Source organism: Synechococcus sp. WC10meta (assembly GCF_047461475.1).
In genome coordinates this window covers 1-55107 of the sequence record NZ_JANSHF010000004.1, presented here as the reverse complement: position 1 = coordinate 55107, position 55107 = coordinate 1, and the positions used below count along the sequence as shown (strand labels likewise).

Here is a 55107-nt window from a genome sequence, read left to right as displayed (position 1 = left end):
CGGGATCCCGCCTGACGCAGGCCCAGGACAGCCACGGGCTGATCGACGAGCACTGCATCCAACTGGCCGGCCTGGAGCTGGGCAAACAGGCGCTCGGGGTTGCTGGTGGCAAAGAGCCGGATGGGGTTGCCCCGCCTCTCGTTGTAGGCTTCCAACAGCGCTGCTCCCGTACTATTGACTACAATGCCCACCTTGCGGCCAAAGAGCTGGGCCAGAGACTGGATAGGGGGCTCCCCTTGCCCAGGATCCCGCACCACCAAGCGCTGGGGGCTGAGGTAGTAGGGTCGGGTGGCGAGAAACTGCTGCGAATCCAGGCCCAGGCCTTCCCGCGCTCCCCAAATGAGATCCACCTCATCCGCCTGCAAGGCCGTCAACTGCTGGCTCCAGGGGATGTAGACAGGTTCAAGCCGCACCTCTAGCGTCTGGGCAATGGCCTCGAGGATCTCCCACTCAAAGCCGGCGTAGGTTTTTCGCCCCAGGTCGGTGTAGAGGTAGGCAGGGCCCAAGCTGGGATCCAGGCCAACCCGCAGACGGCCCCGCGCCCGAATTTGGGCCCAACGGGAGTCGGAACCCACGAGGGCGGCTGAGGCTGGCTTTTGGGCAGGCTGAGGGTAGGCGGGGATCCCCAAGAGAAGCACCAGGCCAAACCCTGCCGCCCAACAACAACGCCGGAGTCTTTTCCCGACTAAGTTGCCTCCCTTGCTTTGCAAAAGCGCCATGACTTGCTGGCCTTTACGTAGACTTTGACTTTAGCTGCTGCGCTCTCCGAGCTGGCGATTCCGCCGCAGCGGGAAGGAAACCGGCAGGGGGCTGACCTGGGCCAGTTCTTCTTGGAGAGCAGCATGGAGCCAGCCGTTGCTGGCCAGCAGGCGGCCACTGTACACATCTACCGGGCTGCCGTCGTAGGCGGTAACCTTGCCGCCGGCCTCTCGCACCAAGACAATCCCAGCGGCAATGTCCCAAGGGGAGAGACCCCGCTCCCAATAGCCGTCCAACTGGCCAGTGGCCACGTAGGCCAGGTCAAGGGCAGCCGATCCCCCTCGCCGCACTCCCTGGGTGAGGTGGGTGAAGTGGCAGAACTCAGCGTAGTTGTTGTCCGGAGTTTCCCGGCGGTCGTAGGCAAAGCCAGTAACCAGGAGACTGCGGGAGAGTTCGGTAGTAGAGGAGACGCGGATGGGTTTGCGGTTGCGGGTGGCTCCCATCCCTTGTACGGCGCGAAAGAGATCCCCCCGAAAGATGTCGCAGACCACCCCTAGCACCGGCTCCCGCCCCTCCAGCAGGCCAATAGAGACGGCAGCAAAGGGGTAGCCGTGGGCAAAGTTGGTGGTGCCATCTAAGGGATCGATCGCCCAGGTGTAGGTGCCTTCTGGGGATCCCTGCTGGCCCGATTCCTCCGTCAAGATCCCATCTTCGGGGAAGTGGCGCCTCAGGATCTTCAAGATGAGCTCCTCGGAAGCGCGGTCTGCTGCTGTCACCAAGTCCCCTGGACGTTTCTCCTCAATAGCCAGAGCTTTGTCCACGTACTCCCGCAACAGTGCTGCCGCCTCCAGAGCCGCTTCTGTAGCCACATCCAACCGACGCAACAGAGCTTCCGTCACATCCGCACCTTAGGCTTATAAAGAGGGTTATAAAGTAAGCTATAGACCTGCTACCCAGAATAGCCTGTCTGCTAGCAAGGCTTGCCGCTCCAAGCGGGCCCAGACAGCCAGAGAAAAGCTCTGCCTGATGCAAAATTTGGAGGAGGTGGGAACCTGCAAGTTGCGGGTTTTGTGAGTTGCCTGGAAAGCCTAGGTTGAATGGGGTGTGCTTGAAGGTGGGAGAGGGAAAGCCGTTGCCATCTAACCTCAACGACTTTTTTACTGCGACTACAGCAGTGGGCGGAGCACAGCTGTCCGCTAGCCAGGAGTTGGAACTGGCAGAAGAGCTGTTCGAGCCAGTTCCCGAGCAACCTCTGTCCTATCCGGAGTTCACCCTTTGCCTCTGTCATCCTGTGCGGCCCTGCAGCTACATCCTGCGGGGGGATATCTACACCATTGGCCGGGACCCTTCCAACACCATCCAGATTGTCAACCAGTTTGTCTCGCGCCGCCATGCTTACCTGGTGCGGGTGCCTACCCGGTCTAGCCGCACAGGGTTTACCTACTGTCTCATCGACGGCGACCGCCAAGGGCACTCCAGCACCAACGGCGTATTCGTCAACGGCAGCCGCGTGGCTACCCACTACCTGAGAAGTGGGGATGTCATTTACTTTGGGCCGGAGATCCGGGCCTACTTCTTCGAAGTGGTCCCCATCCCCCAGCTGCCCAGCCCTTCTGAGGTCGACTCTGGCCCTCTGGCAAATAGCTGCAGCTTCCCCGCGACCTAGGCGACCAAGGAACCGTTGACAGATTCAAGGCCACATCGCTATATTGAGCTAGCTAGGCAAGGTAAATTGGGGCATCGCCAAGTGGTAAGGCAGCGGGTTTTGGTCCCGCCATTCGGTGGTTCGAATCCATCTGCCCCAGCTCGAGTGAGTTTGCGTGGGAGAGGAAGCTGCTTCCCTCCCTTTTCTTCTGCCCCTTTGGAGGGAGGGTCTGCCCGTCGAAAAGCTCAGGGGATCCGCAATGGCCCAGCTGTGCCGCTCCTTGATGGTGGTGGGGACTGCTTCCCATGTGGGCAAGACCCTTGTGGTGGCTGCCCTCTGTCGCCTCCTGAAGAAGGCGGGGAAGAGGGTTTCCCCCTTCAAGGCCCAGAACATGTCGCTGAATGCCTATGTCACTGCCGAGGGCCACGAGATTGCCTACGCGCAGGCCCTGCAGGCCTGGGCCGCCGGGATCCCGCCCGCCGTGGAGATGAACCCGATTTTGCTCAAGCCCCAGGGCAACCTAACTTCCCAGGTGGTCCTCAACGGCGTGGCGGTGGACACCTGTTGTGCCAGTGAGTATTACGAGCGCTGGTTTGCGCCTGCCTGGGAGGCAGTGAAAACAGCTCTGGCTCGCCTGCAGCAGCAGTACGAGTGGATTGTCTGCGAGGGGGCGGGCAGTCCGGCAGAGGTCAACCTCAAGCAGCGGGATCTGGCCAACATGCGGGTGGCTTTGCATTTGGGATCCCCCACCTGGCTGGTGGCAGATATTGACCGAGGGGGGGCGCTAGCCCATGTGGTGGGCACCCTGCAGTTGCTGGAGCCAGAGGAACGGGCCCTGATCCGCGGCATTGTCATCAACAAGTTTCGCGGCGCGCGGGAGCTGCTGCAGCCTGGCCTCGATTGGCTGGAGAACTACACCGGGATCCCCGTGGTTGGAGTTCTGCCCTGGCTGGACTGGACGCTGCCGCAGGAAGATTCGCTGGGCCTGGAGGCCGGCCCCCACCTCTGGGAAGTTCGCCGTCCCCGGCGGGGAGACCGGCTGGAGATTGCCGTGGTTCGCCTGCCCCAGGTGGCCAATTTCTCCGACTTCGACCCCTTGCTAGCAGAGCCCAGCGTCCATCTGCGCTGGGTTGTCCCTGGCCAGAGCCTGGGATCCCCCGATGTGGTCATCCTGCCCGGCAGCAAAACCACCCTCAAGGATCTGCTGGTGCTGCGCCAGAGTGGCCTAGCCGACCAACTGCGCCACTATTCCGGCCACATTGTTGGCATCTGCGGCGGGCTGCAGATGTTGGGACAAACCATCGCCGATCCCGAAGGCCGAGAGGGAGTTGCCGGCACCTACCCCGGGTTGGGCCTCTTGCCGCTGACCACTGTCTTGCAGCCCACCAAGGTCACCCAGCAGGTGCAAACACAAAGCCGCTGGCCTGCCACCACCCCCGTCCAGGGGTATGAGATCCACCAAGGATCTACCCAGGCCAATTCCTCAGGCTGCCTGCCGATCTTTGAGCAAGAAGGCTTGGGTTGGCGGGATCCCACAGGCCGGGTCTGGGGCAGCTATCTACACGGCCTCTTCGACAACCACCGCTGGCGGCGGCAATGGCTAAACTGGCTGCGCCGACAAAAAGGCTGGGATCCCTTGCCAGAGCTGGAGGGCCACTACGCCCAGCAGCGGGAAGAACTGCTGGATCGCCTGGCAGAAGCTTGGCGGCCTCATCTCGAGTGGCAGCAGCTTTTGGAATAGGGCGGGGCAATAGCCGAGGTCTGCGAGAATGGCTGTATTCTAGACAGGGATTTCCTTCCCCCTGGCCTATGCGGCTTCTGGTTACAGGCGGCGCAGGCTATATCGGCAGCCACACCTGTAAAGCCCTGGCGGCCCATGGCCACCTGCCGATTGCCTACGACAACCTGGTTTACGGCCACCCCTGGGCTGTTCGCTGGGGGCCCTTGGAAATTGGCGACATTGCCGACCGCCATCGGCTAGATCAAGTCATCCGGCAGTACCGCCCCGAAGGGGTAATTCACTTTGCCGCCTATGCCTACGTGGGCGAGTCGGTCAAGGATCCGGGCAAATACTACCGCAACAACGTGGCCGGATCCCTGACCTTGTTGGAGGCGATGCGGGATCACGGGATCCCCTACCTGGTGTTCTCCAGCACCTGTGCCACCTACGGCGTGCCGGAGCAGATCCCCATCCCGGAAACCCACCCTCAGCGCCCCATCAACCCCTACGGCCAGAGCAAACTCATGGTGGAGCAGATGCTGCGGGACTTCCAGCTTGCCTACGGGATCCAATCCGTTAGCCTGCGCTACTTCAATGCCGCTGGCGCCGATCCTGACGGCGAAATCGGCGAGGCCCATGACCCAGAAACCCACCTCATCCCCCTAGCCCTAGAAGTTGCCGCTGGCCAGCGCTCTCACCTAACCATCTTTGGGGATGACTACGATACCCCTGACGGTACCTGTATCCGCGACTTCATCCATGTTGCCGACCTGGCGCAAGCCCATGTCTTGGCCCTAGAGGCGCTGGCGGCTGGCAAGCCTCTGCAACCTGCTTACAACTTGGGCAATGGCCAAGGTTTTTCTGTCCGGGAGGTGATTGCCACAGCCGAGGCCGTGACCGGCAAGCAGATCCCTGTGCAAGTGGGGGCGCGCCGACCCGGGGATCCGCCGCGGTTGGTGGGCGACGCCACGGCCATTAGCCGTGACCTCAACTGGCGGCCTCGCTATACCAACTTGGCTGAGATCCTTCAAACTGCCTGGTGCTGGCAGCAGAAGCGGCCCTATTTTCAAAGACCACGTTGCTAGCGCTCCGTGCTACTCACTTCTGGCGGGGGGCAAAGGCGCTGAGGGTGTCCAGGTCGGTTTTGCCTTCTAGGATCAAGTCTCGCAGGATGGCGGCGCTAATGGGAGCCAGCAAGACCCCATTGCGATAGTGGCCAGTGGCAACGAGCAGATTGGCATAGCCAGGAGCCGGCCCTAGGATAGGAGCGCGCTGCCCTAGCGGTCGCGGCCGCTGGCCGGCCCAGTGCTCCAATAGCCTTGCTTCCGCCAAAGCTGGGCAAAGCCGGATGGCGCGGGTCAGCAGATCCTGAAGAGCCAGCAGGGTTGGCCCGGCGTGGGGGGGCTGAAATTCCACCGTTGCCCCCACCCACAGGGATCCATCCCCTAAAGGAACCAAGTTGAGATCCCCGTCAGCCACCACTGGTCCCCACGGGATCCCAGCAGCTTGAATCCGCAGAGCCTGGCCCTTAACAGCTTGCAGCGGCATCTGCAAGCCCAGCTCTTTGGCCAGAGCAGAGCTGCCCAGCCCAGCCGCGAGAACAACGTACCCCGCCGCCAAGGTGAGGGATGGGGTGTGAACCACCTCTACGCGAAAGGGGGGATCTGGGCTGCGCTGAAAGCTGTAAACCGGTTGGTGGAAGAAAAAGCGGGCTCCTCGGCGCTGAGCTGCCTCCAAAAGGGCCTGCGTGAAGAGCTTGGGGTGGATCTGGCGATCGTGGGGAGAGTAGATAGCCCCCGCCAGGTCGCTACGCAGGCCAGGCTGCAGGGATCTCACCTCCGCCGGACTCAGCCACTGGAGGTCATAGCCCGCCTGTTGACGAGCTGCCAGGGTCTCTTGCCAGGCTGCTACCTCCTCCTCCTGGAGGAGCCGGAGGATGCCGCGCCGATTGACGGGCAAGGTGCGACCCAAGTCTGCTTCCAGCCGAGCAATCAGGGGATCAAACTGCTCCAGGCTTTTTAGGCGCAACTCCACCACCTCCCCGCTGGGTTGGCGGCTGCAGACTCCCATCAACACCCCCAGCGACGCGCCGGTAGCCCCTGAGGCCGGCTCCCCAGCATCTATCCCAATGACTGATAGCCCTGCTGCCGCTAGCTCATAGGCGATGGCACAACCCACCACCCCGCAGCCAATGACCAACACGTCACAGTTCACGACTCCTCCTCGATCCTGCCGGGCGCGGTGATCTTGAACTGCTGGCTCCCGACTTCGCCTATGAACCGCTCCCCAATTGTGCTGGAGGTTTTTCTCAGTCTAGATGCCAGCGCTCGCCGTTTGTTCCCTCCGCTACTCCTCTACACTCAAAGAGGGAGCTGTTGAACTCTAGAGAATCTCGCGCTCTGCGATGGGCTATCGCCACCGGGATTGGTTGGCCTACTGGCTGCTCAAGTGGCTAGTAGTCAACCCGCTGTTTCGGGGACTGTATTTTGGCCGCACCTATGGGCAGGAAAACGTGCCTCGCCAGGGATCCCTCATTATCGTCAGCAACCATGCTAGCCACCTGGATCCGCCCTTGCTGGCCAACGCAGTGCGCCGCCCTGTAGCCTTCATGGCCAAAGAAGAGCTGTTCCGAGTGCCCGTGCTCAAGCAGGTGATCCGGTTCTACGGCGCCTATCCAGTAAAAAGAGGTGGGGCAGATCGCAGCGCCCTGCAGGCCACAGAAGCAGCTCTGGCCAAGGGATGGGCAGTAGGGATCTTCCTCAACGGCACCCGTACCCCCGATGGCCGCATTCCCCAGCCTCACCTGGGGGCAGCCTTGGTGGCAGCGCGCACCCAGACACCCCTGCTTCCTGTCGCCCTCTGGGGCACCGAGAAGGTGCTGCCCAAGGGATCCCGCTGGCCGCGTTTGTTTTGCCCCATCACCGTGCGCATCGGCAAGCTGATCCCCCCGCCAGTTTCTAGCGAGAAAGCTGAGCTGCAGCGGGTAACGGCAGCCTGTGTGGAGGCCATTCACCTCCTCCTGGATCAGGGGCGCTGAGGGGCAATCAGAGTAGCCTGGGCAACGAGGTACTCAGCTACTGGCTTCCCGCCCAGGATGTGCTCTTGCAGTACCCGCTCTATCCCTGTCGGCGTGGCCGAGTGGTACCAAAACCCACCGGGGTACACCAGCAGCACGGGCCCGGGAACGCCATAGTTGCATGCCCGTAGGCAATTGGCCTTGGTGCGGTTGACGCGCAGAGAGCCAACGCCCGCCAGCTCTAGGTTCAACTGCTGAATCCGCAGCTTCAGGTATTCCCAGGCCTCCAGCCCCACCGCCCTTTCACAGCACTTGGGCTTGGTCTGGTCGGCGCAGAGAAATAGATGCCAATGGTAGGAGGGAATCGAAGCCGGCTGAGGCTCTGGAGAGACAGGGGAAAGCTGGGTCATGGGGGATTCTTACCACTGCGTCGCTAGATAATTAGGCGATGCCCTAGCCTGGAGGAAAGTACCTCTTGCCTACTTGGCAATGCTAGTCAACGCTCCCCAGCAGCGGTTGTTTCTAGCCCTTCTTCCTCCAGCAGACCTGCAGGAGCAGGTGACGGCAATCAAACAACAGTTTGCCGAGCAATTTGCCAGCCGAGCAGCCCTGCGCTCACCCCCTCACATCACCCTCGTGCCTCCTTTTGAGTGGCCCACCGCTGAGCTGGCAGCCCTGACGGGGTCCCTGGAAGAATTTGCCAAAGAGCAGGCCCCAGTTGCCGTTGAGCTGCATGGCTTTGGCGCTTTTGCGCCGCGGGTTATCTATATTCACGTTGAGCCCTCCTCAGAGCTGCAGCAGTTGCAGACTAGGGCCCAGCAGCACATGAGCCTTCTTCTCAGGCAGCAGGCCACAACACCTCCCCCTCGTCCTTTTGTGCCTCACATAACGGTAGCCTTTCGAGATCTCCGGCCAGACCAGTTCCGCGCTGCCTGGCCACTCTTCCAGAATCGTCCCTTCCAGGGATCCTTCCTCGCCTCTGCCCTCACTCTCCTCGTCCACGACGGCAAGCGCTGGCAAGTTTTTGCCGAATTTCCCCTTTCTGCCGCTAAGGGATGAGGACTGGCCAACTACTCTACCCAGCGAGCAGCCATGTATTCAGCCAGATCCAGCACTCGCTGCGAGTAGCCCCACTCGTTGTCGTACCAGGCCATGACCTTAACCAGATCCCCGTCCAGGACGCTGGTCAGCTCTGCATCCACAATGGCGGAGCAACTGTGGCCCTGGTAGTCGATAGAAACCAAGGGAACGTCTGAGTAGGCGATGATCCCTTTCATGGTCGTTTCCGAGGCTTCCTTCAGGGCGGCGTTGACCTCCTCGGCAATTACTTGGCGCTCTGTTTGCACCACCAAATCCACCAAAGAGACATTGGGCGTGGGAACCCGTACCGCCACCCCGTTGAGCTTGCCTTTCAATTCAGGAATCACCAGCGCCACCGCCTTGGCTGCCCCCGTCGTAGTTGGCACCATGCTCAGCGCTGCTGCCCGCGCCCGCCGCAAATCGCGGTGGCCTCCATCCAGAATGCGCTGGTCGCCCGTGTAGCTGTGGGTGGTGGTCATGGTAGCGCGCCGCACACCGAACTTGTCCAGCAGCACTTTGAGAATCGGGGCAAGGCAGTTGGTGGTGCAGCTAGCGTTGCTGACAATGTTGTGCCGCACCGGGTCGTAGGTGTGCTGGTTAACACCATAGACAAAGGTGGGGATGTCACTTCCCTTAGCTGGGGCAGTGATCACCACCTTTTTGGCTCCCGCCTCCAGGTGCTTGGAGGCCCCCTGGTAGTCCAAGAAAACGCCGGTGGCCTCGATTACAAGATCCACCTTCCACTCTTTCCAGGGGAGGTTGCTGGGGTTGCGCTCGGAAACGGCATGGATGTGCTTGCCGTTAATTAGCAAACCACCCTCGCTAGCCTCCACTTCCACTCCTTGTAGGGTTCCAAGGATGGAGTCGTACTTGAGCAAATGGGCAGCCGTGCGAGCGTCTGAAGTGTCGTTGATGGCAACAATATCGACATTGGACTGCGGACGACTTAGCCAACAGCGCAAAAAGTTGCGACCAATACGACCAAATCCGTTAATGGCTACCCTAACCACTGCCTTGACCTCGCTGCTTCCAATTGTTCGGGGGCTGCTTAGCCCATGATACCGCAAGCCCTGAACATTCTGAATCTGAAGATGAAGTTCAGGCTCTGGCGAGCTTGGCGCTCCTCAATTGCGTGGGTAGGGGGCAGACTGCCGGCTGCTACGGCAAGCAGACCCCTTACCTGTAGCTAGGCTCAAAGACTGCAACGGCTCCGAGGTACCTAGCTTTTGGTTGCATCAGCGGGATAGATTCCTTCTTGGGGCAAGCTGTCTTGGGGGCATGGCAAAGAGTTTTGAGGATCCCTTGCTTCCCCATTGGTAGCTGCTTCGGCTTCCGCCAGGGCTTGCAAAGCCAGCAAGATCTCCTCTTCTCGGCGGGTATAGGTCTCCTCGTCGATCTCCCCTAGATCAAGCTGGATCTGCAAAGCTGTAAGCTCTTTCTGGAGGTTTTCCCTGCTGTCAAGTTGCGCCTCGGCCCGCTCGCGAATCTGCTCTGCTAGCCATAGCAAGCCCTGCGCTGGCCACGTCAACAACTGCCAAACCATCCTTGCTTTCCTGGTAAGGACAGGTCGATTCTACTCAACGCAGATCCTGCCTGCACGCAAGGCCAGCTAGCCAGAGCCAAGCAAAGGCAGCTCCTCTGGATGCGGCTGGGCTAGCTGTTCCGAGAGCATCAGCTCTCGCTCAGAGGGCACGCACAGAGGGATCCCTGCCGGTGGACTCTACTGCGAGTTGCCTCTGTTCCAGCACCTCCAGCGGGGGGTGTTGTGTGCTGCCTGGCTGCTAGCATGAAAATATGGTCATATAAGCAAACACAGGTCAGCAAGATGAAGCAACACTGGGAGAACGTCTACAAGACCAAGCGAGCCGAGTCTCTCAGTTGGTTTCAGCCACGCGCTGAGCGGTCGCTGCGTCTTATTCGGGAGACGGGGTTGGGCTTCTCAGCCTCGATTATTGACGTTGGCGGAGGAGCGTCCAGGTTGGTAGATGAACTGCTGGAGGCGGGCTACCGCAAGCTAACAGTTCTCGATATCTCTGCGGCAGCTCTGGCAGTGGCAAAGGCCCGTTTGGGGAAACACAGTCAACTGGGTAGAGGGCGACATTACCCAGCTAACTCTGCCGGCCAACGCCTACGACATTTGGCATGACCGGGCAACGTTTCACTTTCTTACGAATCCTCAAGATCGGCGAGCATACGTGGCCAATGTCCTGAGAGCAGTAAAGCCAGGAGGGTTTGCTATCATAGCTGCCTTCGGTGAAGACAGGCCTACGCAATGCACTGGCCTGCCTGTTGTGCGCTACTCGCCCGATCTCTTGCAGGCAGAGTTCGGTAGCGCTTTCAACCTCCTAAAGTATGAGCAAGAAGAACACCGCACCCCCGCTGGCGCTGTGCAAAAGTTTGTGTACTGCTGTTTCCAGAAAAAGCCAACTGCTCTTGAAGCTGAGCTCTCTCCGGAGGGTGACCGCCAGCAACAAAAGTCTCTGGTTGTGGTTTTCTAGGGCTAGAGGCTAGCTGCAGTTAACCACCTAGCGCAGGCGACTGCAGCGAGCTTTCCAGTCCAGCTTCTGATCCAGAAGGAGCTCCAGGTGAGGTAGATAGGCTTTGTAGCTGTGCTCTACAGAGCCAATTAAGTGAGTGGCATTAAGGTTCTCGATTCTGGGGTGAAACTCTTTAATTGGCTTGATCCCGCAGGGGCTGCGGTTGAGGGATGGGACTTTGAAGACGTAGGCCAAAACCAGATCGTCTTCGTTGTAGATATTCACCAGTTTTCCCGTGATATTTTCTACATGCAGGCTCCACTGCTTATCGGCTTGCCTTCTGACAGCACCGCTGAGCAGAATGATATCTTTAAGGCGCGGATCTACAGTCTTAGGCCAACCTCGCATAATGTAGTAGGCTACCCTAGCTCCCAAGGAAAACCCCATCAGCGTAATCTGTCTTTCCGGCAAAGAGGAGAGCAGAGGATAGCCATAGTCAAGCCCCACTTTTTTGGCTTTAGCTTTGTGGGCTTCCCAATGGGCAAGTAGTCCTACGCCAAGCTTGAGGGTAGATAAGGCCAAGCTCATCGGATTGGAAGCATCCCACCAGAGGTAGTATAGGGATCCCTTCCACCCAGCCCGTCGGAGTGTTTCCCACAATAGTCTTTTTTTCCAAGGTTGGGTTTCGCCTTCGCTGAGAAAACCGTTGATAAAAACCAGGGCCTCGTCCCAGCCTAGGGAGGGCTCGATAGGGATCAGCTCAGGCTTGTGGTGGACAGCTTCTTCGACAAGATAGTTCCAGGTTCCGTCAGCAAGAGTTCCCGTAAGATGGAGAGCAGTTGTGCCAGCTCCAGCAAGAACTTCTTTTGCTCCTCGAGCGACCTCAGTACCTAGGTCGAAAGCAGCTTGGGCAACTCAACTGCTTGAGTCGCCTGACCGACGACCTTAGCAGTGCCAAGGACAGCACCTGCAGATTTTCCCACAACCTCGGCAGCAATCTCCGCAGCCGCCTTTGGGGCTCCCCAAAGGATTTTCCCAACGATCTCCATGATTGCTTTCTCCTTGAAAGCAGAGACCAGCAGAGATTGCCCACCTAGAATACTTTCTTCGAGGCGATAGTCTTTAGTATGGGAATCACATAAGGCTTGTAGTCTTTATCCTCATTAATGAGGGCTTCTGCAATTTTGGAAGTTTCTTTGCTGATCTCAGTAAGCGCTTCTGCGGTTTTCTTCGTAGCTTCGGTAGCTGGATCAACAACAGTTTTCGCAACTGTCTCGGCAAGCTGGCAAGCAACCGCAGCAGTGCCAGCGACTGCCTCTACAGCTTTTCCGCCAATCTGGGTAGGAGCGTCTAGGAGGCTCTGAAAAATCTCTTTTATGGTTACTTCTCCCGTGAGAGCGAAGACTTAGCAAAGAACTTAACTTGTTCCACTTTACTCTACCCGCGCCGCATGGCGGTAACTCCTGTGGGATCTAGCACCTTGCCGCGCTCTGCCTCGGCATAGACTAGGTAGCGATCGCCACACTCCATCCAACTTTTGACACGGCACTCTAGGTAAGCCAGGGCATCCAAAAGGATCGGGCAGCCATTCTCGGCAGTGGCAATGGCTAGACCAGCAAAGCGCTCTTCGCCAGGGCGTTGAGGCCGTTGAAAGTGCCGCTGCAGGCTGCTGCTTTTGCCCTCCCGCAAAATGTTGAGTACAAAGGGCACCTGGGGACGGGTAAGCAACTCTGCCTCGCTTTCCTTGCTCACAGAGAGGGTGAGGCCGGGAGGGTTGAAGCTGGCCTGGGCCACTGACCAGGTGAGAAAGCCGCGCGGGATCCCATCTTGCAGGGCGGTAACCACGCAGAGGGATCCCACTACCCGGCTGAAGGCCTGCACCAGCCGATCCGCCTGCGCTTCAACACCCCCTTGGCGGGAGGTGCGGGCTCGCTTGGCCTTGCGCAAGGCTTGGGCAAACTGGGATCCCGCCTCCTGACAGGCTTCCAGGATTGCATGGGTAGGCTTGAACCTAGCGCGGATGGTTGCAAACCCCAGGGTAAAGCCGGCATTGAGCAACTTGCTCTCAATGAGATCCACGGCTTCGCCGCTCCAGCCGTAGGAGCCAAAGACCCCGGCCAGCTTGGTGGTGGGAACGGAAGAGAGAATGATGCCCAGGGCCGTTTGGATTTGAACTGGAGGATGGCCGGCCAAGGTGGGGGATCCGATAATGAACCCCTGGCAGCGCTCTAGGGCTTGTGCAATCTCTTCAGGAGTGGCCCATTCACAGTTAATCCGCTCCACGGTAACTCCCGCCCGCTCCAAGCCTTGGGCAATAGCCACCGCCATCAGGCCGGTGTTCCCGTAGGCGGAGGTGTACAGGAGAGCTACCCGCTGCTCCAGGGGATTCTCCTCGCACCACAGGTGGTAATCCAAGCGCAGCCGTCGCAGGCTGTGGCGCACCAGGGGGCCGTGGGCAGGGGCGTAGATTTGGGCGGGGAATTCTTCCAACTTGGCCAGGGCTGCCTTCACCTGGGGCGCTTGGCTGCGGTGCAGGCAGTCAAAGTAGTAGCGGCGGTCTTCGCTGAGCTGCCGCCAATGCTCGTCGAACACCTGCTCGTCGCACACATGAGCGCCAAACAGCTTGTCGGTAAAGAGGATCCCCGTGGCCGGATCGTAGGTGCAGAGGGCGTCGGGGTGGCGGGGTGTGGGCACGGTGCGAAAATGCAACTCATGGCCTTCCCCCAGATCCAGGCGATCCCCATCTCGGATCACGCGCAGGCGAAAGGACTGGTTAGCTCCGTAGGCAATGCCAAAATCGGCAGCCTCCTCTTCGTCACGGCTAGGAGTTGGGGATTCCATGCCTTCAAAGGCCGCTCGCAGGGTGAGGGATCCGGGCTTAGAGCAGAGCACCACCGCATAGGGAGCCAGCGGCAGAAGCGCTTTGAGGGTAGCGATGCGGTTGAAGTTGACGTGGCTCAGTAGGATAAAGTCCAGCCGCTGCAGGTACTGGTGTTGGGCCAGCTCCTCCAAGAAGATGTCGGTAAAGGATTCTCCTGGGGGATCGATGAGCAAGGTCTGCCGCGCCTGGATGAGATAACTATTAGCCGTGGTGCCCCGCTGCCGGGCATATTCCAGCTCAAACTTTAGGCGATTCCAGGTGCGGGAGCGAAAAACCAGGGTAGAGGGGCCAATGGTGGCCACCTGGACATCGCGAGCAGGAGTCTTGCTCTCCATAGCAGCCTCCGATGCGGCATCTGTCCCCACCTTGCCACGAAATCAGCGAGACTGGGATCCTCTTTGGAAAACTTCGAAAGACCCGCTACTGGAGCGGGATCAGAGGGCTGACAACAGCTAACGTACAATTTGTCTATTGACCCTGAGTGTCCCCATGATCCAAGCTGCTGGATCTCCTCATTCGGATGCCCCTGCTTGGCATAGCCTGCCTCTTCCGGCTGTTATCCAGAAGTTGCAAAGCGACCCCGACTGTGGCCTGACTAGCCAGCAGGTTACCCAAAGGCAGCGGGAATACGGCCCCAACGAGCTGATCTCCTCTCCTGGCCGCAGCGCCTGGCAGCTCTTCCTTGACCAATTCCGCAACGTCATGCTGCTGATGCTGATCGCCGTGGCGGCGATCTCAGCCCTTTTGGATCTGCAAAAGGGAGAGTTTCCTAAGGACGCCCTGGCCATTCTGCTGGTGGTGGGTCTCAATGGCTTGCTGGGCTACTTGCAAGAAAGCCGCGCGGAAAAGGCGCTGGCCGCCCTGAAAAAACTGGCCTCCCCCAGCGTGCGGGTGCAGCGGGACGGCCTGTGGCAGGAGATCCCTGCTAACCAGTTGGTGCCAGGGGATCGGGTGCTGCTGGAGGCCGGGGTGCAGATCCCAGCCGACGGGCGCTTGGTGGAAGCAGTCAACCTCCAGGTGCGGGAGGCGGCTTTGACGGGGGAGGCGGTGCCGGTTACCAAGCAGGCCGATTGTGTCCTCCCCGAGGAAACTGAGCTCGGAGAGCGGCGCAACATGGCCTTCATGGGCACCGAGGTGCTCCAGGGGCGAGGGATCCTCTTGGTTACTGCCACCGGCATGAACACGGAGCTGGGCAAGGTGGCCAAGCTGCTCCAAGCAGTGGAAAACGAGCCCACTCCCCTGCAGCGGCGCATGAGCCAGTTGGGCAATGTGCTGGTGTCGGGATCCCTGGTCTTGGTGGCTCTGGTGGTGATTGTGGGGCTGCTGCAGGCCAGAAGCCTGGCGCCTTTCACCTCGCTGCTGGAAACTTCCCTCAGCATGGCCGTGGCGGTGGTGCCGGAAGGGCTGCCGGCTGTAACCACGGTTACCTTGGCTATTGGAACCCAGCGCATGGTGCGCCGCAACGCCCTCATCCGCCGCCTGCCAGCCGTGGAGACTCTGGGATCCGTCACCACCATCTGCTCCGACAAAACCGGCACTCTCACCGAAAACAAAATGGTGGTCACCGACATCCTCACTCCCGACCGCCACTACCACGTCAGCGGCACTGGCTACATTCCCAAGGGATCCTTCTACTGCGGCGGCCAGCCCATCGATCCCCAGAGCGCCCCCGACCTGCAGGCCCTTCTCAGAGCCGTGGTCTTCTGCAACGACGCCCTGTTGCAAGCTACCCTCCCAGCCCAGCGCGGCGCTGCCCCCACCTGGTCGATTCTGGGGGATCCCACGGAAGCCGCCCTGCTGGTGGCTGCTGCCAAGGCCAATCTGCAGAAAGCTTCTTTGCAGGAGCAGCACCCGCGGGTGCAGGAGATCCCTTTTAGCTCAGAGCGCAAGCGCATGAGCGTGGTGGTGCAAGAGGAGGGCAGCTACGGCATCTACGTCAAGGGATCCGCTGAGCTGGTGCTGGAGCAGTGTGCCTATATCCAGAAAAGTGGAACCTGGCAGGCGCTGTCAGAAGCCGATCGACAAGCCATTCTGGCTGCCAACAACCGTTTGGCGGCCCAGGGCATCCGGGTTTTGGGGGTGGCCACCCAGCGGCTGCAGGGGATCCCGGAGAATCTCGAGGAGATTGAGCGCAACTTGGTGTGGCTAGGCTTAGTGGGCATGTACGATCCCCCTCGGCCCGAAGCGCGGGAAGCCGTAGCCCGCTGCCGCCAGGCCGGGATCCGCACCCTCATGGTAACCGGCGATCACCAACTCACTGCCATAGCTATTGCCCGCGAGCTGGGCATTCTCGACTCCGAGAGCCAGGCCATTGATGGGCGCACCCTCTCCCGCCTTAGCTTTGAGGAGCTGCTGCAGACGGTGCAAAGGGTCAACGTCTATGCCCGCGTGGCCCCCGAGCACAAGCTGCGCATCGTGCAGGCCCTGCAGAAACAAAACCAGTTTGTGGCCATGACGGGGGATGGGGTCAACGACGCCCCTGCCCTGCGCCAAGCAGATATCGGCATTGCCATGGGCATTACCGGCACCGATGTAAGCAAAGAGGCCAGCGACATGGTGCTTTTGGACGACAACTTTGCCACCATCGTGGCGGCCATTGAAGAAGGACGGGTGGTCTACAACAACATCCGCCGTTTTGTGAAATACATCTTGGGCAGCAACATCGGCGAGGTGTTGACTGTGGCGGCTACACCTCTCCTGGGCCTAGAGGACGTGCCGCTGACGCCCCTGCAGATCCTGTGGATGAACTTGGTAACCGACGGCCTGCCAGCTTTGGCTTTGGCAATGGAGCCAGCAGAGCCGGGGGTGATGCAGCGCCCTCCCTTCAACCCCAAGGAAAGCATCTTCGCCCAGGGGCTGGGAGCCTACATGGTGCGCGTCGGCGTGGTCTTTGCCATCTCCACGATCCTGATGATGGCCATCGTGAAAGCCCATATCCCCCACTGGCGCACGATGGTCTTTACCACCCTGTGTATTGCTCAGATGGGCCATGCGCTGGCGGCTCGCTCCAATGACAAGCTGACCATCGAGCTCAACCCCTTTTCCAATCCCTACCTGCTGGGGGCCGTGTTGGCCACTTTGCTGCTGCAGTTGGCCCTGCTCTATGTGCCCTTCCTGCGCAGCTTTTTCGGGACGGAAGAGTTGACCCTTTCAGAACTGCTCATTTGCATGGGCTTTAGCACCGTGGTGATGGTCTGGGTAGATCTGGAAAAACTCTACCGACGCTGGCGCCAGGGATCCCGTCAAACCCCTTGAGCAGAAAAGCCAGGGAGCCTACACCCCTCTCAGAGGGGTAGGGGAACTTTTTTGCTTCAGAAGTGACAATCGTTGTTTTGGCCAGCCTACGGATCCTTCGGAAGCCCCTGGCAGGAGATCCGGCAAGCCAGCCAAGCCCCGCTGGGATCCCTACCGTGGATCCACTGGCCCATCGCCTCAGGAGCAGCAGCACCCTAGGGGCCAAGGCCCTTGGCCAACTCTGTAAACTGAGATACACTTGAGAAGTCTCTCCGACGGCTGGAAGCCAAGTATCAGCGGGTTATCCTCGAGCTGTCGGCTGCTGTGCCAAAACCTCTTTCTTCTCCAGGTGCTCATGCAGAAGCTTGAGGTTAGTCCCTTGGCTGGATCTAACTCCGCTTCCGCGGAGAAGGGACTTCTTCTCCTAATTGTGGACGATGATCCCAGCCAGCGGCTTTTGGCTCGTTACGCCCTGGAGCGAGAAGGCTACCACATCCTAGAAGCCGACAGCGGCTTAGCCTGCCTAGAAGCTGCAAGCCGCTACCAGCCAGATATAGTACTCCTGGATGCGGTGATGCCGGGCCTAGATGGGTTTGAGTGCTGCCGCCGCCTCCATGCCCAAAACCCTGACATGCCGATTTTAATCGTCACCGCTTTGGAAGACGAAGCTTTTGTCAACGAGGCTTTTGCTGCAGGAGCCAGTGACTACATCCCTAAGCCTATCCACTGGTCAGTTCTGAAGCGGCGGCTGCACCACTTGCTGCAAGTTAGCCAGGCCCAACGCCGTCTACAACAGCTTAACCAAGAACTGGAAGCCAAGGTGAAGGAGCGCACTGCTCAACTGGCCTGCCAGATAGCAGATTTGGAGCAGCTCAACCGCCTCAAAGACCACTTTTTGGCCGCGGTCTCCCACGAGCTGCGCACGCCCTTAACCAAAATCAGACTAGCCTTGGAACTCCTGGGCCGCACCCCCCTCAACGAGAAGCAGCGGCAGTACCAACGTATTGCTTTGGAAGAGTGCCAAGCCGAAATTGAGCTGATCAACCGACTGCTGGATCTGCAGGGCTTAGAAGCCAAGGAGTTGAGTTCTGAGGCTGCCGCTATCGATCTCCAGGGCCTCTGCAAAAACCTGCTTGATGAGGTGAGAGAACGGCTCCAAGCCCGCCAACTGAAGCTGGAGACTGCGGAACTGACCTCATTGCCCACAGCGTTCTACAGCTACCCGCAGCAGCTAACCCTGATCCTGAAGGAACTGCTAGAAAATGCCTGCAAGTTTACCCAGCCGGGCGGAACCCTCCGCTTAGAGGTGCAAGCCTTTCCCGGTGGAGTGGAGCTCAGAATCGGCAACACTGCCCAGATTGAGCCCGAACACTTGCCCCACATTTTCGAGCGCTTTTACCGCGTGCCCACTGTAGATCCCTGGACCCAGCCGGGCAGCGGTTTGGGGCTGGCTTTGGTGAAGCAGTGGGTGGAGTATCTGCGGGGCCACATCCAGGTCACTAGCCAAAAGGGGTGGACCTGGTTTGTACTACGCCTGCCCAGTCTAGTGCCATCCAATCCTTGAGGCCCCCTAATGGCCGACAGCAGCAGTTTCAGCAGTGGCAAAGGAAGTGCCGCAGCCGCAGGTAGCCACGGCATTGGGATTCTTGAATTTGAAGCCACCCCCCAACAGATCTTCGGAAAAGTCGACAGTGAGGCCCTGGAGCAGGGTCATGCTCAAGGGATCCACCGCCACCCGGAGATCCCCAAAGTCGAAGGTGTGATCGTCGGGGTTGGCCTGAGACTCAAAGTTCATCACATAGGAGAGGCCAGAGCAGCCGCTGGGCTTGACCCCCAGGCGCAAGATGGGCTGGGATCCCTCTTTCTCGTACTTGCTGCGCAGGCGCTTTAGCTCTTGGATGGCGCTATCGGTCAAGGTGATCATGGCGGGAAAGCTGACACGTACCCCTATCCTAACAATCCTTTCCAGGCAGAAACAGTTGATAAGCTAGGGATCCCGTTCCTTAACGTTGTCGACGTTTGACCCTTGTGACGGATCCTAACGCTATCCGGGTTACCTTTCTGGGTACCAGCTCCGGCATGCCCACCCGCCAGCGCAATGTGTCAGGAGTGGCGGTGCAGTTTCCGCAGCGGTCGGAATGGTGGCTGTTTGATTGTGGCGAGGGCACCCAACACCAGCTCCTGCGCTTAGACGAGCTGCGCCCCAGCCAGTTGCGCCGCATTTTCATCACTCACATGCACGGGGACCACATCTACGGCCTGCCGGGACTGTTGGCTTCCTGCGGCCTAGGCAGCACTCCCCAACACATCGACATCTACGGTCCCCCCGGCCTGGAAGAGTATCTGAAGGCGGTGCTGCGATATAGCGAGACGCGGATCCCCTATTCCTTTCGGGTTCACACCGTAGAGACAGGTCTCATTCTCCAGGATCCGGAGTACTGGGTCTTTTGCGCGCCCCTGGATCACCGGGTGCCTGCCTTTGGCTACCGCGTGGTGGAACAGGACAGACCAGGCACTTTTAACGTGGCCAAAGCCCAAGCAGATGGAATCCCACCTGGCCCCCTTTACGGCCAGCTCAAAGCTGGGCAATCCATCTTCTGGCAAGGCCGTTGGCTCCACGGACGAGACTACGTGGGGGATCCCATTCCAGGCCGCAAGTTCTCCTATTGCACCGACACGACTTTCTGCCGCAACGCCGTTGACCTCTCTCGCGCCGCCGATCTGGTCATTCACGAGGCCACCTATGCCGAAGCCGATCGCGACTTGGCCCAGCGCGCCAAGCACTCCACTGCTGCCATGGCTGCGCGGGTGGCCGCCGAAGCCAAAGCTCAAACCCTCATCCTCACTCACTTCAGCCCTCGCTACACCTCGGATGGCCCCATCACTTTGGAAGACCTGCTGGCCGAAGCCCGGGCCATTTTTCCCAACACCCTCCTGGCTCGGGATCGGATGACCTACGAGATCCCTCGCCGCAGCCCTGTTCCCCTAGCGCTGGAGGTGTAGGTTTGCCTCGCTAGAATGGTAAAAACTGTCCCAACCAGCGATGACGGATCCCAGACCCTATTTCGAACGGCCCAAAACCGAACAACTGGATCAAAGCGCCAGCGAGTGGCAAACCTTTAGCGCCTTGCCCCCAGCAACCTCCCTGCCTCCTGTACAGGCCGAGCAATCGGCTCCCCAGGCAGCTAGGGTTCCCCAGGATGAGGAAACCCTGCCCAAACTGGCTCCCTGGGGCAAACGGGTCGGCGCCTTTGCTCTAGATTTTGGGCTGGGACTGGGGGTTTCCTACCTGGCGCAGGGCTTGGCTTCTCTGGTAGGAGCCGATGCGGCTGCCGTGGACATGACCGGCTACATTGCCTTTTTTGCCGCTTGGCTGGTGAACCGCGGCTACTTCCAATCTCGACCCGCTGGCCAGAGCTTGGGCAAATGGCTGCTGAACCTCAAAACCCTGGATCCGGAAACCGAGGCCTCACCTCACCTAGTTCGCTCCTTGGCCCGCGAGGGAGTGCTCTCGCTGTTTATCCTCACGGCAGCCCTGCTGGTGCCGCTGGCTGCCGACGGACTGTTTGCCTTCTTCGACAAGGAAAAGCGCCAGAGCATCCACGACCGCGCCGGGCGCACCCTAGTGGTGGAATCCGAGCAGGGCTACCGCCTGGATGAAAAAGTCCTACGGCTGCTCCAAGAAATTCTCGAGGGAGAAGCTACTGAGGACGTTAAACTGGCTGCACGGGATCTTCTGCGCAAAGCCCAGCGCAACGAGGCAGTACGGGGTCTCTCCAGCCAGCTAGGGCGCCTCCGTCAGGATGTTGGCCGCAACACCCGCAGCCTTCGCCAGCAGACCAGCAAGCAAGTTAAAAGCTGGCTTGCTTCCCTCAAAGAAAAGTTGGATAATTGGTAGTTGCGCTTACACGCAAGCCCTTCTCCAACCATGGCTGTTGAGGTTGGAGAGGTGGCCTAGTACTCTCTCTGCAGAGGAATCCACCATGGCCAAGGGAAAAGGCGCTCGTATCATCGTTACGCTGGAGTGTACGGAGTGCCGCACCAACGTTAACAAGCGTTCTCCAGGTGTGAACCGCTACACCACTACCAAAAACCGCCGCAACACCCCCGGTCGCTTGGAACTGAGAAAATACTGTCCCAAGTGTAACCGCCATACTCTTCACAAGGAGATCAAGTAGTTCTGGAGCTATGGTTTACGTTCGCCGTCGCTTGTCTCCCATCAAGCCGGGAGAACCCATTAGATACACTGACGTTGAGCTGCTCAAGAAGTTCGTAACCGAGCGCGGCAAAATCCTGCCTCGCCGCATTACGGGGCTAACCGCCAAGCAGCAGCGGCAAGTCTCCAAAGCGATCAAACAGGCGCGCATCCTGGGCCTTCTTTACTTTGTCAACAAAGAAGGGTAGTTGCGTCGGCTTCTAATGAGCCTGCAGCTTTCACCGCAGTTGCAAGCCCGAATGGCCCAACCCCTAGAGATTGGGGGAGTGAAGATCTTCAGTCGGGTTTTTCAGGCACCGCTATCAGGGGTAACCGACATGGTCTTCCGGCGGCTAGTCCGCCGTTTTGCCCCTCAAAGCATGGTTTACACTGAGATGGTCAGCGCCATCGGCTTGCACTATGCCCGCGAGTTGCCCCGCGTTATGGAGGTGGGGGAGGGGGAGCAGCCCATTGGCATTCAGTTGTTTGACTGCCGGCCCCATTTCCTAGCTGAAGCCGCTCGCATGGCTGTGGACGAAGGGGCAACCCTGGTGGATATCAACATGGGCTGCCCGGTAAATAAGATTACTAGAAACGGTGGGGGCTCTTCCCTGCTGCGAGATCCAGACACCGCTGCAAAAATTGTTGAGACAGTGGCCAAGGCAGTGGAGGTGCCCGTTACCGTAAAAACGCGCTTGGGCTGGTCGGACGAGGAGATTAACATTTTGGATTTTGCCTACCGCCTTCAGGAGGCAGGAGCCCAACTTATTACTGTACACGCTCGGACACGTGCCCAGGGCTTCAGCGGCAGAGCCCGCTGGGAGTGGATCCGCCGCGTTAAGGAACGTCTGCGCATCCCAGTCATTGCCAATGGAGACATCTTCTCCACTGCTGCAGCCGTGAAGTGTCTCGAAGAAACCGGCGCTGACGGGGTGATGTGTTCCCGCGGCACGATGGGCTACCCCTTCCTAGTGGGAGAGATCGATCACTTCCTTAAGACCGGGCAAGAGAGACCGCCTGCTACTCCCTTAGAGCGAATTCAAGTAGCCTTGGAGCATCTGCGAGGGCTTTGGGAATACAAGGGGGAGCGCGGGATCCGGCAGGCCCGCAAGCACATGACCTGGTATGTCAAAGGCTTTGCCGGCGCCTCCCACTTTCGCGCCCTTCTCTGCCGCATCGAGACGCTGCAAGAGGGAGAAGCGCTGCTGCTGCAGGCCATGAAGCATTGCCAAGATGCCGCTCCGGAGCCTGAGGATGAGGAAATGGGTGAGGCTCTTGAGAGAGAACACGCTGCCACTAAGGAAGCTCTTCTGGCTTAGCCACCCTTCCCCTTCCTTAACACCCTGCACTGAGGTAGCTTAGCTGCCCGCAAGCCACCTCTCCTAGCTGCTTGAAGGGAGCAGGCTACCAAGCTAGCTCCTGCTTTCCCAAAAAGCCCCTAGCCAATCCCTGCCAGGTCGCCCCTAACCTGGATGGGATCCCTCCTGAGGCTACTGCTGCCCAGTCTAGAGGATCCTCAAGGAGCAGAGCATTAAGTTTTGTAAACTTTTCAAGCTCCCGCCTTGCCAGCCTGTGGAAAACTTGTGGAAAACTTTGGAAAACTGTGGAAAACCTGTGGAAAAAGACCCCAGGTTATCCACAAGGTATAAATACCCTGTGGAAAAGACCCCCAAGTTATCCACAGATTTTCCACAGGCAGGGAATAAGCTCAAAGGCTTGCGGCGTAAGGCTTTGCTAATCGTCGGGCAATCAATTTCCACAATTTCCACAGGCCCTACTACTACTAGTTAAAAATTTAAATTGGGTAGGGATCGTGGTTTGTAATCTTCCTCGCGCGAGAGTGCAAGCTAAGGGATCGCCTGAGGCGAGTGGGTGCTAGGATTGGCATACTCAGCTCGCAAGTCCCGCAATGGTGCAAGCTCAGCGTCCTGTGGAGGGAGAATCCAGGGCTGCTATGTTCGCGTCTGCCCCGCGCGACGGCAGGTCTGGAGATCTCCACGGCATTGACGACGCTATGGGCCAGCCCTTCCCCCAAGCGGGAGGGAGTCCTAGCGGCAGCCTTTGCTTTACCTGTGAGCAAGCCGAGCTCAGCCAGCACCTGGCAACAGTTGGGCGAGCGGTTGCCAGCCGCCCCGCTCTGCCGATTCTGGCCAACGTGCTGGTAGAAGCCAGTGCAGAAACGCAGCGTGTGGCGCTGACTGGCTTTGACCTCAGCTTAGGCATTCGCAGCGAGTTCGAAGCGGAGGTGAAGGCATCCGGTCGCCTGGCTTTGCCAGCCAAGCTGTTTGGCGACATTGTCAGCCGTCTGCCTAGAGGCCCAGTTACCCTGAGCCAAGCTCAGGAGCGTGTCCTCCTCACCTCAGCCGCTGGCCAGTACCAGTTGCGCAGTGTTGCAGCAGAGGAGTACCCCACCCTGCCGGAGGTGGCGATCCCTGCTGCCAGCGAGGTGGCTGCCGCTTGCCCCGGCGGGAGCGAGTCCCTTGAACACCCCGCGGCGCAGGCTCTAGAGGTGCCCATTGAGAGCCTACTGCAGGGCATTGACCAGACCCTCTTTGCTGCCTCTAGTGACGAGACCAAGCAGGTGCTCACAGGGGTGCATGTCAAGCTCGTGCCAGGGGATCCGCCACAGCTGGAGTTTGCAGCTACCGATGGACATCGGCTGGCCATAGCCCAAGTGGAAGTTGAGGGAATCCCGGTCGAGGTATCCAGGGGAGGACCTGACTTCACCATTCCTGCTCGAACTCTGCGGGAGGTGGAGCGCATCCTCAGCGCCCAAACGGTTGCCTCCAGGGTGGAGTTGCGGTTTGACCGGTCGCAGGTGCAATTTGTTCTGCCCCCTGGCGCCAGCAGCGCTCAGTGCCAGCAGCGGATTACCAGCCGCCTTTTGGAGGGCCAGTACCCCGACTACAACCGTCTGCTGCCCAAGCAGTTTGAGCGACACGTAACCTTAGAGCGTCGGCCCCTGGTGGAGTCCCTAGAGCGGGTGGGGGTGTTTGCTGCCCAGCGGAACGACATCATCAAGCTCAGTCTCTCTGCGGCAACCCAAACCCTACGCATTAGTACCGAGGCACCCGACGTAGGCAGTGGCGAGGAATTGCTGCCAGTACAGATGTCCGGCCCTGATCTCGAGGTGGCCTTCAATGTCCGCTACCTGCTGGAGGCTCTCAAGGTGTTCCACACGCAGCAGGTGAGCCTGGAGCTCAACGGAGCCACGCAGCCAGCCGTTTGGAAGCCAATTGGGGCGATGCGCCTCTGCTATTTGGTCATGCCAGTACAACTGCGGGCAACCTAGGGCGTTTCGCGGTTGGAAGAGTGCCATTCAGCAGGCTGAGAAGGCGCTTGGTTGGCCACCTGGCGGGCTTGGTCCATAGTTCAGGGGCCCATGAGCCATCACCTTCGTCCATTACTTTGAGGGGCCTGAGAGTGTAGCGCTGGGGAGCTGCGCTGGCTGCTCTAGAGGCTCCACTCGATGGCGATCTAATCCCGGCTCACTTACTGCCGAATCGGCATCTCCGTGGAGGGCAGCTTGGGCGTTGCGGCGCAGTCGGTGGGCCTTGAGCCGACGCAAGGCAGAGGCGGGAAACCGGCGGTCGAACTCCTCATCGTCGATCCGGGCCAGTTCTTGGAGATCGGGGGCAACATTCCAAGGGTAAGGCTGAAAGTCGGGAAGGGGACTGGGCCGAGCAAAGCGCTGGTTCCAAGGACAAACCTCCTGGCAGATGTCGCAGCCGGCCACCCAGTTGTGCAGGTTCTGGGCAATCTCAGCAGGGATCCGCTCGGCGTGGCTTTCCAGGGTGTGGTAGGCAATGCAGCGGCGCGAATCCACTACCCCTGGGCTGACGATGGCCTGGGTAGGGCAGGCCTCCAGACAACGGGTGCAGGTGCCACAGTGGGCAGTATGGGGACGGTCGGGAACCAGCTTGAGAGTGGTCAGGATCACTCCCAGAAACACCCAGGAGCCGTACTCGCGGGTAAGCAGGAGGCTGTTTTTGCCAATCCAACCCAAGCCCGCCTGCATGGCCCAGGGCTTTTCTGCCACCGGGCCAGTGTCTACGTAGAAGCGACCCTGGTAATTGGGAAACTGAGCTTGCATCCAAAGGTGGAGCTGTTTGAGTCGCCGTCCCAGCACGCGGTGATAATCTCGCCCCCAGGCGTAGCGGGAGATCTTGCCTTTGGCCGGATCCCGGCTGTGGGGGGTGGAAGTGTAGTAATTGAGGGCCACACAGATTAGGGATTGTACCCCCGGCAGCACCAGCTCCAGATTCTGGCGCCGCGGATCCGCCATCCAGGCCATGTCGGCAGCCATACCGGCAGCCAGCCAGGCCCGTAGACCTGCCCAATCAGGAGGGTTTGCCGCGCTGGCAATGCCGACTTTGTCAAAGCCCAGCGCCCGCGCCTGTTGCTTCACCTGCTCGGTGGCTTTGGCCCAGTCAATCTCTGACTCCCTAGGGATCCCCGCCATGACTACCCCGGCAAACCCATCACCTGACGGTAGCGGGCCTCCAGCTGGGCTGCCTGCTGAGAGCGGCGGAAGGGATCCCAGGAGCTGTGTCGAAATAGCTCCTGCCGCAGCTTGGCTACATCCACCGTCGTTACTTCGCCATCGGCCACCACTTGTTTTCCCCTAATCCAGACGCTGTGGACTGCTTGGGTGGGCCGGCCCAGCACCAGTAGCCCAATGGGATCCGTGCGAGGTAGCAGCGACAGTTGGGTGAGATCATAGAGCACCAGGTCAGCCTGCTTGCCCACTTCCAGAGATCCCAGCTTGTCCCCCAGCCCCAGGCCGATGGCCCCACCACGGGAGGCCATTTCAACGCTCTCGCGGGGGGAGATCCAGTGCCGGTAGTCGGGATCGGTGACGTTGTGCAGGATGGTGCCGATTTTGATCGCCTCTAGGAGATCCTGGGAGTCGTTACTGGCCGCCCCGTCGCAGCCAAAGGCCACGTTGACCCCCGCTTGACGGTATTTCAAGATAGGGGCAATGCCGCTGCCCAGGCGCAGGTTGCTTAAGGGGTTGTGAACAACCGTCGAGCCTGTGCGGGCCAAGATCTCGATATCGCCTGCAGTCAGCCAAACGCAGTGGGCTAGGGAAGTTTTTCGGTCTAGGTAGCCCAGGCGCTCCAGATGCTCCACAGCACTACAGCCGTACTTTTCCTGAGCCAGCAGCTGCTGGGCGCGGGTTTCTAAGAGGTGGGCGTGGCGAGGCAGGTTGTACTTCTGGCTTAGCTCAGCACAGCCTTCGAACAGCTGGTCGGAGCAGAGTTGAATGCCAGTGGGGGCCACCATTAGGCTGATGCCTTCCTCAGGCCGGTGGTACTTTTGAATTGCCTCTTCCAGCATGGCCAACACCTCGGCGGTAGAGAGGGGATAGGCTGCCGACCCCCCTTCTCCACCCGGCAGGCAAGCGGGGAGAGCCTGATCCTGAAGCAGCGGACCAATGAAGGCGCGGATCCCGACCTCCCGATAGGCCCGCACGGCTGCCTCAACAGTGGCCAGCTCCTGGCCGGGAATGAGGATCAGGTGATCCACTACGGTCGTGCCGCCGCTAAGCAGAGTTTCCACCGCCGTCGCCAGGGCGCTGAGATAAATCTTTTCTGGATCCGGCGGCGCGTACTCATGGAGTTGCGCTAGCCAAAGTTCTAGCGGGTAGGGCGGGATGATCCCTCGCTGCCACAGCTCGGAAGAATGGGTGTGGGCGTTAACAAAGCCCGGCAGCAGGAGCTTGTTGTCAGCGTTCAGTTCCACGCTGCCTGGCGCCCCTGCCAACAACCCCTTGCCGATAGCGGCGATTTGCTCCCCTTCAATGCGGACATCTGTCGTCTCGTAGCCGCTAGCAGTGGGGATCAGCGCATTGCGCAAAACGTAGCTCATGGCGGGAACAGGAAAAGGCCGTCGGAGCCAAGCGCGCCAAGGTTAGCGGCTAAAGTTGGGCTGAGGCTATTTCTTCTTGGTAGAGCCCTTCTTGGCAGGCTTGCCCTCGGCGGCTGCGGGCTCAGCAGCCCCTGCAGCAGGCTCGGGAGGAGCTGCCTCCGCTGGTGTCGGCTGAGGCTCGGCCGGGTTCAGACCTGCCTGGGCAGCCACTTCAGCGGCAAAATCCGTCTTTTCTTTCTCAATTCCTTCTCCCAAGACAAAGCGAGCAAACCGCCGCACCCGGATGTTTTCTCCCAGCTTGGCGATGTGTTGCTTGACCAATTCCTCTACGGTGATCGAGGGATCTTTGATGAAGGGCTGATCCATTAGAGATAGCTCTTTCAGGCGCTTTTCAAGGCGACCTTGGATAATTTTTTCCCGCACATGCTCGGGCTTGCTAGCCAGATCCTCTTTGCCCATCTCGATGGCCTTCTCCCGCTCCACCACTTCAGGAGGGATCTGGTCAATGCTGACGTACTCCACGTTTTGGCAGGCGGCAATTTGCTTAGCGATGTCCTGAACCAGCTTTCTAAACTCTTCGTTACGGGCTACAAAGTCGGTCTCGCAGTTGACCTCTACCAAAACGCCGATCCGGTTGCCGAAGTGGATGTAGCTATCAACAACTCCCTCAGCGGTGATGCGGCCAGCCTTCTTGGCTGCTCCTGCTAAGCCCCTCTGGCGCAGCAAGACGATAGCCTTCTCCCTGTCGCCGCCAGCTTCTTCCAGGGCTTTTTTGCAATCCATCATGCCTGCGCCTGTTTCTTCGCGCAGTTTTTTGACAAGTTGGGGATCGATTTTGACACTGGTCTTGGTGTCGCTCATGAGAGTTCCTCAGCTAAAGTGAAGGATATGGCGCGGTGTAAGCTGCACCTGGCTAAAGCTAGGGGCTTTGAGCAGCCTTACAGTTGGCAAGCCAACCACAGATCTCCAAGCTGGGTTACAAAAGCAGCTCCCCAGAGTACGCCGCGCCGCTAGCTATTTACTCTTGTAGCCTAGCACGGGAGGGGTTCCCTCTCCCCGTCGGAAGCTCCGCAGCCGCTCCCCTGGGAAATAATTCTAAACCTAGCTCCCCAAGGGTATGGGGCAGAAAGGAGGCAAGGGAATGCCAGGGGGTCTGGAATCCCTTTGGGGCTACTCGCCCTCGTCGGCTTCGCCTTCGTCTCCCAGATCTTCCAAAATGTCCTCTTCTAGATCCATAGCCCCCTCGTAGTCGTACTCTTCCTCTTCGACGGTGTCGAGCTGCCCATGCCTCCCCTCGTAGATGGCATCGGCCAGCTTGCCTACAATCAGCTTGATCGCTCGAATGGCATCGTCATTAGCGGGGATGAAGACGTCGCTGAGGTCAGGGTCACAGTTGGTATCTAGGAGGGAGATGATGGGGATCTTAAGCTTGATGCATTCTCGGACGGCGTTGGCTTCGCGCCGCTGATCGACGATAATCACAGCGTCGGGGAGCCGGCGCATGTTTTTGATGCCGCCTAGGTACTTCTCCAGCTTGGCCAACTCACGCCTTAGGCGGCCTGCTTCTTGTTTGGGCAGGCGGTCGAGCAGGCCACTGTTTTGCATCTCTTCGATTTCTTTGAGGCGATCAATACGGGTTCTCATCGTGGCCCAGTTGGTGAGCATGCCCCCCAGCCAGCGCTGATTGACGTAGTAGCTGCCACAGCGGGTGGCTTCGTGGGCAATGATCCCAGCAGCTTGCCGCTTGGTGCCGACAAATAGGAAGCGCCAGCCTTTCTCAGCACCCTCCCGCACGTATTCATAGGCTTCATTGAGGTAGCGGGCTGTCTGCACCAAGTCAATGATGTGGATGCCGTTGCGCTCAGCAAAAATGTAGGGCCGCATCTTGGGGTTCCAGCTGCTGGCCTTGTGACCGAAGTGAACTCCAGCCTCCAACAGTTGAGGCAAAGTAACAATGCTCATGGTTCAGTTATCTCCTACGGGTTAGCCTCCGCCTGAACAGATCCCAGTTAAGGGCACCCGGTGGTTCAGGCGTGTGGGATTTTGACAGCCTAACCAGGCTAGCATGTCCCTTGCAGGATTTGGCAGCCGGGGGGGAGCTCTTGCCAAGATCCAGTTTCTAGTGCTAGCTTAGTAGAGCACCTCCAGAGAGGATCTCTGGTACAGGTGCGTCGGGGCGTAGCGCAGCTTGGTAGCGCACCACTTTGGGGTAGTGGGGGTCGAAGGTTCAAATCCTTTCGCTCCGACTTAGCTTAGAGAGAGCCCCTGTCTAAAGGCAGGGGCCAAAGCTTTTTTCTGGCGGTAAGCTACCCCGGGGCTAAAGGTTGAGGGCTCCGTCTCGCCGGCGCGAACAGGGAAACTGCTGCCGGGAAGAAAGTAGCATTTGCGCTAGCGGTGCGAGGTTCTTAAGCCTGCTAGGTGGCTTCTATCTTGGCCACTTGCACCGGAGTAGGATTAGTAACTTCTGTTAGCGGGCGGCGCTTCCTCCCCGCGGCTAGATTGATGAGGGCTTTCCTCTAGTCCTCGACTTGAACTCCATCCGTTCGCGTAGCGGGCCGGAGGCCACTTTGGGGCACACCGGGCAACCTTGCCAACGCACCTTCTGCCTTCATGTGGATTAGCTAAGCCTAGTAGGAGCGGGAAGAAAGCCTCAACCTGGAGCAAAAGTCCGCTTTTGTCCGGAGTCAGAGCGGAGGAGGCAAGCTTTGCAAAACGCTGTGAACCACCGCTGCTGAGTTGAGAGCCGCTGTCTGAAAAAAAGTTAGAAAATCGGTATCGCTTCCTACATCGCTGACCGATCGCACCAGCAGACAAGGGATCCCAGCTTCTTGCGCCACCCGCACCACTGCCGCTCCTTCCATTTCCACCACCAGGGCCCCGGTGCGCTCGCGAATTTGGCGCCGTAGGTTGGCGTCGGCCACAAATACATCGCCGGTGGCTACTAGACCTTGGTGGATGGCCGGTTGCCGTCCCTGCAGAGGGTGGAGAGGGATCCGCTCCAGCTGAGGCACAATCAGGTCGTAGAGGGCCCTATCGGCCTCGGCTAGAGGATGGCGCAACTCGGGAATGAAGTCGATCCCCAAGACAAAGCCCTCTGGGCGGCCAGTGCCAAAATCGTGTTCGATGGCGGCATGGGCCAGCACCACATCTCCCATCTGGAGATGATCGGCCAAAGCCCCGGCCACGCCGGTAAAGATGATTCCCCCGATGGGGAAATGAGCCACCAGCAGAGCTGCCGTAGTTGCCGCCCGCACCTTGCCCACCCCCCCTTGGACCACCACCACCGGCTGCCCAGCCAGGGATCCCTGATGGAACTGCCGCCCCAAGTAGGTATGGACGGAATGGGTCTCCATGGCCTGGGTGAGCATGGCCACTTCTTCTGGCAAGGCCCCCACAATACCAATAGCTTTCTGGGATGGGCTAGATGCAGTTGCCATAGCGCTTGCAGTTAACCCAAAGCAGCTCCATTCTGGCGCAAGCTGGATCCGGCTAGGAGCTCAGACTCCTAGGGAGTATAGTTAAGGTGGTTGACAGGGAGTAGGGAAAAAGGCCATGGCCTACAGCGAGCCGCTCATCGAACGTTCCTCAGAGGTTTTTCCAGGACTAGTGGAAGAGCCCCCTCGCTACGTTGAAATAGTCTCGGCAGTGGTTTCCAGCCTCAAAGAAGATGCCGCCTACGAAAACCACGAGCAGGGGCACACCTGGAAATTCACCTACGGCACGGTGGAAGTGTTCGTCCACCTGAGCGGCGAATCCCCCGAAGATACCCTGTTGGTGTGGTCTCCCGTTCTCTCTCTGCCGGTGGCGGAGCCGGCTAAGCTTATGCAGAAGCTGCTGGAGAAGAACTGGAGCGACACTCTGGAGGCGCGCTTTTGCATCTGGAACAACCAGGTGGTGTTAAACCATTACCGCACCCTGGAAGGGATCACCGCAGGCGAGATTTCCCGCGCCATTACCATTGTGGCCAGCCTGGCCGACGAGTACGACGAGCCGCTCCGAGCAGAGTTTCCGCCTGCTTGAGATGGGATCCCAGGGCTCTTGGCTGCCCTATCGCGTGGCCGCTGGCAACTGGCAAATGGAACAGGACTTTTGGCTTTTGCAGCGGCTGCGCCACGCCCCTAGGCCCTACTTGCGCTTCTATGGCTGGGATCGGCTCACCCTTTCTCTAGGCAGGCATCAGGTTTGGGATCCCCCGCCAGGGATCCCAGTGGTGCGCCGGCCCACGGGGGGAAGGGCGGTGTTGCATCAGGCGGCTGAAGAGGGGGCAGAGCTCACCTACAGCTTGGTGCTGCCCCTCTCTTACCTCCAAGCTCGCCTACCCCGTTTGCAGCGAGCCTGCGTGTACGACTTCTGCTGCCGCTTTTGGGTTCAGGGGCTGGCCGCGCTGGGCGTTGAAGTGGATCCGCCTGTTTCTGCTCCCAGCCGGACGGATGGTCAGAACCGCCCAACCCCAAATCCAGGCTACCGCAATAAAATCAGTTGCTTTGCCTCCCGTACCCGCGCTGACTTGAGCTGGCGAGGCAAAAAGCTCATGGGCAACGCCCAACTGTGGCAGCCTTGGGGGATCTTGCAACAGGGATCCCTCCTGTTGCGGCCCAATTTAGAGCTGTGGGAACGGTATCTGCCCGGCTCGCAGGTGATTGGTATCTACAACATTTGCCCCACGGCGCCAGGGATCCCTGAGTTGATTGAGCATTTTCTCCGCATGGCCCAGGAGTGCTTTGAGGTGGAATGGCAAGAAGAAGCCTGGCCCGAACTGCTGGCTTAGTTTCTGGTTTCTAATCAACCATCGAGGGAGCAAGAAATCGCTTGACTCTTGCTGAAAAAGAGTTGTGCAGAAAAATCCGGAAGGCTTTGCAGCTAGACCGAAGAAGATTTTCCCTTGCTTAGAGCTCTAGCCTCTTTCCCCTGCGAAAAGAGGAAAGCCAAGACTCGTCCCAGCGCTATTTTTTGTGTCGACAAACACCAAAGGCAAAGCAGCAAGAGACTGCTACCCTCTCCATCCCCAATAGCTGTGCTAGAACCTAGGCAGCGCTCAGCCAGGTAAGCCATGCCGAAAGTTTGGGCGGCAGTTTTGCTAGTTGTATCCCTGCTGCCGCAGCCCGCTTGGGCCATTACCCTTGAACAAGTGCCCAACCCCCGCCGTCAGTATGGAGGGTGGGTTTCCGATACCGCCAACATCCTCAGCAGCAGCACCGAAAACGAGCTCAACCGTCTTATCACTCAGCTTGAGCAGCGCACCAGTGCCGAGATGGCAGTGGTTACCGTGCCGAATACTCAGGGATATGCAACACCAAAAGACTTCACCACGCAGCTATTTAACTACTGGGGGATCGGCAAGGCAGGCCAAAACAACGGGGTTTTGTTTCTCATCTCGGTAGGGGATCGGCGGGTGGAAATCGAAACGGGCAGGGGCCTGGTCGCTATCCTCCCCGACAGCCAGGTTCAGCAGATTATCGACCAGCAAATCCTGCCCAGGTTTCGCGCCGGAGACTTCGACGGCGGCACCCTAGGCGGGAGTACGGCAGTTGGCCTTAGCCCTGCAGGGGCAGCAGGCTTCCACCTCTCTTTCCCCTGCAACCGTTCCTCAAGCGGTTGGAGCGGGATCCCTGGCTGTTGCCCAAAGCTCCCTGGAAGGGATCCTGCTGCTATTGGGGATCATCATCCTAGGGGTGGGGTGGCAGCGCTCCCGCTTGCCGGTCTACCTAAAGGCCGAGCGAGGGACAAGACGAGCTATCCCCCTGACCCGTCGAACTCAAGAGGCGGCTGCTCTCTCTTCGCTCCAGAGCGATCCCATTCGACTGTTTCTCTATTCCGGCTCCCTTTGCCTTGGCCTCTTCCTGATGTCGGCCAGTGGCAACTGGCTGGTGCTGACGCTGCCCCTCCTGGCGGCTGTGGTGACCGACGGCACCCTGTGCCAGAAGCAGGGGATCCCCTTTCAGCCCGTGGTCTGCCAAAGCTGCGGTCGACCCATGCGCCCCATCCAGGCGCAAGTTCTCGATACGTGCCTCTCCCCGGGAGATCGCTTGGCCAAAAGCCGGGGCAGAGCCAGCTACTACGGCTGGTTTTGCCCTAGCTGTCAGGGGGCAGCTGTGGTTGTTCGCGAGAATGCATTTTATCGCCACCTCTATTGCCCCCGGTGTCAAGCTCTCACCCTTGACCTCACCACACAGGTTCTCAGGGAAGCCACCTATTCCTCTAGCGGCTTGAAGCTGGAAATCCTGAGCTGTCCTATCTGCGGGTACCGCAGCGAGCGAGAGGTGGTCATCCCCGAGCTCAGCGACACAGACACAGATTCAGACTTCGGTGGAGATTCAGACTTCGGTGGCGGTAGCAGCATAGATGACGGAGCGGACGACAGTTGGTGAGACCCAACTCTAGAGATTTCTCTATACGATCTGAAAAAGGAGTCGGGCTTCTCTTAAATCCGCCAGGACAGTACAGTGGTAAGGGAGCAGCAATAGAAACTGGCTAAGGACGGATCTCTCATGACCCTCGGAGAAGGCGTACAACTGGTTACGTTTGTGGTGCTATCGGCGATGGCCATTGGCTTCGCGCTAGGCGTGGTTTGGGCCCCCAGCATTGTCTATTCCGGTTTTCTGCTCGGGGGCGTTTTCCTGAGCATAGCCGGGCTGTACCTTCTTTTGAATGCTGATTTTGTGGCTGCCGCCCAAGTTTTGATCTACGTCGGCGCCGTCAACGTACTGATCCTGTTTGCCATTATGCTGGTGAACCGGCGCTACACCTTTGCCCCTCTGAAGCTGGGCTGGCTGCGCAACGGAGTGACGGCGGTAGTCTGTTTGGGTCTGTTTGCCCTTCTAGCCGCGATGGCTTTGAACACCCCTTGGCCGCTGCAGCCGATCCAACCTTTGAGCAGTGTGTTGGTGATCGGCGGCCACTTCTTCAGCGATTATCTTCTGCCTTTTGAGCTGGCTTCTGTTTTGCTGCTGATGGCGTTGATTGGGGCCATTGTCTTGGCGCGGCGGGAGTTTGTTCTTCCCCAAGCCGGAGAAGGGGATCTGAGCTTGCTGGAGCGGGCCCGACCCCAGCTGGAATCAGAGTCAGAACGACCGGTAGAGCTGGTGAGCACCCGCTAAAGCTGACTGCTCTCGACCATAAAACCTAGAGCTTTCCCGAGGCCCCTGTCATTGTGTATCTACATGGAGCTCATCGCGATGTTGCAACTGCAGTTTTTCTTGGTAGTAGCAGCGATCCTCTTTTGCATTGGCATCTATGGGTTGATCGTTAGCCGCAATGCCATTCGGGTGCTGATGTCCATTGAGCTGATGCTCAATGCAGTGAACCTCAACTTTATGGCCTTCTCCAACTTTGTCGATTCAGCTCTGATTCGCGGCCAGGTGTTCTCGGTGTTTGTCATCACTGTGGCGGCTGCCGAGGCCGCTGTAGGCTTGGCCATTGTGCTCGGGATCTACCGCAATCGCGCCACCATTGATATGGAGAGATTTAACCTGCTTAAGTGGTAGCCTATCAAGCTAGCGCCGGGAGAACACCCACCGTTAGCACTTGCCAACTAAAGTAGAGGCGGTGTAGTGGCCTGTAGCAGAACCCTCTAGCTTGCCACCACCGCCTCCTCTCTATGGCGGCAAGTTGTTTTACTGGGCTGAGGAAGAGATTTCTTCCCGCAGCGTTTTTGCTGCTGCCACCATGTTCTTCAAAGCAGGGATGACCTCCTCCCAGCGGCGGGTTTTCAGTCCACAGTCAGGATTTACCCAGATTTGCTGCAGTGGCAGAAGCTCCACAGCGGTCTTCAGTTGTTGAACAATCTGCTCTACAGTAGGTACTACTGGGCTGTGGACGTCGTAAACTCCATTCCCCACTTGATGTTGGTAGCCTGCCTCCGCAATTTGTCGCAGGGTTTCGTTGTTGCTGCGGCTATTTTCAATGGACAGTACATCTGCGTCCAAGCGCTGAATGTGGGGCATGATGTCGCCAAACTCTGAGTAACACATGTGAGTGTGAATTTGGGTTTCCGGCTTAGCAACGCCTGCAGTCAAGCGAAAAGCGTCTACCGCCCAAGATAAGTATTCATCCCAACGTTCTTGCTTTAGGGGTAGACCCTCCCGCAGGGCTGGCTCATCAATTTGCACCATCTTGGCGCCTGCAGCCTCCAGGTCAGCCACCTCATCCCGCAATGCCAAAGCAATTTGCATTGCCTGCTCCCGTCTTGGGAGATCGTCCCGTGCAAAAGACCAGTTCAATAGGGTTACGGGCCCTGTTAACATCCCTTTTACAATTTTGGAAGTCAGGGATTGGGCCACACGAAACTCCCGCACCGTCATGGGCTGGCGGCGCGCCACGTCACCATAGATAATGGGTGGACGTACGCAACGGCTACCGTAGCTCTGCACCCAGCCGTGTTCTGTAAAGGCAAAGCCTTCTAGCTGTTGCCCGAAAAACTCCACCATATCGGTGCGCTCGAATTCCCCGTGAACCAAAACGTCTAGCCCCACCTCCTCCTGCCACCGGATGCAACGGGCAATTTCCGCATCAATGGCTGCTTCGTACTCCGCCTGAGTGATCTCGCCACGTTTGCGCTTGACCCGCAGTTGTCGTACTTCCTCAGTTTGGGGAAACGAGCCAATGGTGGTGGTGGGCAAAAAGGGCAGTTGAGGCTGCAGAGGGCGGCGTTGGTCGTAGGGTAGAGCACGCTCCAGGCTTTGGGGGGTTATCTGGCGAACTCGCTCCCGTACAGTTGGATTTGGGGGGCTAAACTGGGCAAATTCCTGCCACTGGGCTTCAATGACAGCCAGTTGCTCTTGGGCTGCTGAACCTCCCTGGGCCAGGAGGACAACTTCCTCTAGCTTCTGTTCTGCAAAACTCAGCACTTGACGCAGAGGAGTGGGCAGGTGGGTTTCCCGTCGGGCATCATAGGGCACAAATTGCAAGGACGCAGAAGGCTGAATTCGCAAATTGGTGGTAACCTTTTGGATGCTCTCTAGGATAGAAAGCACCCGCTGGGGACGAATTTTCCAGACGTTGCGCGCATCAACCAGACCCACGCCCAATTGCTTGCTCCGGGGAAAGCCATATGTCTGCAGAAGTTCTAAATTGTTCCCCCGCGTAAAATCTAGACCAATGCCTGCCACTGGCAATTCCACAACCCAGGGATAGGTGTTCCCCAAGTCATCAAAATAGGTTACAAGGTGAATTGGAACCTCCGCAGTGGCCAATTGGGTATACGTAGTTGTAATTGCTTCTCTTAGGGCTTCTGCTCGGCTTGTAACTAAGATTGGCTCGTGGAACTGCACTTCAGTAACGCCACGCGCAGCGAGCTGCCTCAGCAACTCAGCATACAAGGGCAGTAAACGATGCAAATGCTCTTGCAAACTTCCCTTGAGGCGACTCAGGCAAAGTAGGGTTACGGGGCTAAGAATGATGGGAACAGCTCTTTGTCCCAGAAGGCTTTGTGCTTGGTTAACTACTTCCAGGAAACTAGAAAAATCCGCTTTAGGTTGAGTATCCTCATCGATCTCTGGCACTAGGTAATGGTAGTTGGTATCAAACCACTTGGTCATTTCCAGGGCCGGGATATTCTCTTTCCCTCGGGCCATGGCAAAGTACTGGTCGAGACCCGACAAGTGGCGAAACCGCTTGGGGATCAGTCCCAAAAATACAACCCAGTCCAGAACCAAGTCATAGAGAGAAGTGTCTCCAATACCGATATGGTCAATACCTGCATCTTTCTGGGTTTGCCAGTTGGCCAACATCACCTGTTGCAGGCTTTGGTGGAGACTAGTTGCGTCAGATTTTTGACTCCAAAAGGACTCCAGCGCCTTCTTCAGCTCACGATTTTTACCAATTCGGGGGTAACCCAAAGTTGCTGTGGGAAAGGTCATAGCTCCACCCTTACAACAAAAAGTACACTTCCGGCTGGGAAAGAGTTTTCTGCTAGGGGCTAGTTGTTGTAGAGAAGCTTCTAGGCATTAACCGACTATTCTAGGGCTTACCTAGCAGGCCTGCCTATGCAGCAGGAGGGGATGCAGAAGGCTGGGAAGGCTGGGTTGGCAACGGCGGGCATTGGATCCCAGGGATTAGCGACTCTAGGAGACCGCTGCAGGCATCCCAAAGTAGCTCGATGACATAGTGAAATCCAGCCTCGCCCCCATAGTACGGGTCTGGAACTTCTTCATCGGTGTGAGAACGACAGTAGCTGCAGATTAGGCGCACCTTCTCGGCGTATTTCCTCTGGGGATCTAGGCTCAGGATATCTCGGTAATTTTGCCGATCCATGGCCAGGATCAAGTCGAACTCCCGCAGATCCAGAGGATGGATTTGGCGGGCCCGGCCCTGCAGCTCTAGCCCGTAGCGCTGGGCAACCTGACGCATGCGCCGATCCGGTGGGCTGCCAATGTGATAGGCGGCTGTCCCTGCCGAGTCACAAAGGATGGCTTCTTCGTAGCCGCTGCTGCGCAGCAAGTAGTTGGTGATTCCCTCAGCAGCGGGAGAACGGCAGATGTTGCCCAGACACACGAACAAAAGCTTTTGGGTCATGAGTGACAGCAGTGAGCGTTTTCCCTTGTATTATCTCGCGGAAGTAGGCAGGGGCGGAGAAAACCTCCTCCCGAATCTTGCTGGGTTTGGGCGGCAGCAGAGTGGATTCTTGGCCAAAATGGAGCTAGTTCCGCTGGTTAAGTCCTCTATGCCAGATGCCACTCACTACCCCCATCCTCAGGATGTGGCCAATCTTATTCTCTACCTGCAAACGGAGCTAGCTCTGTTCGAACAATGGGCTGCCCAAGAAGGGATCCCACCTGCCGCCCTGCGCCCAATCGAGCGGTCGCAAGAAGCTTTGCGGCGGGCTGTGGATCAATTTGAGCTGCGGGAGTGGTACCGCGAACTCACCTATGGCTTCCGGGAGCAGCTTGGGCGCCTAGAAGAATGGCTTTAGTCTTCAACTCTTCCAGCTCAGGCGCCCATGTTGCAGGTGCAGCACCTTTTCTACCATCCGGCAGCCCTTCCCCAGCCGATTCTTCGCGACCTCTCCTTTGAGCTGGGCTTGAACCAGTTGGGGCTGATTGTGGGCAAAAGTGGGGCTGGCAAAAGCACCCTGCTGGAAATTTTGGCCGGCTTGGCGCGGCCCACACGCGGGCGGATTGCCTGGGGAGGAACAGAGCTCTCTCCTCAGCAGCTGCGCAGCCTGGCAGGGCTGGTGTTTCAGTTTCCCGAGCGGCACTTCTGTGGCCTGACGGTGCTGGAAGAAATGCGCTTTGGCCACCCGGAGCTGACCCCAAAGGAAGTTGAGAACGCCCTCAAACAAGTGGGACTAGAAGGGATCCCTCTCCAGAGCTCCCCCAACCGCCTCAGTGGCGGGCAACAGCGGCGCCTGGCCTTGGCGGTGCAGCTTGTTCGCGGCCCCCTGTTGCTGCTGCTGGATGAGCCGACAGCGGGGCTAGACTGGTCGGTGCGACAGCAGGTGATCGAGCTGTTGGCCCGGCTGAAATCCACTTGGACGGTGCTGGTGGTTTCCCACGACCCAGAGGAGCTGTCTTCTATTGCCGATGTGCGCTGGCTTTTGCAGGCGGGATCCCTGCAGCCCCTGCCGGCAGAGGCGTTGCTCTACAGATAGCGGCGGGGATCGACCGGCTGGCCGTTGACTCGCACCTCAAAGTGAACGTGGGGGCCGGTGGAAAGGCCAGTGGAGCCGGAAGCAGCAATGACTTGCCCGCGCTGAACCTTTTGGCCTACCCCTGCGGTGATGCGGCTGTTGTGGGCGTAGAGGGTCGTGATACCGCCGCCGTGGTTGACAATGACCGTGTAGCCGTAGCCGCCGTACCAGCCGGCGTAGATGACGGTGCCTCGGTCTGACGCTCTCACGGGGGTGCCAGTGGGCACACCAAAATCGATCCCGGTGTGGAAGCGGCTGATGCCATAGATGGGGTGAACCCGCCAGCCGAAGCCGCTGGTGATCGGCCCGTGCGCCGGTGGGATCAGCCGGCCTGTTCCCTGAACAGGATCCCTGCCCCCTCGCTGCTGAGCCTGTTGGGCGATCAGGTATTGGATGAGACGGGTCAGCTGTTGGGAGTCGGCTTCCAGACGCCGTTGGGCTGCCTCGTAGGCAGCACGCTCTTTGGCCAAGCGGCTTATGAGCTGCTCTTGGAGGGCAGCCTGCTGCTGCAGTTGGTTTTTCTGAGCCGCCAGCTCCTGCAGGATTAGGGAGATCTCGTTGCGCTGCGCCTCCAGGGCAATGCGCTGTTGCTCCACCTCCTTGGCCATCGCCTGCAGCTTTTGGATTAACTGCCGATCCGCCTCGATCAACAGTTGCAATTGGTGGCGGCGGTCAAAAAACTCGTTGAGGTCACGGCTGGTGAGCAGCAAAGCCCACCACTGTTCAGCTCCCTGCCGCTGCATGTAGCGTAAGCGGGCAGCCGTACCCCGTTGCTGCCGTCTCAGGCGCTCTTCCAGCTCTTGCAACTCTTGCTGCGCTTGCTCTAGCCCTTTCTGGGCTTGCTCGAGCCGGTATTGGTTGTCCCGCAGGCTAACTTCGGTCTGTTGAAGGTTTCGCTGCAGGGATCCCATGCGCCGGCGGGCTTCTTCTTCAGCTTGGCGCAGCTCCCCAAGACGGCGCCGGGTGCGCTGGATTTGCTGTTGGATGTGCTGCTGCCGCTGTTGCAGTTGGTGGACACTCTGCGCCTGCGATGGAGCAACCCTCATCCATCCTCCCCACAGCAGGAGGGCCAGCAACCCCAGAATTGCCCATGCCTTTAGGCTGCTTGCCTTCCTCCTGAGACTCATCGCTCCCCCCACTCTCAGCAGCTACCGCCCCTAAAGATACCAAGGGCGGTCGTTTGCGACCTATCAGGCTACTGGCTGGTAAGGCAAAACCGAGCTCCAGTGCAGAAAATGGTGGTAAACCTAAGCTGGGCAACTGCAAAAGATGGCCTTCGAGAGTTCTGAACGCAGTTTCAGGAATGGGTCACAGCACCTCTGGCTACTTGACTTATGGCAGCAGCCCTTGATTGCCGTGATTCGCCTCTTGGCCAGCCACGCCCAAGCCCTGGCGGGGGCCACTCTGGCCATCCGAGCCGGGATCCGCCACATCGAAATCACCACGCAAGTTCCCCAGTATTTGCAGCTAGTTAGCCACCTGCGACAGGAGTACCCGCAGTGTTGGGTAGGGGTGGGCAGTGTCTTCAATCGGCAGATGGCAGAGCAAGCTTGGCAGGCAGGAGCCCAGTTCTGTGTTTGCCCCTTCACCGACGAGAACCTCATCCGCTGGGGCCAGGAGGTGGGGCTGCCCATCGTTGCCGGTGCGCTCACCCCCAGCGAGATCTGGAGAGCTTGGCAAGCAGGGGCAGCGGCAGTGAAGGTGTTTCCAGCAGAAAGCCTGGGAGGACCCCGCTACTTGCGCCACCTCCAGCCAGTGCTGGGATCCCTGCCTTTGATCCCAACCGGCGGGGTTACCCTAGCCAATGCTGCGGAGTACTTGCGGGCAGGGGCCTGGGCCGTCGGCCTTGCTGGGGATCTGTTCCCGGCGGAGTTGTTTAACGATAGCCAACAGAGGTTGGAAAACCGGCTACGGCAAGCGCTGGCGCAGCTTGTCGAACAGAGGAAGGCAGCCCCAGCTCCCAAGCCGAGCTTAACTTGAGCAAGCCAGTAGAATAGGGGGCATGGTGTGAGCGAGAGCTGCATGGAGGGGTTTCTGGATCTGTACCTGGAGCTGCAGGTCCCCAGCCCCATTGAGGAGGCCACTTGGCGACGTTGGTTTGAGGTTTGGTTGGGTAAGCTGGGGGTGACGGATCCCTGCGAACTCAGCCTCTGCCTTACTTCCGACGAACGCATTCGCCAGCTCAACCGCGAGTTTCGTCACATCGACGCCCCCACCGATGTGCTGGCCTTTGCCGCTGAGGAAATGGCTGCTCCTGTGGAGGTGCAGAAGCTAACAGGAGTGCGTCTACTGGGGGATATTGTGATTTCTGTGCCTACCGCCTGCGCCCAGGCCAAGGCGCAAGGACACTCACTGTCCCACGAGCTGGCCTGGCTGGCCAGTCACGGGCTGCTGCATCTTCTGGGGTGGGATCACCCCGATGAACTTTCCCTACAGCGCATGCTACAGCAACAGCAAAACCTGCTTGCTGCCATCCAAGAAGATTTGGAGGTGGCTCATGGCCGACAGCCCTAGTCGCTTTCCCTCGCCCCTGCGCTGGGCAGATGATTCTATGGCCCCGGTTGAGTCTCCAAGGGAGGATCCCTGGCGGCGCCCCCTTTCTTGGTGCGTGGCCACCAACCTGGGCAAGAGTTTTTACTATGCGGGCAGGGGCTTGCTGTACGCCGTTCGCACCCAGCGCAACTTTCGCATCCACCTCCTGGCAGCGGTGTTGGCCTTTGGCTTGGGCCTGGCCCTGCGGTTGAGCGCCGTGGAGATGGCCTTGATCAGCCTGACCAGTGGTCTGGTGATGGCTCTCGAGCTGGTGAATACTGCCCTAGAAGCAGTGGTGGATCTCACCTTGGGCAGTCGCTATCACCTGCTGGCAGAAGTTGCCAAAGACTGTGCTGCTGGGGCAGTGTTGGTGGCAGCGCTGGCTTCTGTGGCGGTGGCAGCTTGGCTGTTTCTCCCGCCCTTGCTGCTGCTATTGCCCCAGCATCTGCCTTCCCCCTTTTAAGCAGAGGCTCGGCCTTGCCAGGTGCGCGTCTTGCCCGGGTTGAGCAGCCCATAGGGATCCACCTCTTCTTTGAAACGGACCTGGCGCGGATCCATCACCTTGCGGCCTCCCTCTTCGAGGATGAAGGTGTGGGGGTTGGCGATGAACACTCCCTGGGCCTCGTGGTAGCGCATGATCTCGTTGAGCCGCTCTTCGGTGGTAAAGCGGACAATTTGGAGACCCACGGGGGTGGCCTGTCCCCCAAGGCGAATCATTTCCAAGTGCATCAGCACTTCGTCGCCAAAGTGCTCGTACAGATGCTGCACCAGCTTCAGCTCCCGGTCAGGCGGGAAAATCGACTGCAGATAGGTCAAATTGGGATCCACGCTGCGGCAGTGCAGAGTGGTGTGGTTCCAGGAAAATTCCCCCAGCGAGATCCCTTTGGCGGCCTCCTGGGCCGTTTTGTTGTAGACCACCTGGCCGCCATGCTCCCGGATGAGCTCTAGCAGCGGCTCCAGGCTGCATTCGGCCACCATCAACAGGGCTACCGCAGATCCCTCCGGCAAATAACCCCGTAGCGGCGCGAAATAGCTGGGGATCGGCCAAGCATGCAGGCTGATGAGTTTTTTTAGGATGCCATCGGCAGCGGCCAGAGCCTGGCCAAACCGGGCGCAGGGCATAAACCCCCCCTCAGGAGGGAAGGCTACAATCAGTTCTGCCCACGGGTAAGCCGGCGCCAGGGGGATCTCCACCTCGGTGATGATCCCGGTGAGGCCCCAGGCGTGGCTGACTTTGAACACGTCGTCTCCCCGCAGCTCCAGGATCCGCGGCTCTTCCTCCACCGTCACCACCCGCAGTCCTAGAATGTTTCCTCGATCCAGCAGTTGGCCGTAGGTAACGGAGCCAATGCCGCCGCTGCCCCCGGCAATGAAGCCGCCGATGGTGGCTGTGCGGTAGGTGGAAGGAGCCATGCGGATCTCCCAACCCATCTCGCGGGTGTGTTTGTCAATGGCAGCCAGCTTGGCCCCTGCCTGCACCCGCGCTAGCCCCGGCTTGGCCCAGATCACCTGATTGAGCTTGCTCATCTCTAGGATCACGCCGCCAGCTAGGGGAATGCACTGGCCGTAGTTGCCAGTGCCCGCCCCCCGTACGGTGAGAGGAAGCCGCCACTTGGCACAGGCTGCTGCCACTCGCTTGACCTCTTGTTCGTTTGCTGGGCGCACCACCACATCCCCTCGCTTGTCGCTCAACTGCCGGCTGAGCACAGGGCTGTAGTGGTAAAAGTCCAGGGACAACTTGGCCACTTCTGACGGATCAGTAATGGTTTCAATGTCGGCCAGCTCCGAGAGCAAGCCCTGCAGCTTTTCAGCGGCGACAATGGTCATAGGGATCCTCTCTAGGGGTAAGGTCTTGATCCCATCATTACCAACAAGGAGCCGCCAGCAAGCCAGACTAGCGGTAGAGCTGGGCTCTAGGCTGGGATCCGCCCCCGCCCCCCATCAGGTACAGCAGCGCCATGCGCACCGCCACGCCGTGGGCAACCTGCCGCTCGATGAGGTTGAGGTCGGGGTCCTCCATCACCTCAGAACTGAGTTCGACGCCGCGGTTAACCGGACCGGGGTGTAAGACCCTTACTTCTGGGTGGCACAGGCGCAGCCGCTGCCGGGTGAGGCCGAAAAGGTGGTGGTATTCCTGCAAGCTGGGGAGGAGGAATTCGCTCATCCGCTCTTGCTGCAAGCGCAGGGCAATGACAAAGCGGGCTCCTTCCAGGGCTGGCTCCAACTGCCAGTGCACTGGCAGGGTATGGCCGGGTACAAACTGAGCAAAGTCTTTCGGCAGCAGGGTAGGTGGGCCGGCCAGGTGGACGTCTGCGCCAGCAGCCACCAGGGCGTAGATGTTGGAGCGAGCCACCCGCGAGTGGAGGATGTCGCCGACAATGGCCACTTTCACCCCCTGGAGCAGCTCGAGGCGAGGCCGCTGGGGATCCAGATGGCTACAGAGGGTAAACAAATCCAGCAGCCCTTGAGTGGGGTGTTCGTGCAGGCCGTCTCCCGCATTCAACACCCCCGTATGGGATCCGCGCCGGTCGATCTCGGCGGCCAACTGCTGCGGCACCCCGGCCTGGGCGTGGCGGACGATGAGCACGTCGGAGCCCATGGCCAAGAAGGTGCGAACTGTATCCAGAATGGTTTCCCCCTTGGCCAGGGAAGAAGTGCCGGGGGAAAAGTTGAGCACATCGGCTGACAGGCGCTTGGCCGCCAGCTCAAAGCTGCTGCGGGTGCGGGTGGAAGGCTCGAAAAACAGCGTCACTACCACCTTTCCCTGCAGGGTGGGCACCTTGGGCAGCCGCCGGGTCAACACTTCCTGAAAGCTGGCGGCGGTTTGCAAAACGATCTGGTATTCTTCCGGAGTAAAATCCGCCAGGCCCAAAACGTGCTGCCGCTGCCAAACCATAGGGGATCCTCAAATGCCCAGGCGGGCAAAGATCTCGTCTAGGTGGGTGAGGTGCCGCTGCGGGTCAAAGCAGGCCTGCAACTCCGCCTCGCTCAGGTGGGCCATCACCCGGGGATCTGCCAGCAGATTGGCGCGGAAATCCCCGCCAGGCTGGTTCCAGGCGCGGTGAGCATTCTCTTGGACAAGACGGTAGGCTTCCTCACGGCTCAAGCCCTTTTCCACTAAAGCCAAAAGCACCTGCTGGCTGAAGACAACACCGCCGTAGAGGGTGAGGTTGCGCTCCATGTTGGCAGGGTAAACCTGTAGGTGGCGCACCAAATCCGCCATGTTGACCAGCAAATAGTGGCAGAGAATGGAAGCATCGGGCAGGATTACCCGCTCCACCGAGCTGTGGGAGATGTCCCGCTCGTGCCAGAGGGGGATATTTTCCAAGGCCGAGAGGGCGTACCCCCTTAGGAGGCGAGCGATCCCTGTCAGTTGTTCGGCTTTGATGGGGTTGCGCTTGTGAGGCATGGCGGAGGAGCCTTTTTGGCCGGGGGCAAAGTACTCTTCGGCCTCCAACACCTCCGTCCGCTGCAGGTGGCGGATCTCGGTGGCAAAGCGCTCCAGGGAAGACCCAATCAAGGCCAAAGTCTGCACATACTCGGCGTGGCGATCCCGCGAGATCACCTGGGTTGAGACCGTATCCGGCTTGAGGCCCAAGCGGGCGCAGGCCAACTGCTCCACCTGGGGGGGCACATTGGCGTAGGTGCCCACAGCCCCAGAGATCTTTCCCACGGCCACCACTTCCCGCAGGCGCGCCAGGCGCTCCTGATGGCGCAGGCACTCGGCCAGCCAGCCGGCCAGCTTGAAGCCAAAGGTGATGGGCTCAGCATGGACGCCGTGGGTGCGGCCAATCATGAGGGTGTAGCGGTGTTGCCGAGCTTGCTCACGCAGCGCAGCGATGAGATCCGCTAGGCGAGCTTGCAGGAGCTCCACAGAGGCCACTAGCTGCAGGGCCAGGGCTGTATCCAACACATCCGAGCTGGTCAGGCCTAGGTGGATGTAACGTCCCGCCTCACCCACGTGCTCGTTGAGATTGGTCAAGAAGGCGATGACGTCGTGCTTCACTTCCGCCTCAATTTCCAAAACCCGCGCTGGGTCAAAAGCGGCTTTGGCTTTGATCTCCTGCAGGGCCTCTTGAGGGATCCGCCCCAGCTCCGCCTGGGCTTCACAAACGGCCAGTTCTACCTGCAGCCAGGTTTGGAGCTTGTGGGCGGTGGACCAGATCTGGCCCATTTCCGGCAGAGTGTAGCGCTCGATCAAGGTGCCTTTCCCGTCAGTACGATAGGATAAGCCAAGCTATTCTAGCGTTTGGCCTCCCCGCTTGAGTTATCCCCGCAGCTTTGACCTACGCTGCCGCCAGACTGTTTAAGAGCGGGAAATTGACCTAGAAGCAACAGGGAGTTTGCAGATGACCCTTGGAGCTGCGCTATCGCAGGAAGGAAGATCTTGGACAGCGGAAGCTTTCATGGCGTTGTCCAAAGAGGGGCATCGCTATGAAGTTGTTGATGGAAAGCCAATTGATATGGGAAGTGCAGGGGCACTCCATGGTTATGTCTGCAGTCTCCTATTAGCGGCTTTAGCCCCCTACGTTTTGTCCAAGAAGCTGGGAGTCGTTTTAGATTCCAGCACTGCTTTTAAGATGAAGAGTGGCAATTGGCGCTCCCCTGACATTTCTTTTTTTGCCAAAGAACGCTTGCAGGGCATGACCGAACTGCCCATAGGATTTTTAGAGGGTGCCCCCGATCTGGCTGTTGAAGTGCTCTCTTCCGGCAATACAATCGAAGAAATTCATGACAAGCTGGTGGAGTACTTTGAAAATGGCAGCCGCCTGGTTTGGCTCGTCCACCCCATTGAGCACTACATCCTGGTGTATCGCAGCTCTGAAGAGCCCGATCGTCTCCTCAAATCGGTAGATCTTCTAGAGGGTGAAGAAGTCATTCCAGGATTTGCCCTGCCTGTTTCTCATCTATTCCAGAAGCTTTCCTTTTAAGTCCAATTGAGGTTCAAGAGTTGCCCCTCTTGCCGACAGTTTATGCTGGAGTGGCTTGGGATCCTTAGCAGTGCAGAGCCAATGAAGCGTCGATTGGGAAGGGTGGCCCTGATCAGTTTCCTAACAGCATTCTTGGCTGCTGCCCCTGCTCTCTCTTTGCCAACTCCTGCTGAGAGTACTTCAGGCCCCAAAACGGCTTCTGAGTTCAACTGGCAGGGATCCCTCAAGTTGTTGCGGGGGGATCCGATGGCGGCTTTGGCAGATCTGGATCGAGCAGTGCAGTTGGATCCCACCTATGCGCCGGCCTACGTGAACCGCAGCTACGTTTACAACTCCTTGCGCCAGCCCCAAGAAGCTCTGGTCGATGCCGAGCGGGCCATCCAGTTGGATCCGGGGATCCCGGAAGCCTACTTCAGCCGTGGCATAGCCCACCTGCAAATGGGGAAGCGAGAGGCCGCTATGGCCGACTTTCGCCAGGCGTTGGCTCTCTTTTCCAAAAGCGGCAACTTTGCCGATCAAACCATCATTCAGCAACTGCTGCGCCAATTGGGGGTGGAGTAAGCAACCGGCTAAGTTCAGCTTTCTTCCTTGCCCCCCAGCCACTCCTCTAGGGAAACTGCCTGGGCCTGCAGCCCGAAGACTTCACAAAAAGACTTCACCAGCACTGGGGCCACAGCAGCCATCGTCACCTCCGGACAAAACTGCACCAGGGATCCCACAGGTCGGTCAGGGATCCCACAGGGCACGATGGCCTCGAAGGCAGCTAGATCTGGACAGACGTTGAGGGCAAAGCCGTGGTAGGTGATCCAGCGGGAGACCTTGATGCCAATGGCGGCCACTTTGTGCCCTTCCACCCAAACCCCCGTTAGGCCAGGGATCCGCTCCCCCCTCAAGCCAAAGTAAGCCACAGTCTCGATGACCACCTGCTCCAGTTGGCGTAGGTACCAGTGGATATCCAGACAGTGGCGTTTGAGGTTGAGGATTGCATACCCCACCCACTGCCCTGGCCCGTGGTAGGTCACTTCGCCGCCCCGCTCCACCCGCAGGATTTCCGGCCCTCCAGTAGCAGGGGACTCTGGCTGAGTGTCCGGAGATCCTATCTGTCCAGGGAGGCTTTTGAGAAACTTGGGATCAGCCCCTGCCCCCAGGGTGTACACCGGCGGGTGGGTAAGCAACAGTAGCCCATCCGGTAGCTGGGGATTGCGGATCATCTGGGTCAGTCTGGTCTGCTGCCAAGCCCAGGCTTTGCGGTAGGGCACCTCTCCCGGCAGGTGGACGTGTAGAACTGGCACACCCAAATAGCCCTCAAGCCCTGGCAAAGACCTAGTGCCGCCCTCGCTGCCTATCCGGGAACTAGCCGTCGGCCGGGACCTAGCCTACCGACAGATTGACTTGCGCCCGCAACCGCTCCACCAAGGCGCGAGGCTGCAGCAGTCCCTCGATGCGGTCAACCGGCCTCCCGTCCTTGAACAAGATGAGGGTCGGCACGGCGTAGATCCCCCAGCGAGCGGCAATGTTGGGGTACTTGTCTATATCTACCTTCACGAAAGCAATGGCGTCCCCCACCTGGGGCTTCACCTGCTCCAACACCTGCGCCATTACCTGACAGGGACCACACCAGGTGGCGTAAAAATCCACCAGAATGGGAGTTTTGGATCCCTGGATCATGTCGTCAAAGCTTTTGAACCACTGTTTCTGGGCCATGGCAACCAAAGAATGCAACCTATTTGCAGTCTAAGTGTTTGAGATGGAAATGTGGGTAGAGATTCTGCTACAGCTTGCTTTCGGCTTCCCGGTAGGATGGCTAGGGCTTGGCCGGTACCTGTAGTCTAGGGAGCGAACTTGAAGGAAGGGAGAGGCTTTAGCAGGGCTTAACGAAGGAGTGGGATCCCGATGGCAACAATCCGGATGGTGAGCCGAGGTGTGGTGGCCGGGGTACTGGGTGGGATGCTCTTGAGCTTCTGGGGGATCGGGCGTTGGCTGTGGGATCCCTCGGCCTGGATCCAGGTGGCGGCCGGCCTGCTCTTGAGCGGGGGGACGTTGCTGTACTGGCTAAGAACCCGCCCCGCCGACTGCTTGGTGGTGGAGCCGCAGAGCTGGCGCCTCAACCGCCTCAGCCCCGACCGCTGGCTCATCCAGGCCGACTTTGTCGCCCGCAATCTCAACCCCCTTTTTGAGGTCACCTTGGCCCAGGTGGAGCCGCGACTGCATCTGCTCAGCACCAGCTCCGTCGAGGGGATCCATACCCAAATTCGCCTCCGCTCCCGTCACCCCGACTTGCCTCCTCGCCAAGACAACTACTGGCAGGCTTACATCATCACCCCCCAAAGCCAGACTGGCCTAGAAGTCGAGATTGAACTAGGGGGGGAAGGACTGGCAGATTTGCGCTCGGCCTGGCTGGAGCTGGACTACGTCCAGTACGGGCGGCAGCGGCGTACCCTCAAGACTAGCCACCTCATCTTGCCGCTGCAGGAAGTGGATCCCTTGGCGGAGCTGTGCTGGCAGCAGCAGGGGCTGGTGAGTTGGGCTGCCATTCCCACCCATCTGCTCACCCCCAGCGATGACCTGGCTGAGGTGTTGCGGCGCTACGTGGGCCCCCACTTCCAACCCGGCGATGTCGTGGCCCTTTCCGAGAGTGCTGTAGCCATTGTGCAGGGCAACTTTCGCCATCCCCTGCAGGTGCAGCCTGGCTGGCTGGCTCGCACCCTGTGCTACTTCTTCCCCTCCAAGACCAGTCTCTCAAGCTGCTATGGCATGCAGACGCTCATTGACTGTTCGGGGGCCTGGCGAGTACTGGGGGCCTTTGTGGCGGGATCCCTGGCTAAGCTGCTGGGGATCCCAGGGGTGTTCTATGCCCTGGCGGGGGAGCAGGCGGATCTCATCGACGATGTCACCGGCACCTTGCCCCCCTATGACCAGTTCATTGTCTTGGGACCACGGGATCCAGCCAAGCTGGTGGCCGAGCTCTACGCCCAGACCGGCTACGAGGTGGCCATTGTGGATGCCAACGACCTGGGCGAAGTCAACGTCTTGGCGGCCAGCCCAGGTGTGGAGCGGGAGCTGGTGGAGCAGGCTCTGCGCAAGAACCCGGCGGGCAATGCGGCAGAGCAAACGCCGATTGTGCTCATCCGGAAGCGGCTGCCGGCATAGAGGTCACCTGGGATTTGAGAGCCTGCATCGCCTGGTGGGTGGACAAGAAGAAGCGCTCGGCGCCCACTTTCTCCACAAACCCCGCCATTTTGAGGCGATCCATCACCGGCCCCTTCACCTTGGCCAGGGCAAAGCCCACCCCCATTTGGCGCAGACGTTCCACCAACTGAGTCAGCACCTCCAAAGCGCTGCCGTCGATGAAGTTAATGGCGCTGGCCACCAGCAGCACCTGTTCCACTGCTGGCCGCGCTGCCACCTCTTGCAGCAGATACTCCTGCAGGTAGGCGGCGTTGGCAAAAAACAGGCTTTCATCCACCCGCACTGCCAGGATGCGCGGATCGGTAAGCACCTCATGGCGCAGCACGTTGCGGTAGTGCTCGGTGCCAGGCACCTGGCCGACAATGGCGATGTGGGGACGGCTGGCCCGCCAGAGGAAGAGGAGGATAGACACCAGCACTCCCAGCCCAATCCCCGGCTCCACCCCGATCCCCAGCACGCCGGCAAAGGTAGCCAACCAAACCAAGGCATCGCCGCGGTCGTAGCGCCAGCTCTGCAGCAAGGGGTGAAAATCCACCAGTCCCAGCACTGCCACCAGCACAATAGCTGCTAGGGTCGTCTGGGGCAGGAAGGTAAACAGAGGCATCAGCCAGCTCACCGCCAGGGCTATCAGGGATCCCGTCACCACCGAAGCCAGGCCGCTGTTGGCCCCGGCCTGAAAGTTAACTACTGAGCGGCTGATCCCACCCGTTACCGGGTAGCCACCACTTGCGGCTGCGGCCAGGTTGGCCACCCCCAGGGCCACCAGATCCTGGTTGGGATCCACTTTCTGCCGCCGCTGGCTGGCCAGCGACTGACCTACCGCATAGCTTTCTGTAAAGCCCACCAAGCTAATGGCCAAGGCTGTGGGCAGCAAAGCTCGCCACTCTGGCCAGCTCAGCCAAGGGAAGGTCAGGGGGGGCAAACCCGCCGGAATGGATCCCACCACCGCCACTCCTGATCTTTCCGAGAGGTTCAACCCCCACACCAGCAGCGTGGTCAGGAAGACGGCTCCCAGCGGCGCGCCCTTGGTGAGAAGTAGGCTCCAGAGAGGCGGGATCCCCCAGCGGCGCAGTTGAGCGGGGAGCTTCTGCTGGGCGTACACCAAGAGGGTGATGGCCAACAGCCCCAGCCCCAGGGTGACCCAGTTTACCCCCTCCAGGCTCTGCCAAAGCCGTTGCAGCAGCAGCCAGAAGGACTCGGTGTTGGCGATCTTCACCCCCAACAGATGGCGGAGCTGGCTGAAGGCGATGATTAGGGCTGCGGCGCTGCCAAAGGCCGTTACCACCGAGCGGCTCAAGAAATTGGCCAAAAACCCCAGCCGCAGTAGCCCTACCCCTACCTGGATCAGGCCCGCTTCTAGAGCCAAGCCCAGCGCCAACCGGCCATACTCCGGGCTGCTCGGCTCAGCCAGCGGCTCCAAGCCCGAGGCCACCAGCAAGGAGATGATGGCCACCGGCCCCACCGACAAAGCTCGGCTGGATCCTAGAAAGCCGTAGGCGATGACCGGCAGGATAGCAGCGTAGAGACCTGTCTGGGGAGGCAGCCCAGCTAGCAGCGCATAGGCCATGCTCTGAGGCACCAGGAGAGTGGCTGTAACCAGTCCGGCAATGAGATCCCCTGGCAGATCCTCTGGCCGATACCGAAGCCACCACAAGGAATCCCTGGTAAAGGGCAGGTAGCGCGCCGGGATTCCCTGTCTGGAAGAGGAAGGGATCCCGCTCATAGGGCCTGACCTCGGTTCCAGGGCATGCGGGCCAAAAGCAGCGCCAGACCACAGGTGTTGGTGATCCCGGCAAACACCAGCCCAGCTCCCACAAAGCCGCTCAACACCAGCCAGGCCGGATGGACAAAGGCTCCCAGCAAGGTTCCGGTGAGCACCAGGGATCCCGCCGCAATTTGCACCTGCCGCATTAGCGAAATGGGCGCGTTGCGGGTGCGGGTGGTGGGCAGCTTGGCAGCCTTCCAAGCCTCAATCCCGCCTTTTAGACTAAGCACCTCCGGCCAGCCGTGGTCTAGCAACTGACAGGCAGCGCGGATGGAGCGACTGCCCATGCGACACTGCAACACTACCGGTTTTTCCGGCGTCGAGGCCGGCACCCTGGCCGGGTCAAAGGTAGATAGAGGCATGTTGATCGCCCCCGGGATCCGCTCGTCATGGTACTCTGCCGGCTCCCGCACATCGATGAGCTGTACCCGCCCTTGATCCAGCCACTGCTTTAAGGTCAGGGCGTCGATCTCCTTGAGACGGGGATCCCGTTCCTGCTGAGCGGAAGGCGTAGGATTTTGTCGGGCTACAGTCATTGGTTTCCTCCTCGGGTAACTAACCTTCTTCCTCAAGCAACCTGCTGGGCTCGCCAGGGTAAAACTGGCTATCCAGGATTTGCTCGGGAGCGTAAGGACACGTCTTGGGAAAAGTCTTTCTGGGCAGCTTGGTCTCTTCCAGAGCTAGCTGGAGCGCCCTCAGGTAAGACTTGGAGATGGCCTCCGGCAAATAGGGCCTCAAGCTTGGGCTTTCCTCCAGCAGATCTAGAACCTCCTGTCGCTGCACCTGTAGGGTAAGAAGCCAGCTTACCGATCTAGCCTGCGGCTGATACTCCCATTTCAGGAGGTGCCCCACCAAAACCCCCAGCTGGTTGCGCAGCTCTTGCCGCTGTTGCCTGCCCAACGATTCCATCTCCTCAATCAAATGGGGCAGGTCTAGCTTCTCCCAAGCCCGCTTCCTCAGAAATTGAGCTTGTTGCTGAGTCCAAGCATAGAAATCCTTCTCATAGAGACTTTCTGGATCCACTCTCAACCCTCCCCCTTCTGACCCGCCAGCTCGGAGAAGTCTAGCTAGCCCCGCAGGCTTTACAGCCAGGCTCTCCCACCCAAGAGGGTTTGCCCCACTAAACCGCGGCTGCCACTTGGCCGCACTGCTCGTTGGCGGGCAGGGCTTCCTGGATCTTCTTGGGCTGAGGCAGGTTGAGGCTGTTCATCAAGGCGATGAAGCTCTCCCGCGAACGCAGCTTGCCCGTCTGTAGATCCACAAAGCGGGGGTTCCAGCGCTTCTCTTCGCCAATGGTGGAGACGGTGTGCCCACGGTAGTCGTGGCCGGGATAGACCAGCGTCTCGTCTGGCAGGGTAAACAGGTGCTGCGTAACGTGGTCGTACATCAGGCCAGGATCCCCACTTTGGAAATCCGTGCGCCCACAGCCGCGAATGAGCAAGGAGTCTCCGGTGAGAATGCGATCCCCATGGACGCGATAGCTCATGTGGCTGTCGGTGTGGCCCAGGGTGGCGATGGCCTCGATGGTGATGGATCCCACCTGCAGCGTTTCCCCATGGCCAATGAAGCGGTCGGCACATTGGGCTTTGGCCTGGACTGGCACCACCCCTTGGCAGCCGGTCAACTCGCGCAGCTTGCCCGTGCCGGTGATGTGGTCGGCGTGAACGTGGGTCTCGAGACAGTACTTCAACGTCAGACCCAGCTCTCGAATTAACTTCAAGTCCCGCTCCACCTGCTCCAATACGGGATCCACCAGCGCCGCCTCGCGGGCGTTTGGGTCTGCAACTAAGTAGGTGTAAGTGCTTGTCTCGGCGTCGAACAGTTGGCGAAATAGCATGTTACCCTTCTGTCTGTTGGCAAAGACCTGAACGCCATTTGGGCCTCTGGAAACACTATATAACCATTTAGTGTTAAAATCAAGCCAGCACAGCCCTCAAGACGGTCTATGGATGGGGACGAGCTCGCGAAAGGCGGCAAAGACGAGCGCCAGTTGACCCTGACGCCAGAAGTGCTGACCAGCGTGGCGGAGTACTTCAAGGTTTTGGCGGAGCCCAGCCGCCTGCAGATCCTGTGTCAGTTGCGCTCGGGGCCCAAGAACGTCACCCAAATCCTAGAGGCCACTGGCATGGGCCAGGCCAACGTTTCCAAACATCTCAAGATCCTGGCGCAGGCAGGGATCGTCAGCCGCGAGCCCAAGGGCGTGAGTGTCTACTACCAAATTGCAGATCCCGTCTGTTTTGAGCTGTGCGAGGTGGTGTGCAAGCAGTTGATTAAGCGGCTTAAGCAGCAAGCCCAGCAATGGGAGCCGCTGGCGGCCCTTCACTCCAGCAGGCTGAGCCGCGAAGGCTCTTGAGGGAGGCGGTACTCAGGGGAAGGCTCAGCAGCCCGAACTCCCCTCCCGTTCACTCCCACAAGTTCAGATCGGTCACCGCCCCCAGGCTGCTGCTGGAGACCAGCTTGGCATACTTGGCCAGAATACCTCGTTTGTAGCGGGGCTCGGGCGGAACCCAGCGGGCGCGGCGGCTGGCCAGCTCCTCTTCGCTGACATGCAGGTGGAGGAGGCGAGCAGGGGCATCGATGGTGATCAAATCCCCTTCTTCCACGAGGGCAATGGGGCCGCCTACATAGGCCTCAGGGGCCACATGGCCCACCACCATGCCGTAGGTGCCGCCAGAGAAGCGGCCATCGGTAATCAACCCCACGCTATCTCCTAGACCAGCGCCGATGATGGCCGAAGTAGGGGAGAGCATCTCCCGCATGCCAGGGCCGCCCTTAGGGCCCTCGTAGCGGATCACCACTACGTCCCCCGGTCGAATCTGGCCGGCGAGGATAGCCTCCAGACAGGACTCTTCCGAGTTGAAGACCCGCGCTGGCCCCGTGATCTTCGGATTCTTGACGCCGCTGATCTTGGCCACTGCCCCTTCAGGCGCGAGGTTGCCTTTGAGGATGGCTATGTGCCCTTGGGGGTAAAGGGGGCTATGCCAGGGGCGAATCACCTCTTGATCTGGGCTGGGCTCGTCCGGCACGTCCCGCAGGACTTCGGCAATTGTTTGTCCAGAGATGGTGAGGCAGTCGCCGTGCAGCAAGCCGTGGTTGAGCAGGATCTTCATCACCTGCGGGATCCCGCCGGCCCGGTGCAGATCAGTGGTTACAAACCGGCCCGAAGGCTTGAGGTCACAGAGAACAGGCACGCGGGCGCGGATGGTCTCAAAGTCATCCAGCGTCAGGGGCACCTCTGCCGCGTGGGCAATGGCCAGGAAGTGGAGCACGGCGTTGGTGGATCCCCCTACGGCCATGATGACCGAAATGGCGTTCTCGATGCTCTGGCGGGTGATGATGTCCCGCGGCCGGATATTAGCTTTGATGGCTTCGGCCAAGACTTTGGCCGATTGAGCGGCGCTTTCGGCCTTCTCTTCGTCCTCTGCCGCCATGGTGGAGGAATAGGGCAGGCTCATGCCCATAGCCTCAAAGGCGCTGGACATGGTGTTGGCCGTGTACATGCCGCCGCAGGATCCGGCACCGGGGCAGGCGTGGCGCTCGACTGCCAGCAGCTCTTCCTCAGAGATGCGGCCAGCACTATACTCCCCTACCGCTTCAAAGGCGCTGACAATGGTGAGGTCGCGGCCATTGTAGTGGCCGGGCTTGATGGTGCCGCCATAGACAAAGATAGAGGGCACGTTGAGGCGGGCCATGGCGATCATCGCCCCCGGCATGTTCTTGTCGCAGCCGCCGATGGCCAAGAGACCATCCATGCTCTGGCCGTTGACCACCGTCTCGATGGAATCGGCAATCACCTCCCGCGACACCAGGGAGTACTTCATTCCCTCAGTGCCCATGGAAATGCCGTCGCTAATGGTGATGGTGCCGAAGACCTGAGGCATGCAGCCGGCCTCCCTCAGGGCAGCTTCAGCCCGCTCGGCCAAGGCTTGGATCCCGATGTTGCAAGGGGTGATGGTGCTGTGGGCGTTGGCGATGCCGACAATGGGCTTGCCGAAATCCTCATCGCGGAAGCCCACTGCCCTGAGCATGGCGCGGTTGGGAGAGCGCTGCACTCCCTGGGTGACGACTTGGCTGCGCAGTGGAGAAGGAGGGTTGGCCATCATGGAACAGAGCGGGACGACAAGCCCCCGCTGGGATAAGTAGAACCCATCCTACCGCTCTGAAAGACCTATACAACGCTGGACAAAAGCGGACTTTTGCTCCAGGTTGACGCTTTCTTCCTGCTTCCACGACCCGTAGCTAGTGG

General features: G+C 59.3%; 54 protein-coding genes, 2 tRNA genes and 3 pseudogenes (1 of these 59 only partly in view). 32 read left to right on the top strand and 27 right to left on the bottom strand.

Translation table 11 applies throughout. The features are described from left to right. A protein-coding gene (locus NW804_RS03180) for an ABC transporter substrate-binding protein (RefSeq protein ID WP_414422840.1) crosses the window boundary here: on the bottom strand, positions 1 to 575 show its 5' portion. Its footprint begins 193 nt before the window's first position; only the first 575 of its 768 coding nucleotides appear in the window; its start codon is at positions 573 to 575; its stop codon lies off the left edge, out of view. Between the two features lie 174 nt (positions 576 to 749). Further along, positions 750 to 1598 carry an inositol monophosphatase family protein gene (locus NW804_RS03175; RefSeq protein WP_414404931.1) on the bottom strand — a complete coding sequence of 283 codons (849 nt, stop codon included), beginning with the start codon at positions 1596 to 1598 and terminating at the stop codon, positions 750 to 752. Between the two features lie 308 nt (positions 1599 to 1906). Here NW804_RS03175 and NW804_RS03170 point away from each other — a divergent pair, with 308 nt between their 5' ends. The 4 genes from NW804_RS03170 (at position 1907) to galE (ending at position 5149) form a co-directional block, all read left to right on the top strand. Continuing rightward, positions 1907 to 2365 (top strand): FHA domain-containing protein, encoded by a 459-nt coding sequence (locus NW804_RS03170; RefSeq protein ID WP_414422839.1) that lies wholly within the window; start codon positions 1907 to 1909, stop codon positions 2363 to 2365. Between the two features lie 67 nt (positions 2366 to 2432). After that, positions 2433 to 2504: transfer RNA gene (locus NW804_RS03165), tRNA-Gln, on the top strand. Positions 2505 to 2603: 99 nt separating this feature from the next. Beyond that, positions 2604 to 4085, top strand: coding sequence for a cobyric acid synthase (locus tag NW804_RS03160; protein ID WP_414422838.1), 1482 nt, complete (start codon positions 2604 to 2606; stop codon positions 4083 to 4085). A gap of 68 nt (positions 4086 to 4153) precedes the next feature. Next, positions 4154 to 5149 carry a UDP-glucose 4-epimerase GalE gene (gene galE, locus NW804_RS03155; protein ID WP_414410645.1) on the top strand — a complete coding sequence of 332 codons (996 nt, stop codon included), beginning with the start codon at positions 4154 to 4156 and terminating at the stop codon, positions 5147 to 5149. A gap of 13 nt (positions 5150 to 5162) precedes the next feature. Here the strand turns inward: galE and NW804_RS03150 are convergent, their stop codons facing one another. Continuing rightward, positions 5163 to 6278 (bottom strand): NAD(P)/FAD-dependent oxidoreductase, encoded by a 1116-nt coding sequence (locus tag NW804_RS03150; protein ID WP_414410644.1) that lies wholly within the window; start codon positions 6276 to 6278, stop codon positions 5163 to 5165. Between the two features lie 190 nt (positions 6279 to 6468). On the opposite strand from NW804_RS03150, the gene NW804_RS03145 reads away from it, so the two are divergent. Then, entirely contained in the window at positions 6469 to 7101 is a 633-nt protein-coding gene (locus tag NW804_RS03145) for a lysophospholipid acyltransferase family protein (RefSeq protein WP_414410643.1), read from the top strand. Here the strand turns inward: NW804_RS03145 and NW804_RS03140 are convergent. Beyond that, positions 7089 to 7490 (bottom strand): (2Fe-2S) ferredoxin domain-containing protein, encoded by a 402-nt coding sequence (locus NW804_RS03140; protein WP_414422837.1) that lies wholly within the window; start codon positions 7488 to 7490, stop codon positions 7089 to 7091. The two genes, NW804_RS03145 and NW804_RS03140, sit on opposite strands and share 13 nt — an antisense overlap. A gap of 79 nt (positions 7491 to 7569) precedes the next feature. On the opposite strand from NW804_RS03140, the gene NW804_RS03135 reads away from it, so the two are divergent. Next, on the top strand, positions 7570 to 8139 hold the full coding sequence (locus NW804_RS03135; protein WP_414422836.1) for a 2'-5' RNA ligase family protein: 570 nt from the start codon (positions 7570 to 7572) through the stop codon (positions 8137 to 8139). A gap of 11 nt (positions 8140 to 8150) precedes the next feature. On the opposite strand, the gene gap is transcribed toward NW804_RS03135, so the two are convergent. Together gap and NW804_RS03125 are read right to left on the bottom strand one after the other, a co-directional pair. Next, positions 8151 to 9170 carry a type I glyceraldehyde-3-phosphate dehydrogenase gene (gap, locus tag NW804_RS03130; protein WP_414420653.1) on the bottom strand — a complete coding sequence of 340 codons (1020 nt, stop codon included), beginning with the start codon at positions 9168 to 9170 and terminating at the stop codon, positions 8151 to 8153. A 209-nt stretch (positions 9171 to 9379) separates the two neighbouring features. Further along, positions 9380 to 9703 (bottom strand): gas vesicle protein GvpG, encoded by a 324-nt coding sequence (locus tag NW804_RS03125; protein WP_414404922.1) that lies wholly within the window; start codon positions 9701 to 9703, stop codon positions 9380 to 9382. Positions 9704 to 9985: 282 nt separating this feature from the next. Between NW804_RS03125 and NW804_RS03120 the strand changes: the two genes are divergently transcribed. Then, positions 9986 to 10306, top strand: a complete 321-nt coding sequence (locus NW804_RS03120) for a hypothetical protein (protein WP_414422835.1) — start codon at positions 9986 to 9988, stop codon at positions 10304 to 10306. Next, complete coding sequence (locus tag NW804_RS03115) at positions 10188 to 10658, top strand: class I SAM-dependent methyltransferase (RefSeq protein ID WP_414422875.1); 471 nt, start codon at positions 10188 to 10190, stop codon at positions 10656 to 10658. The genes NW804_RS03120 and NW804_RS03115 overlap by 119 nt, the downstream gene beginning before the upstream one ends. A 27-nt stretch (positions 10659 to 10685) precedes the next feature. Here NW804_RS03115 and NW804_RS03110 read toward each other — a convergent pair whose 3' ends face one another. Together NW804_RS03110 and NW804_RS03105 are read right to left on the bottom strand one after the other, a co-directional pair. Then, positions 10686 to 11225, bottom strand: coding sequence for a DUF726 domain-containing protein (locus NW804_RS03110; protein ID WP_414422834.1), 540 nt, complete (start codon positions 11223 to 11225; stop codon positions 10686 to 10688). 849 nt (positions 11226 to 12074) lie between these two features. Beyond that, entirely contained in the window at positions 12075 to 13853 is a 1779-nt protein-coding gene (locus NW804_RS03105) for a flavin reductase (RefSeq protein ID WP_414422833.1), read from the bottom strand. Positions 13854 to 14007: 154 nt separating this feature from the next. Between NW804_RS03105 and NW804_RS03100 the strand changes: the two genes are divergently transcribed. Together NW804_RS03100 and NW804_RS03095 are read left to right on the top strand one after the other, a co-directional pair. Further along, complete coding sequence (locus tag NW804_RS03100) at positions 14008 to 16773, top strand: cation-translocating P-type ATPase (protein ID WP_414422832.1); 2766 nt, start codon at positions 14008 to 14010, stop codon at positions 16771 to 16773. Positions 16774 to 17107: 334 nt separating this feature from the next. Continuing rightward, the gene (locus tag NW804_RS03095; RefSeq protein WP_414422831.1) at positions 17108 to 18316 is read left to right on the top strand and encodes a response regulator; all 1209 of its coding nucleotides are present in this window, start codon (positions 17108 to 17110) and stop codon (positions 18314 to 18316) included. A 6-nt stretch (positions 18317 to 18322) separates the two neighbouring features. On the opposite strand, the gene NW804_RS03090 is transcribed toward NW804_RS03095, so the two are convergent. After that, positions 18323 to 18676 (bottom strand): HesB/IscA family protein, encoded by a 354-nt coding sequence (locus NW804_RS03090; protein ID WP_414394017.1) that lies wholly within the window; start codon positions 18674 to 18676, stop codon positions 18323 to 18325. A 122-nt stretch (positions 18677 to 18798) separates the two neighbouring features. Between NW804_RS03090 and rnz the strand changes: the two genes are divergently transcribed. The 6 genes from rnz to dnaN all read left to right on the top strand — a co-directional run bounded on the left by rnz (position 18799) and on the right by dnaN (position 24239). Next, entirely contained in the window at positions 18799 to 19755 is a 957-nt protein-coding gene (gene rnz, locus NW804_RS03085) for a ribonuclease Z (RefSeq protein WP_414404960.1), read from the top strand. A 40-nt stretch (positions 19756 to 19795) separates the two neighbouring features. Continuing rightward, positions 19796 to 20650: an RDD family protein gene (locus NW804_RS03080; protein WP_414410633.1), complete on the top strand. Its 855-nt coding sequence runs from the start codon at positions 19796 to 19798 to the stop codon at positions 20648 to 20650. A gap of 85 nt (positions 20651 to 20735) precedes the next feature. Further along, positions 20736 to 20930, top strand: a complete 195-nt coding sequence (gene rpmG / locus NW804_RS03075) for a 50S ribosomal protein L33 (protein ID WP_414394020.1) — start codon at positions 20736 to 20738, stop codon at positions 20928 to 20930. 10 nt (positions 20931 to 20940) lie between these two features. Beyond that, entirely contained in the window at positions 20941 to 21156 is a 216-nt protein-coding gene (gene rpsR / locus NW804_RS03070; protein WP_414394021.1) for a 30S ribosomal protein S18, read from the top strand. A 15-nt stretch (positions 21157 to 21171) separates the two neighbouring features. After that, entirely contained in the window at positions 21172 to 22266 is a 1095-nt protein-coding gene (dusB, locus tag NW804_RS03065; protein ID WP_414404915.1) for a tRNA dihydrouridine synthase DusB, read from the top strand. A gap of 635 nt (positions 22267 to 22901) precedes the next feature. Continuing rightward, positions 22902 to 24239, top strand: a complete 1338-nt coding sequence (dnaN, locus tag NW804_RS03060; RefSeq protein WP_414422830.1) for a DNA polymerase III subunit beta — start codon at positions 22902 to 22904, stop codon at positions 24237 to 24239. A gap of 111 nt (positions 24240 to 24350) precedes the next feature. Here the strand turns inward: dnaN and queG are convergent, their stop codons facing one another. The 4 genes and pseudogenes from queG to rpsB form a co-directional block, all read right to left on the bottom strand. Next, the gene (gene queG / locus NW804_RS03055) at positions 24351 to 25409 is read right to left on the bottom strand and encodes a tRNA epoxyqueuosine(34) reductase QueG (RefSeq protein WP_414422829.1); all 1059 of its coding nucleotides are present in this window, start codon (positions 25407 to 25409) and stop codon (positions 24351 to 24353) included. A gap of 2 nt (positions 25410 to 25411) precedes the next feature. Then, a complete protein-coding gene (locus NW804_RS03050; protein WP_414422828.1) occupies positions 25412 to 26818 on the bottom strand; it encodes an amidohydrolase in 1407 nt (468 codons plus the stop codon). A 195-nt stretch (positions 26819 to 27013) separates the two neighbouring features. Next, positions 27014 to 27679: pseudogene (gene tsf / locus NW804_RS03045) on the bottom strand (translation elongation factor Ts); the annotation flags it as partial. A 309-nt stretch (positions 27680 to 27988) separates the two neighbouring features. After that, on the bottom strand, positions 27989 to 28780 hold the full coding sequence (gene rpsB, locus NW804_RS03040; RefSeq protein ID WP_414410628.1) for a 30S ribosomal protein S2: 792 nt from the start codon (positions 28778 to 28780) through the stop codon (positions 27989 to 27991). Positions 28781 to 28990: 210 nt separating this feature from the next. On the opposite strand from rpsB, the gene NW804_RS03035 reads away from it, so the two are divergent. Continuing rightward, positions 28991 to 29064: transfer RNA gene (locus NW804_RS03035), tRNA-Pro, on the top strand. A gap of 438 nt (positions 29065 to 29502) precedes the next feature. Here the strand turns inward: NW804_RS03035 and NW804_RS03030 are convergent. Further along, positions 29503 to 30255 (bottom strand): 5'-methylthioadenosine/adenosylhomocysteine nucleosidase, encoded by a 753-nt coding sequence (locus NW804_RS03030; RefSeq protein ID WP_414404910.1) that lies wholly within the window; start codon positions 30253 to 30255, stop codon positions 29503 to 29505. Positions 30256 to 30370: 115 nt separating this feature from the next. Here NW804_RS03030 and NW804_RS03025 point away from each other — a divergent pair, with 115 nt between their 5' ends. The 6 genes and pseudogenes from NW804_RS03025 (at position 30371) to nuoK (ending at position 34302) form a co-directional block, all read left to right on the top strand. After that, positions 30371 to 30838 (top strand): YbjN domain-containing protein, encoded by a 468-nt coding sequence (locus NW804_RS03025; protein WP_414422827.1) that lies wholly within the window; start codon positions 30371 to 30373, stop codon positions 30836 to 30838. A gap of 1 nt (position 30839) precedes the next feature. Further along, positions 30840 to 31586 carry a lipoyl protein ligase domain-containing protein gene (locus tag NW804_RS03020; RefSeq protein ID WP_414422826.1) on the top strand — a complete coding sequence of 249 codons (747 nt, stop codon included), beginning with the start codon at positions 30840 to 30842 and terminating at the stop codon, positions 31584 to 31586. Positions 31587 to 31868: 282 nt separating this feature from the next. After that, a pseudogene (locus NW804_RS03015) lies at positions 31869 to 32288 on the top strand (TPM domain-containing protein); the annotation flags it as partial. A gap of 58 nt (positions 32289 to 32346) precedes the next feature. Then, positions 32347 to 33186, top strand: coding sequence for a hypothetical protein (locus NW804_RS03010; RefSeq protein WP_414422878.1), 840 nt, complete (start codon positions 32347 to 32349; stop codon positions 33184 to 33186). Between the two features lie 120 nt (positions 33187 to 33306). Beyond that, entirely contained in the window at positions 33307 to 33915 is a 609-nt protein-coding gene (locus NW804_RS03005) for an NADH-quinone oxidoreductase subunit J (protein ID WP_414410625.1), read from the top strand. 81 nt (positions 33916 to 33996) lie between these two features. Beyond that, the gene (gene nuoK, locus NW804_RS03000; protein WP_414394380.1) at positions 33997 to 34302 is read left to right on the top strand and encodes an NADH-quinone oxidoreductase subunit NuoK; all 306 of its coding nucleotides are present in this window, start codon (positions 33997 to 33999) and stop codon (positions 34300 to 34302) included. A gap of 129 nt (positions 34303 to 34431) precedes the next feature. Here the strand turns inward: nuoK and metE are convergent, their stop codons facing one another. Continuing rightward, positions 34432 to 36675, bottom strand: coding sequence for a 5-methyltetrahydropteroyltriglutamate--homocysteine S-methyltransferase (metE, locus tag NW804_RS02995; RefSeq protein WP_414410624.1), 2244 nt, complete (start codon positions 36673 to 36675; stop codon positions 34432 to 34434). Positions 36676 to 36799: 124 nt separating this feature from the next. Beyond that, positions 36800 to 37330 (bottom strand): low molecular weight protein-tyrosine-phosphatase, encoded by a 531-nt coding sequence (locus NW804_RS02990; protein ID WP_414404904.1) that lies wholly within the window; start codon positions 37328 to 37330, stop codon positions 36800 to 36802. A 148-nt stretch (positions 37331 to 37478) separates the two neighbouring features. Here NW804_RS02990 and NW804_RS02985 point away from each other — a divergent pair, with 148 nt between their 5' ends. After that, the gene (locus NW804_RS02985; protein WP_414410623.1) at positions 37479 to 37727 is read left to right on the top strand and encodes a hypothetical protein; all 249 of its coding nucleotides are present in this window, start codon (positions 37479 to 37481) and stop codon (positions 37725 to 37727) included. 27 nt (positions 37728 to 37754) lie between these two features. Then, positions 37755 to 38405, top strand: coding sequence for an ABC transporter ATP-binding protein (locus tag NW804_RS02980; RefSeq protein WP_414410622.1), 651 nt, complete (start codon positions 37755 to 37757; stop codon positions 38403 to 38405). On the opposite strand, the gene NW804_RS02975 is transcribed toward NW804_RS02980, so the two are convergent. Further along, on the bottom strand, positions 38396 to 39490 hold the full coding sequence (locus NW804_RS02975) for a murein hydrolase activator EnvC family protein (protein ID WP_414422825.1): 1095 nt from the start codon (positions 39488 to 39490) through the stop codon (positions 38396 to 38398). The two genes, NW804_RS02980 and NW804_RS02975, sit on opposite strands and share 10 nt — an antisense overlap. 223 nt (positions 39491 to 39713) lie before the next feature. Between NW804_RS02975 and eda the strand changes: the two genes are divergently transcribed. The 3 genes from eda to NW804_RS02960 are packed head-to-tail and all read left to right on the top strand — an operon-like array spanning position 39714 to position 41439. Beyond that, a complete protein-coding gene (eda, locus tag NW804_RS02970; protein WP_414422824.1) occupies positions 39714 to 40424 on the top strand; it encodes a bifunctional 4-hydroxy-2-oxoglutarate aldolase/2-dehydro-3-deoxy-phosphogluconate aldolase in 711 nt (236 codons plus the stop codon). A 27-nt stretch (positions 40425 to 40451) separates the two neighbouring features. Next, positions 40452 to 40958 carry an rRNA maturation RNase YbeY gene (ybeY, locus tag NW804_RS02965; protein ID WP_414394046.1) on the top strand — a complete coding sequence of 169 codons (507 nt, stop codon included), beginning with the start codon at positions 40452 to 40454 and terminating at the stop codon, positions 40956 to 40958. A gap of 37 nt (positions 40959 to 40995) precedes the next feature. Continuing rightward, entirely contained in the window at positions 40996 to 41439 is a 444-nt protein-coding gene (locus NW804_RS02960; protein WP_414394048.1) for a diacylglycerol kinase family protein, read from the top strand. Here NW804_RS02960 and NW804_RS02955 read toward each other — a convergent pair. From NW804_RS02955 to purB, 3 genes and pseudogenes are all read right to left on the bottom strand, one after another. Then, positions 41436 to 42803, bottom strand: a complete 1368-nt coding sequence (locus NW804_RS02955) for an FAD-binding oxidoreductase (protein WP_414422823.1) — start codon at positions 42801 to 42803, stop codon at positions 41436 to 41438. The genes NW804_RS02960 and NW804_RS02955 overlap by 4 nt on opposite strands. Before the next feature lie 86 nt (positions 42804 to 42889). Continuing rightward, positions 42890 to 43872, bottom strand: a pseudogene (locus NW804_RS02950) (aspartate carbamoyltransferase catalytic subunit). A gap of 9 nt (positions 43873 to 43881) precedes the next feature. After that, positions 43882 to 45177: an adenylosuccinate lyase gene (gene purB / locus NW804_RS02945; protein ID WP_414394053.1), complete on the bottom strand. Its 1296-nt coding sequence runs from the start codon at positions 45175 to 45177 to the stop codon at positions 43882 to 43884. Between the two features lie 148 nt (positions 45178 to 45325). Here purB and NW804_RS02940 point away from each other — a divergent pair, with 148 nt between their 5' ends. Both NW804_RS02940 and NW804_RS02935 read left to right on the top strand, forming a co-directional pair. Beyond that, a complete protein-coding gene (locus NW804_RS02940; protein ID WP_414410617.1) occupies positions 45326 to 45907 on the top strand; it encodes a Uma2 family endonuclease in 582 nt (193 codons plus the stop codon). A gap of 81 nt (positions 45908 to 45988) precedes the next feature. Further along, positions 45989 to 46468: a tetratricopeptide repeat protein gene (locus NW804_RS02935; protein WP_414422822.1), complete on the top strand. Its 480-nt coding sequence runs from the start codon at positions 45989 to 45991 to the stop codon at positions 46466 to 46468. A 14-nt stretch (positions 46469 to 46482) separates the two neighbouring features. Here the strand turns inward: NW804_RS02935 and lipB are convergent, their stop codons facing one another. Continuing rightward, complete coding sequence (gene lipB, locus NW804_RS02930) at positions 46483 to 47199, bottom strand: lipoyl(octanoyl) transferase LipB (RefSeq protein WP_414410615.1); 717 nt, start codon at positions 47197 to 47199, stop codon at positions 46483 to 46485. Positions 47200 to 47278: 79 nt separating this feature from the next. Next, positions 47279 to 47611, bottom strand: coding sequence for a thioredoxin (gene trxA, locus NW804_RS02925; protein ID WP_414394061.1), 333 nt, complete (start codon positions 47609 to 47611; stop codon positions 47279 to 47281). A gap of 189 nt (positions 47612 to 47800) precedes the next feature. Here trxA and NW804_RS02920 point away from each other — a divergent pair, with 189 nt between their 5' ends. Continuing rightward, complete coding sequence (locus tag NW804_RS02920) at positions 47801 to 49057, top strand: hypothetical protein (protein ID WP_414422821.1); 1257 nt, start codon at positions 47801 to 47803, stop codon at positions 49055 to 49057. Here the strand turns inward: NW804_RS02920 and NW804_RS02915 are convergent. From NW804_RS02915 to NW804_RS02900, 4 genes are all read right to left on the bottom strand, one after another. Then, a complete protein-coding gene (locus NW804_RS02915) occupies positions 49032 to 50750 on the bottom strand; it encodes a SulP family inorganic anion transporter (RefSeq protein WP_414422820.1) in 1719 nt (572 codons plus the stop codon). The two genes, NW804_RS02920 and NW804_RS02915, sit on opposite strands and share 26 nt — an antisense overlap. A gap of 65 nt (positions 50751 to 50815) precedes the next feature. Beyond that, entirely contained in the window at positions 50816 to 51397 is a 582-nt protein-coding gene (locus NW804_RS02910; protein WP_414410666.1) for a rhodanese-like domain-containing protein, read from the bottom strand. Between the two features lie 19 nt (positions 51398 to 51416). Beyond that, the gene (locus NW804_RS02905) at positions 51417 to 51884 is read right to left on the bottom strand and encodes a DUF29 domain-containing protein (protein ID WP_414422819.1); all 468 of its coding nucleotides are present in this window, start codon (positions 51882 to 51884) and stop codon (positions 51417 to 51419) included. 97 nt (positions 51885 to 51981) lie between these two features. Beyond that, entirely contained in the window at positions 51982 to 52698 is a 717-nt protein-coding gene (locus NW804_RS02900; protein ID WP_414422818.1) for an MBL fold metallo-hydrolase, read from the bottom strand. A gap of 108 nt (positions 52699 to 52806) precedes the next feature. On the opposite strand from NW804_RS02900, the gene NW804_RS02895 reads away from it, so the two are divergent. Beyond that, a complete protein-coding gene (locus NW804_RS02895) occupies positions 52807 to 53214 on the top strand; it encodes an ArsR/SmtB family transcription factor (RefSeq protein ID WP_414420679.1) in 408 nt (135 codons plus the stop codon). 49 nt (positions 53215 to 53263) lie between these two features. Here NW804_RS02895 and ilvD read toward each other — a convergent pair whose 3' ends face one another. Further along, positions 53264 to 54961, bottom strand: coding sequence for a dihydroxy-acid dehydratase (gene ilvD, locus NW804_RS02890; RefSeq protein WP_414422817.1), 1698 nt, complete (start codon positions 54959 to 54961; stop codon positions 53264 to 53266). Positions 54962 to 55107 lie beyond the last annotated feature (146 nt).

Excerpts from the sequence above, each read along its gene's own strand:
- NW804_RS03160 (WP_414422838.1), top strand. The coding sequence starts at position 2,604 with ATGGCCCAGCTGTGCCGCTCCTTGATGGTGGTGGGGACTGCTTCCCAT.
- galE (WP_414410645.1), top strand. The coding sequence starts at position 4,154 with ATGCGGCTTCTGGTTACAGGCGGCGCAGGCTATATCGGCAGCCACACC.
- NW804_RS03145 (WP_414410643.1), top strand. The coding sequence starts at position 6,469 with ATGGGCTATCGCCACCGGGATTGGTTGGCCTACTGGCTGCTCAAGTGG.
- NW804_RS03140 (WP_414422837.1), bottom strand. The coding sequence starts at position 7,490 with ATGACCCAGCTTTCCCCTGTCTCTCCAGAGCCTCAGCCGGCTTCGATT.
- NW804_RS03135 (WP_414422836.1), top strand. The coding sequence starts at position 7,570 with ATGCTAGTCAACGCTCCCCAGCAGCGGTTGTTTCTAGCCCTTCTTCCT.
- NW804_RS03125 (WP_414404922.1), bottom strand. The coding sequence starts at position 9,703 with ATGGTTTGGCAGTTGTTGACGTGGCCAGCGCAGGGCTTGCTATGGCTA.
- NW804_RS03120 (WP_414422835.1), top strand. The coding sequence starts at position 9,986 with ATGAAGCAACACTGGGAGAACGTCTACAAGACCAAGCGAGCCGAGTCT.
- NW804_RS03110 (WP_414422834.1), bottom strand. The coding sequence starts at position 11,225 with ATGAGCTTGGCCTTATCTACCCTCAAGCTTGGCGTAGGACTACTTGCC.
- NW804_RS03105 (WP_414422833.1), bottom strand. The coding sequence starts at position 13,853 with ATGGAGAGCAAGACTCCTGCTCGCGATGTCCAGGTGGCCACCATTGGC.
- NW804_RS03100 (WP_414422832.1), top strand. The coding sequence starts at position 14,008 with ATGATCCAAGCTGCTGGATCTCCTCATTCGGATGCCCCTGCTTGGCAT.
- NW804_RS03095 (WP_414422831.1), top strand. The coding sequence starts at position 17,108 with ATGCAGAAGCTTGAGGTTAGTCCCTTGGCTGGATCTAACTCCGCTTCC.
- NW804_RS03090 (WP_414394017.1), bottom strand. The coding sequence starts at position 18,676 with ATGATCACCTTGACCGATAGCGCCATCCAAGAGCTAAAGCGCCTGCGC.
- NW804_RS03080 (WP_414410633.1), top strand. The coding sequence starts at position 19,796 with ATGACGGATCCCAGACCCTATTTCGAACGGCCCAAAACCGAACAACTG.
- rpmG (WP_414394020.1), top strand. The coding sequence starts at position 20,736 with ATGGCCAAGGGAAAAGGCGCTCGTATCATCGTTACGCTGGAGTGTACG.
- rpsR (WP_414394021.1), top strand. The coding sequence starts at position 20,941 with ATGGTTTACGTTCGCCGTCGCTTGTCTCCCATCAAGCCGGGAGAACCC.
- dusB (WP_414404915.1), top strand. The coding sequence starts at position 21,172 with ATGAGCCTGCAGCTTTCACCGCAGTTGCAAGCCCGAATGGCCCAACCC.
- dnaN (WP_414422830.1), top strand. The coding sequence starts at position 22,902 with ATGTTCGCGTCTGCCCCGCGCGACGGCAGGTCTGGAGATCTCCACGGC.
- queG (WP_414422829.1), bottom strand. The coding sequence starts at position 25,409 with ATGGCGGGGATCCCTAGGGAGTCAGAGATTGACTGGGCCAAAGCCACC.
- NW804_RS03050 (WP_414422828.1), bottom strand. The coding sequence starts at position 26,818 with ATGAGCTACGTTTTGCGCAATGCGCTGATCCCCACTGCTAGCGGCTAC.
- rpsB (WP_414410628.1), bottom strand. The coding sequence starts at position 28,780 with ATGAGCATTGTTACTTTGCCTCAACTGTTGGAGGCTGGAGTTCACTTC.
- NW804_RS03030 (WP_414404910.1), bottom strand. The coding sequence starts at position 30,255 with ATGGCAACTGCATCTAGCCCATCCCAGAAAGCTATTGGTATTGTGGGG.
- NW804_RS03025 (WP_414422827.1), top strand. The coding sequence starts at position 30,371 with ATGGCCTACAGCGAGCCGCTCATCGAACGTTCCTCAGAGGTTTTTCCA.
- NW804_RS03020 (WP_414422826.1), top strand. The coding sequence starts at position 30,840 with ATGGGATCCCAGGGCTCTTGGCTGCCCTATCGCGTGGCCGCTGGCAAC.
- NW804_RS03005 (WP_414410625.1), top strand. The coding sequence starts at position 33,307 with ATGACCCTCGGAGAAGGCGTACAACTGGTTACGTTTGTGGTGCTATCG.
- metE (WP_414410624.1), bottom strand. The coding sequence starts at position 36,675 with ATGACCTTTCCCACAGCAACTTTGGGTTACCCCCGAATTGGTAAAAAT.
- NW804_RS02990 (WP_414404904.1), bottom strand. The coding sequence starts at position 37,330 with ATGACCCAAAAGCTTTTGTTCGTGTGTCTGGGCAACATCTGCCGTTCT.
- NW804_RS02985 (WP_414410623.1), top strand. The coding sequence starts at position 37,479 with ATGCCAGATGCCACTCACTACCCCCATCCTCAGGATGTGGCCAATCTT.
- NW804_RS02980 (WP_414410622.1), top strand. The coding sequence starts at position 37,755 with ATGTTGCAGGTGCAGCACCTTTTCTACCATCCGGCAGCCCTTCCCCAG.
- NW804_RS02975 (WP_414422825.1), bottom strand. The coding sequence starts at position 39,490 with ATGAGGGTTGCTCCATCGCAGGCGCAGAGTGTCCACCAACTGCAACAG.
- eda (WP_414422824.1), top strand. The coding sequence starts at position 39,714 with ATGGCCTTCGAGAGTTCTGAACGCAGTTTCAGGAATGGGTCACAGCAC.
- NW804_RS02960 (WP_414394048.1), top strand. The coding sequence starts at position 40,996 with ATGGCCCCGGTTGAGTCTCCAAGGGAGGATCCCTGGCGGCGCCCCCTT.
- NW804_RS02955 (WP_414422823.1), bottom strand. The coding sequence starts at position 42,803 with ATGACCATTGTCGCCGCTGAAAAGCTGCAGGGCTTGCTCTCGGAGCTG.
- NW804_RS02940 (WP_414410617.1), top strand. The coding sequence starts at position 45,326 with ATGACCCTTGGAGCTGCGCTATCGCAGGAAGGAAGATCTTGGACAGCG.
- NW804_RS02935 (WP_414422822.1), top strand. The coding sequence starts at position 45,989 with ATGAAGCGTCGATTGGGAAGGGTGGCCCTGATCAGTTTCCTAACAGCA.
- trxA (WP_414394061.1), bottom strand. The coding sequence starts at position 47,611 with ATGGCCCAGAAACAGTGGTTCAAAAGCTTTGACGACATGATCCAGGGA.
- NW804_RS02920 (WP_414422821.1), top strand. The coding sequence starts at position 47,801 with ATGGCAACAATCCGGATGGTGAGCCGAGGTGTGGTGGCCGGGGTACTG.
- NW804_RS02910 (WP_414410666.1), bottom strand. The coding sequence starts at position 51,397 with ATGACTGTAGCCCGACAAAATCCTACGCCTTCCGCTCAGCAGGAACGG.
- NW804_RS02900 (WP_414422818.1), bottom strand. The coding sequence starts at position 52,698 with ATGCTATTTCGCCAACTGTTCGACGCCGAGACAAGCACTTACACCTAC.
- NW804_RS02895 (WP_414420679.1), top strand. The coding sequence starts at position 52,807 with ATGGATGGGGACGAGCTCGCGAAAGGCGGCAAAGACGAGCGCCAGTTG.
- ilvD (WP_414422817.1), bottom strand. The coding sequence starts at position 54,961 with ATGGCCAACCCTCCTTCTCCACTGCGCAGCCAAGTCGTCACCCAGGGA.